Here is a 53,844-nt window from a genome sequence, read left to right on the forward strand (position 1 = left end):
TGTTCATGCGCGTCGGGACCACGAAGGAACTCGAAACGGACGTGCGCCTGATTGCCGCGACCAATCGCGATCCCGAGCAGGCCGTGCTCGAAGGCAAACTGCGGCTCGACCTGTATCACCGCCTGAACGTGTTTCCGATCAACCTGCCGCCGCTGCGCGAACGCGGCACGGACGTCGAATTGCTCGGGCAGGCGTTCCTCGACGAACTCAACTCGCGTTACAACACGAAGAAGGTGTTTCCCGCCGCCGTGCGTGAAATGCTCGCGTCCTACAACTGGCCCGGCAACGTGCGCGAGTTGAAGAACTACGTGCAGCGCGCGTACATCATGTCGGGTACGGATTCGGATAGCACGGCCACCGTGCCGCTGCAGATTTCACTGTCGCGTCCTTCGGCGGGCACGGCGGTGACGATTCCCTTCGGCACGTCGCTCGCGCAGGCTGATCGGCAGCTCATCCTCGCGACGCTCGAACAATGCGGCGGCGTGAAGACGCGGGCGGCGGAGATTCTCGGCATCAGCCTGAAGACGCTGTATAACCGGCTCGTCGAGTACGGCGAGGATTCCGCTGGCAAGGCAGCCGTCGGAGAAGGGGGAGACCTTTCTGACGCGGATAGCGAAAATACCTGAACGTCGCTTATCTTTAGACAAAACATTGCCCGCTGCTTGCAAAAGCGCGGGCTTTTTTATTTGTCGCATGCGGATTCAGCGCCGATAATGAAGCGGAGTCCTGGCGCGAGGTAGGCGTAAATTGGAAGAAACAAGGGCATAGGCCTTGCTGACCTTTGACTGCCATCCACGCGCGGGAAACCGCAAGAAAAAGGAGCGTGGATGCGGCGATTACGATCACAAGACCGCAAGGAGCCTGACATGCCCGATTTCGCACCCGATAGCGCTCGAATCAGCGCGCAGACGCCCCAGCCGCCGGACCCGCCCGTGACGCCGCCCGATCAGCCGCCGCCTACGCCGATTCCGCCCGACACGAATCCCGATCCGACTCGCGAGCCGCCCGAACAACCGATGCAGCCCATTGGCGACCCGCCGCCCGGACCGAACGAAGCGCCGCACGTGCAATAAGCGAATTGGCGGACTTTCGACCATTCACTGAATCTGTGCAAGCTTTGAATAAGTTTCCATCTCGAAGGTAGGGATTACAACGTAGCGAGCAACAATGACCGGCGCTGCAAGCAGTGTCCGGTCGATTTTCCTAACGAAGACGCATTGCGACAAGATCGGTCCGACGCCGCCGACGTCATTTTCGACGGCCTTCTTCTCTGGAGGCATTGATGAGGCATCCCGCACTCCGACGCTCCGCGCGTCACTCTTCCAAGCGCGAAGCACGCGCCGAGGCGGCTAAAACCGCTGGTGTCGAAGCCGCGCCGGCACCGCCGATCGAACACGATCCCGCCAGCCAGAACCGCCCCGCACCTGACGCTCCGCCCGACGGCGAGCACAATCAGGGCGGCGTGCGCCGCGAGGGAATCGACTATCAGCGCGACCTGGGTTCGGAGCAGGATTCCTGATTTCACCGCCTTCGTTTCCTTCGACAAAAGAGCAAAAACTTCTACGCGGCGACGGCTTACCGCGTGTCCGATTTCGTTCGTAACACTTGGATACGAATTTTCATCCTGCCCGTGTCTCAAAAAGGCACGGCTCTTGCATATTTTCAGCCGCCAATTCGAGCAAGCAACGACAACTGAGAGGTGATGCTGTAATGAGCAGATTGATCGTGGTTTCGAATCGCGTCGCGCCGATTCAGGAAGGCAAGCCCAGCGCGGGCGGCCTTGCTATCGGCGTTCTGGATGCGCTCAAGGAGACGGGCGGCGTATGGTTCGGTTGGAGCGGCGAGATCGTCGGTGAAGCGGCTGACCCTGTCATCGAGAAAAACGGCAATGTGACGTATGCCACCGTCGGCCTGACGCGCCGCGATTACGACCAGTATTACCGTGGTTTTTCGAACGCCACGCTGTGGCCGACTTTCCACTACCGCAACGACCTGTCGCGCTTCGATCGCGAGGAATACGCGGGCTATATGCGCGTGAACGCGGGACTCGCCGCGAAGCTCAAGACGCTCATCAAGCCGGATGACATCATCTGGGTACACGACTATCACTTGCTGCCGTTCGCGCAGGAGTGCCGCAAGATCGGCATCCAGAATCCGATTGGCTTCTTTCTGCACATTCCGTTTCCAGTGCCGGAAGTGATGCGAACCGTGCCACCGCACGAGGAACTGATTGCCGGCATGTGTCAGTACGACGTCGTGGGCTTTCAGACCGATGCCGACAAGCAGTCCTTCACCGATTACGTCGAACGTAGCGGGCGTGGTCATCTGAGCGAAGACGGCATGTTGCAGGCGTTCGGCCGCATGCTGAAAGTGGGCGCGTATCCGATCGGCATCTATCCGGACGCCATCGCCAAGGCAGCGGATCAGTTCTCCAACCGCAAGCAGGTCAAGAGCCTGCGCGACAGCATGCGTGGCCGCAAGCTCATCATGAGCGTCGATCGGCTGGATTATTCGAAGGGCCTCGTCGAGCGCTTCCAGGCTTTCGAGCGCCTTTTGCTCAACGCGCCGGGCTGGCATGGCCGCGTTTCGCTCGTGCAGATCGCGCCGCCGACACGCTCGGACGTGCAGACATATCAGCGCATTCGCCAGAACCTGGAAGGCGAAGCGGGGCGTATCAATGGCCGTTTTGCGCAACTCGACTGGACGCCGATTCAATATCTCAACCGCAAATACGAACGCAATCTGCTGATGGCGCTTTTCAGGCTTTCGCAGGTCGGATATGTCACGCCGCTGCGTGACGGAATGAATCTCGTGGCGAAGGAATATGTCGCGTCGCAAGACCCGGCGGATCCGGGCGCGCTCGTGCTGTCGCAATTCGCCGGCGCGGCGGATCAACTGCCGGGCGCGCTCGTCGTCAATCCGTTCGATTTGTCGCAGATGTCCGAAGCGCTCGAACGTGCGTTGTCGATGCCGCTCGCCGAACGTCAGGCGCGTCACGCCGACATGATGGCGCCGCTGCGCGAGAACAATCTGTCCGTGTGGCGCGATTCGTTCATGTCGGATCTGCGCAGCGTCGCAACCGCGACTTCCGTCACAGAGCAGACCGTCAAGACGGTGCGCCAGGGCGCGAGTACATCGACGCAGGCAAGACGGCCCTCCGCCAAGGCTTGAACGTGTAACCAGAAGACCCCGCGCCTCGACGAGGCGCGGGGTTTTTATTTGTGCGCGCCATTGGACGCCAAGAGGCTTGCGCGGAACGCTCCTTGCGCTTCAACCTTCGACACGAAACGAAGGAGGTCACGATGAGCGGAAGCACTCTGAATCCCAATGAAGAAGGCGAGATCGAAGTTGGCAAGGGGCACGGCACAGGCGCGTTAGGTCCGAGCGATTCCTCGGATAGCGGTTCCGACGTGCAGGGCGAAATGCGTCATCCGGGCGACATCGAAGACGAACTCGATGCCCACGCGCTCGGCCAGTCCAAAGCCGAACTCGCGAGCGATACCGACCGCTACGGCACCGGCGAGGCAGCATCCGCCGACGGCGACCACAATCTCGAACCGGACGCGGACATTCTGCCGGACGACATCGAGGACGAAACGCGCGGCCTGCTCGACGAAGACGCCGACCCTGCGGACGACGAAGACAAGGTCTGAGCACGCATTAACGATCGATACGGCGTGCCGCGATGTACTTGCGGCGCGCCGTTTTTACGCACGTCTTTCGAAGCGGCGTTAACATCGGCGATTGATAACCGCCAAGCTCACGCCGATGACCCGAGAAGTTCCGACCTCTTCCACGCCTGTCGCTGTCGGCCGCACGTCGCGTTTCGGCTGGGTTGCGTGGTTCGTCGATCCCGTCAGGCAATGGATTCAGGACCATTGCCTGATGTTCTCCGCATCGATTTCGTTTTTCGCGGCGTTCTCGCTGGCGCCGACGCTCGTCATCGTCATCGCGGTCGCGAGCGTTTTCTTCGGCGCGGATGCCGTGCAAGGCAGACTCTTCGATGAAATCAGCGGCGTGGTCGGCCCCGATGCGGCGCACGCGCTCGAAGCCATCGTCGCCAACGCGTGGCACGCGGATATCGCGCGCAGCACGGCGCTGCTTTCGGCGGGCGGCGTGCTGATCGGCGCGTCGGCGACGTTTTCATCGCTGCATAGCGCGCTCAACGTGATCTGGCCCACGCCTATCGTGAGCGCGAAGGAAAGCATCGTCTCGCTGCTGCGCGTTCGGCTGATGTCTTTCGGCCTGGTCGTCGGCTCCGGCTTGTTGGTGGTTGCGTTGCTCGTGCTCGATGCGCTCGTCGAAGTGCTCGGCCATTGGGCTTTCGGCGACGGCAATCCGTTCATCATTCTGTCGAGCGTCACGCAGCGCGCAATTTCACTTGGCATGCTCATGCTCGCGTTCACGCTTCTGCTCAAGTTCTTGCCGACCACGCGCATGATGTGGCGCGACGCCGCGTTGGGCGCAACCGCGGCGGCCATGTTGTTCGAGGCGGGCAAGCGACTGTTTGCGTTTTATCTCGCGCATGCGGGCACGGCGAACATGTTCGGCGCGGCGGGGTCGCTCGCGATCATCCTCATGTGGCTCTACTACTCGGCGGCGGTGTTTCTGCTCGGCGCGGAGCTGGCGGCAACGGCGGCACGCAGACGCACGCATCGAGAAGCAGGCTGGCGTTAGCGCTTTAACTAAACGCGGCGATTCGGCCGCGCATAAAAAAACCGCCCGTTGAAAGGGCGGCTGCATGCTGAGGCTACGAGGCGACTCTCTTGACCGGGTCGTCGCCCAATGCGTCAGCGCGTGAAATCTGCGTGCGTTCAGGCTTGGCGGCGCAACTCGGCGGGTGGCACCTTCATCAGATGACGATACTTCGCCACCGTGCGGCGCGCGACGATCACGCCCTGATCCGCGAGCATCTTGGCAAGGCTCACGTCCGATAGCGGGTCGCGCGAGTTTTCCTTCGAGATCATTTCCTTGAGCAGCGCGCGCACGGCGGCAGCCGAGCACGTACCGCCGCTTTCCGTGCTGAGTTCGCGCGGGAAGAAGTGTTTGAATTCGAAGATGCCGCGCGGCGTCGACATGTATTTGTTGCCCGTAGCGCGCGAGATGGTCGATTCGTGCAGGCCGAGTTCGTCGGCGACATCGCGCAGGACGAGCGGCTTGAGTGCGATCTCGCCGTAATCGAAGAACGCCTTCTGATGCGAGACGATACATTCGGCCACGCGTTGGATCGTCGTGAAGCGCTGCTGCGCGTTGCGGATCAGCCAGCGCGCTTCCTGCAACTGTTGCGCGAGCGGCGAACGGCTTGCGCCAGCGGACTGCGCGAACAATTCCGCGTACATGCGGTGGATGCGCGCGCGCGGCAACACCGCCGGATTGATCGTGACGACCCAGCTTTTCTTGACCTGACGCACGATGACGTCCGGCACCACGTAGTTGTCTTCGCTCGCGCCGTAGTTCTCGCCGGGCTTCGGGTCGAGACGACGCACCAGCGCACACGCTATACGCAGTTCTTCCGCGCTGCAGCCGATCTTCTTTTGCAGTTCGGCCTGCTCGCGGCGTGCAAGCCGTTCCAGATGATGTCCCACAATCTCGCGTGCGACGGCGCGGCCCGGCGTGCCTTCGGGCATCGCATTGAGCTGCAGGGTCAGGCATTCCGAGAGATTGCGCGCACCGACGCCCGGCTTATCGAGCGACTGCACGAGCTTGAGTGCGATAGTGAGTTCGTCTTCGGTCAGCGCCGGTTCGATATCGACCACATCGGCGAGTTCGCTCAGTTCCTGACGCAGATAGCCGTCGTCATCCAATGCTTCGATGATGAGCTGGGCAATCGCGCGGTCGCGCTGGCTCAGTTGATAGAGGCGCAGCGTATCGTGCAAGGTCTCATGCAGCGACGGCTCGATGCGTACCCAGTCGGCGGGATCGGAACCTTCGCCGTCGCCGCTATTGCGCGTCGAACTGCGGCCGAACGGATCGGACGAGTAGTCGCTCATGGAGTCGTCGCGCGAATTGTTGTCGCCGCCGGAGTCACTGTCCATGCTGCTTTCGGAGGCCATCGGCGTTTCGGTCGCATTGTCGGACGAATTCGAGAGCGGCGAGTCGCTCATCGAATTGCCGTTGTCGGCGGAAAGGGCGTTGTCTTCGGTTTGCGACTCGTCGTATTCGAGAAACGGATTCGTGTCCAGCGCGTTACGCAACTCCTGTTGAAACTCCAGCGACGACAACTGCAGCAGGCGTACCGACTGCTGAAGGCGCGGGGTGAGTGCGAGGCTTTGCTTGGTGCGAAGTTCGAGTGTAGGCGGCATTGCTTGCTAATCCTCGTTATTCTGGACTGAGAGGTGTTCGTGACGAGGACTTAAGCAATGGTTATGCCAATGCGCATCGGATGCCTGCTGCATCTACGTTTCGATCTTTGTCCACGGCTTGTTTTCACTTGGCGAAGCGATGCTTTCGCGCACTTTTTACACGCACTCAGACAAAAGCGCCGCGCCCTTCCGGGCTTATGGATCGGACTTGAGCGGTCGATGCCGCGCTCGCGGAGGACTACTTCGAGAAGCGCCAAGCCCTTTGATTCGTCGGGCTTTTTTGCTGCGTGCGGAGACCCACTAAGCACTTTTGACGGGGCACGGCACGCAAGTTGCGGTAGGGGGGACACGATTCGTGCAACACGCGGCGAACGTGATCGAGCATCACTAAAAGCAGCACCCACGGGGCGTTCCGCAAATAGGCTCAAAGCCGCGGACGCGCAGTATCGAAAATCGAAAAAATGGAGTATTGCCATGAAGACGACTCAATTCCTCAAAGCTGCTGGCGGTATCGCATGTGTCGTGTTCGCGCTGAACGTGAACGCGCAGACCACGACGACGAACTCGGGTTCGACGGACACGTCCGTTGGCCAAAAGGTCGATGACAGCGCAGTGACGACCAAGGTCAAGGCCGAACTGCTGCAAGCGAAGAACGTCAAGTCGACGCATATTCACGTCAAGACGCGCGCCGGCGTCGTCTCGCTGACCGGTACGGTGCCGTCGGCGGAAGACAAGACCGCCGCCGAAGAAACCGTTAAGCAGGTTTCCGGTGTTGCTTCCGTGAAAAACCATCTTAAAATCGCTGCCAACTAATGGCATAGTGCATATGCCCGGCTCGCCACGGCGGGTCGCGGTGTAGCAGTCGTAGTACCGGAACCCGCGCGGAAGTTCGGCGAATCGCTCTCTTGAGCGATGAAGCCAGGCTTCTAGCGCGGGTTCTTGCATGAGCAGCGTGGAGAACGTGCGCGCGGCCATGCGAAAGTCGCAGACAGGCATGACACGCAATACCCTCGCAGCATCTTTGCTACCTTAAAACGAAGTACGTCCGTTCGAGGACGTTACGCAAAGCCGGCCTGCGAATGCTTCCTTCGCGATGCATCCAAGGGCCACGGCAAATGGAGCTCTTATGAAGACGAAAAAGATGGCCTTGATTGGCGCGCTGGCACTCGCATTCTCGACGACGGCATTCGCGCAAGCGGCTTCCGACGCCGCTGCCGCTCCGGCGAAGAAGCAGAAAGGCACGTATCTGCATCAGCAAGACAAAGCGCACAAGCTGAAGGGCGCATCGGCGGCCGCTGCGGCTTCCGCGCTCGGGACGAACGACAAGGGTCAGCCGCAGTAAGCCTTCGTCGTTGCCTGCTGCTTCACTGAAACGGCCGCGCAAGCGGCCGTTTCTCTTTGAGCTTTCGCTTCGACGCGCGCGCCGCAATAAAAAATCGCCGCGCACTTGGCGCGGCGACTGTCGCATCACGAGCCGCCAACCTCGCGGCTTCGACGCTAAACCGAATCAGGACTTCGCCGCGGCGTACTGATCGCGCAGATCGCGGATACGGTCGTGGTTCTCGAGCACGCCCTGATACTGGCGTTCGACCACGGCACGCACATCGGCGGGCAAATCCTTGTCGAGTGCTTCGCGATAGTTCTTCTTGGCGGAATCTTCACCGCGCTCGCATTCGGCGAGAATCGCGTGATCGCCGTGACCGGTGACGGCCGATTTGACATCGACCCAGCCGCGATGCAGCGCGCCTGCAACCGAGCCGCCCGTTTCCGGCGTGCCGCCCAGACGCTGAACGATTTCCTGCAACTCGCGTGCGCCGGTCGTGCAGGCTTGCGCGCGGTCCTGGAATAGCAGCTTGAGGCTTGCGTCACGCGTCTCTTCGGCGGCCTTGAGGAAACCCTTTTCGCCGTCCTTCGACGTTTCGATGAGATCGTTGAGTACCGATACGACGTTCGTGCTCATATGACACCTCCTATTAGTTTGGATCTTGCCATCGTGCAACATCCGGCACGTTGGCTCTGGTACGAGTAGCCGCACGCGGCGTGCCCGGCAGACCGCTTTCCGCGGTCATTCGCTTCAGGCACGATGTTCCGCAAACTTTTCCACCGGCTTCGGCGGCTTGGACGGATCGAAGTCGCTCCACTTGCCTTGCTGCCAGCGGCCCGACGCGCGTTCGACATCGACGCCGCCTGCATCGCGCAAGATGGTGGCGGCATCGTTCGAATTCTCCGGCGACACATGCACTGCGACCAGCACGCCCGCATGACGCGGCGCCGCTTCGGTGTGAGCCGATTCCTTGGTCTTGGTATGCGACATCGCGCCCGCTAGCGAGCCAACGTAAGCGCCGACACCCGCTGCAATGGCCGAGACGATCAGCGGCGCCTTGAAGATGGCGAAGAGCGCCGCGCCGACGATAGCGCCCACGACCGCACCGATGGTCACGCCCTTACCCGCGCCCTTGGGCGAGGAGCGCGCGCCGACGTCGGTGCCGACATCGCCACCCAGCGGATGCCGCGCATGTTGACCGCCCGGATTCACGAAGAACAGGGTGACGTCTTCTTCGATAAAGCCGCGTTCGAAGAGGCGCTGCGCCGCGGCTTCAGCCGCGGGAAAAGTCTGGAAGCGACCCGCGATGATCAGGGACATATTCCCTCCTTCTTTTCAGTGTTGCGTGGTTCGGCCCGGGCGCGTGCGCTCGCGGGACAAAGGATTAACGATGTAAGTCCTGCTCAATCCGGTTCGAGTCCCGCGACGCGGAACAAGCCGCTGCGCAGCACGACGGGCACGCCGCCGTTGTCATCGAGCACTTCGGCGCATACCGCGCGAATGCGCGCCTCGCCGCGCTCGAATGCGGGAAGCAGATCGTCCTCGCGCGCGGATGGAGCGCCGAAATGATCTTCCAGCGCTTCGGCGCTGATCGAGCACACGACGGGTTCGGAGTCGACGAGCGCGGTGAAGTGAAGGGCGAGGTCGTCGCCATCGAACACGGGTTTTTCGTCTGCAAAGGTGATATGCATGGTCGAATCCTCATAGGCCGGACGATGTCTTGCATGCGCGTCCGCTACGGCGCGGGTCAGCCGTGTTGCAGGGCTGTCGGATACATCGATGACTTCCATGAATTGAAAGACGCTCATGACGCCGCCTTTGCCTTCGCCAGTTGTTGCGCCATGGCGTAGTGATGGCCGATAACGGGCAACGCCTTCGCCGCGACTGCCTTCAGCGCGGCGTCATTGCCTTGCTCGCTTTCTTGTTTGAACAACTCCATGGCCTTGCGATGCCCATCGACGGCTACCTTTTGGATATAGGCATCGTCGAATGCATCGCCCTGAAGATTTTGCAGGCTGCCGATCACCGACGAATCCGCGCTCGGTGGCTCGCTCATGCCGTGGTGTTTTGCGATTCCATCCAGGCTGTGCGCGAGCTTCGTATGATCCGCGATCATTCGCTGTGCAAAGTCCTTTACCTGCTTGCCGCTTGCATGCGTGAGCGCGAGCTTGCTGGCCGCGATTTCGGTCGCGCCCGCGGTGCCGGCGTCTTGCACGAACTGCTGGTCGACGCTCGACAGCTTGGCGCTTGCGGCGTCGACGGTCTGCGCGTGAGCAGCGCAGGCAACGGCCAGCGTTATCGCACTTGCGCAGCCTGCGAACAACGATCGCGGCATCATCGGCTCGACTCCGTTTTGGTCGTTGATTCTTGTTGAATACGGTGGCCCCGTCGCTTCTTGTTTCAGGCGGCGCGCGTCTTGCCGAGCGCGTCGATCAGTGCCTTGTTGAAAGCGGGAATGTCGTCGGGCTTGCGGCTCGTGATGAGATTGCCGTCGATCTGTACTTCCTGATCGACCCAAGTGCCGCCCGCGTTGCGAATGTCGTCCTGCAGGCTCGGCCAACTCGTCATCGTGCGGCCTGCAATGATGCCCGCCGAGATCGGCAGCCAGCCGCCATGGCAGATCACGGCGATGGGCTTCTTCGCCTGATCCGCTTCCTTCACGAAGCTTTGCGCCTTGGCGTCCAGGCGGATGGCGTCGCCGTTGACCACGCCGCCCGGCAGCACCACGGCGTCGTAATCGGATGCGTTGGCAGCGTCGAAGGTCTGGTCCACATCGACCTTGTCGCCTTTGTCGACGTGTTTGAAGCCCTGGATCTGTCCGGGCTTTTGAGAAATGACATCGACCTGCGCGCCGGCTTCCTTGAGCGCGCGCTGCGGCTCGACTAGTTCGGCTTGCTCGAAGCCGTCCAATGCAAGAATCGCGACCCTGTAACCGTCGAGGGAAATTGCCATTGCTTCACTCCTTCATTGCTCGAATTTTGATGCACCGCAAGAGGCGGATACCTGATTCGAAAAGGAGCAAGGGGTGTGCCCAAGTAGGGGGGTGGAGCGCGTCGGTGATCGGCCAAATCGTGGCTAAAGCCGAACCATCAAACGGTCTCGACGCTACGCTTCCCCGTCAGCCGCAAGAGACTAACCAAAGCCGCCGTCGCCGCGAAACCAGCGCCTACGCCAAGCGCGATCAGCGGCCCGTGCTGCGGTTCGACGCCAAAGATCAACGCGACGATAGCCGCGCCGAGTGTCTGCCCCGTCAGCCGCGCCGTGCCAAGCATGCCGCTCGCGCCGCCGCTGCGATGCCGTGGCGCGGAAGAAATGATTTGTCGGTTGTTCGGAGACTGGAACAGCCCGAAGCCAAGCCCACAGACAGCCATGCGCCAGCCGATATCGAACGCATCCGGATGCGGGCCTGTCGTGGCGAGCAGCGCAAGACCCACGGTCAGAACCGCCAGCCCGATGCCGCCCAGCAGACCAGCGGGATAACGATCCGCGAGCACGCCCGCGAGCGGCGCGACGAACACGATCACGAGCGGCCACGGCGTCATCAGGAAGCCAGTTTCGACCTGACTCATGCCGAAGCCGTTCTGCAGCAGAAAAGGCAGCGACACGAACGCCAGCATCTGCGCGCAGAACGAGCACACCGACGCGCCAATCGATAGCGCGAACACTGGAATGCGCAACAGATCGACGGGCAAAAGCGGCGCGCTTTGACGCAATTGCCGGCGCACGAAAAAGTAGCCGATGACCGCCGTCACGATGAACTCGCCGATCACATACGGCCGATGCTCGCCGTGCCCGAGCCCGTCGACCGCGACGATGGCAAGCCCGAAGAAAAGCGCGTTCATCAGCGCGCTGATGTAGTCGTAAGGCCGGCGATGCCCGTCCATGCGCGGCAGCGCCTTCGTGCCGATGGCAAGCGCCACGAGTCCTATCGGCACGTTGATGGCAAAGAGCCACGGCCAGGTGGCGACCGAGAGCACGCCCGAGGCGACCGTCGGACCGATCACCGATGAAATCGCGACCACGGTTGCATTGATGCTGATGCCGCGCCCCAGATGCTTTTGCGGATAGATCATGCGCACGATCGCGGTGTTCACGCTCATGATTCCCGCCGCGCCGAATCCCTGCACGATGCGCGCTAGCGTCAGCGTGAGCAGCGAACCGGACATCGCGCAGGCCAGTGACGAGACGGTGAAGACCGCGAGGCCGGCCATATATACGCGACGGTAGCCGATACGGTCGCCGAGCGAAGCCAGCGGCAAAAGCGAGATGGTGATGGTGAGCTGATACGCGTTGACGATCCAGATGGAATCCGCGGGCGAGGCCAGCAGATTGCGCGCGATGGTCGGCAACGCGACGTTGGCGATGGCGCCGTCGAGTACCGCGAGCGTAATGCCGAGCGCGACCACCGCGATGGCCCAATAACGCTGCGGCAGGGGAAGACCTTGTTCGGAATCCATCGGTAGGCGAGAGGTAGGAGCGGCGCGTTCAACGGCCGGACGATGCGCGCATCGTCCGGAGAAGAAGCGTGATGCTTATTTCAGCTGATAGAGACCGGTGTACGTCGCCGAGTCGATCTCGTTGAGATGAGTCATGAAGCGCGCAACGGCATTGGTCGCGTTGGCGTCGAGCGGCAGTTGATCCGCCTTCAGCGCGTGAATACGGAAGATGTAGCGATGCGGCTTGTCGCCACGCGGCGGCGCGGCGCCACCGAAGCCAACCGTGCCGTAGTCGTTGCGCATTTGCAGCGCGCCCGCTGGCAAGAGGCTGCCATCCGCCTTGCCCGCGTTGCGCGGCAGCGAGCGGACGTCGGCGGGAATGTTGACCACGACCCAGTGCCAGAAGCCGCTGCCGGTGGGCGCGTCGGGATCGTAGACGGTGAGCGCGAGGCTTCGCGTGTCGGCCGGCGGGTCTTCCCATTGCAGCGCCGGGGAAAGGTTGTCGCCCGAGACGCCGAAAGCCTGCTGATCGAACTCGTGCTCGCGCGTCAAGTAACCATTGGCGGGAAATTCGTCGGACCAGATGCGGAAATCAGCCATGAGAGTCATGCCTCCTTGTCGCGTGTTGGGAGTTGGCGGACTGAAAGGATCCGCGGACGTGTGTCATGCACGCTTGAATACGGCAGCACGCAACCGATTGCAGCAAGCATGCCTACGATCGGGAGTTGAACTTGCGGCGCGTTATTCGATCGAGTGTAGCATCCGCCCCTCAATTGAGCCGGGCGTCGCTCCCGATTCGGGAAAATCGCCCGGAATCTGCTCGCTTATCAGCGGATGGACGTAAAAGCGGCGCGCTACAATATTGAGACAAATCGTGCGATGAATAGCGCTCCGACGCGAGCCGAAGGGATTTTTATGCCAAACGATCCGCGCCCAATCACTGGACAGTTCACACCCGCGAGCGTGCCGGAAGACGATGCCGACATGTTCGACCTCGCTCCGGTCTCGCTCTGGCTCGAAGACTTCAGCGCCGTGCGCGAGCAGTTCGAGCGCTGGCGCGCGGCAGGTGTCACCGACTTGCGCGCGTTCCTCGAAGAAGACCCAGCGCGCATCGTCGAATGCTCTTCACGCATTCGGGTGGTGAAGGTGAATCGGCGCACGCTCGGCTTGTTCGGCGCGAAAGACCTCGATCATCTCGTGCAAAACCTCGAACGCGTGTTTCGCGACGACATGCTGACCACGCACATCGACGAACTGGAGCAACTCTGGTCCGGCGAACCGCGTTTCGTAAGCCGGACGGTCAACTACACGCTCGACGGCAAGCGTCTCGACGTGCTTCTCAAGGCCGCGATCTTGCCGGGGCACGAGAATACGTGGAGCCGTGTGCTCGTCACCATCGAGGACATCACGGAACTCGAAACCATGCGCCGCCAGACCGCGGCGAGCAGCCTTTATGCGCGCGGCCTTTTCGAGCATTCGCCGGTTTCGCTGTGGGTGGAAGACTTCAGTTCCGTGAAAGACTTGCTCGACGATGTACGCGAACGGGGTATCGTCGACTTCCGTACCTTTACGAGCGTGCACCCCGAATTCGTCGAACGATGCATGCAGGAGATTCACGTCCTCGACGTGAATCAGCACACCTTGCGCATGTTCGCCGCGCCCGACAAGGCGACCTTGCTCGCGCGTCTGCCGGAAGTGTTCCGCGACGACATGCAGCAGCACTTTCAGGAGCAGTTGATCGAGCTATGGGAGCACAAGCTCTTTCATCAGCGCGAGGTGCTGAACTATTCGCTCGATGGCAACGAGGTGCACGTGCACCTGCAATTTTCGGTGTTTCCGGGGCACGAGAAGCGCTGGGATCTCGTGCTCGTCGCGCTCACGGACATCACCGCGCGCAAGAAGGCCGAGGCGTATCTGGAGTTTCTCGGCAAGCACGACGTGCTCACCAAGCTCAAGAATCGCTCGTTCTATGCGGATGAAATCAATCGGCTGGAGCGCAAGGGTCCGTTCCCCGTGACGGCCATCGCGGTCGATGTGAATGGCCTCAAGACCGTCAACGATCAGCTCGGCCACGCGGCCGGCGACGCCTTGCTGCGCCGCGCGGGCGAAGTGCTCTCTAAGGCGGTGGAGAAGCCGTTCCAGGCGGCGCGGATAGGCGGCGACGAATTCATGGTGCTGCTGCCCGGCACGGACGAACGCGGCGGCGAGGCGCTGATGGACGGCATTCGCCAGTTGCTCGAAGTGAACAATCAGTTCTACTCGGGCATGCCGCTCAGCTTCGCGATGGGCGCCGCGACCGCGCACGAAGGCGAGCGCATCGAGCCGATGCTGCAACGCGCCGATGCCGCGATGTATGTCGAGAAGCGCCTGCACTACGCCAACGCGCAACGCAAATAGGGCGCTTCGGACGACGGCTTATTGAGCCTGTGCCGTCGCTTCATCGATACCCTTGTTCAGCGCCGGGCAGGCTTCGTCGATCTGCTTTTGGTATTGCGCCGGATTGCTCGTCTGCAGCTTGTTGATGCGATCCACCGTCGGTTGCGCCTGCGCGAGCCCGAGCTTCCACTCGGCGTCGAAATCGGGCGCATCGGGGAAGTTCTTGCGTGCCATGTCCTTGAAACGCGCCACCTTGGCAGCGTCGATATGACACACGTCGGCTGCGCCGCGCGCGATGTTCGCGCTCGTCATCACGCCTTCGGCGGCAAGCAGTTGCGGCGTGGCGGGATGACCGGGAGGCAGTTGCGTCTGCGCCGCCGCGTGCAGGGCGCCAAGACCCAGCAAGGATGCGGCAAGTACCTGAAGGTGCTTCATTCGATTCTCGTTTGATTGATGCGGACCACGCATCGGGGACCGAAAAATTATAGGTTAAGCCTTTGAAAACAAATGCCGCGCATAGGGATGAAGCGCATAAGACGCTTGGAAACCCCATGCTAGAATCGATTTTCGATGCCGTTTTCAGACAGAAAAATGAAGAAAGGAAGCAAGGCCGCCAGTGCTGCGCCCTCGTCGTCCTCGGAAGGGCGGCGCAAGTACGATCCTGAGGAGACCAAGCGGAACATCCTTGACATCGCGACGCAGGAATTCTCGGCAATGGGTCTGACCGGCGCGCGCGTCGACGCAATCGCGGAGCGCACCAACACCACGAAGCGCATGCTGTATTACTACTTCGGCAGCAAGGACGGTCTCTATGAAGCCGTGCTGGAGCAGGTGTATGGCGACATCCGCGCGCTCGAACAAGAGCTCAGGCTGGAAGAGCTGGACCCGGAAGAGGCCATGCGCGAGTTCATCGGCTTCACGTTCGACTATCACGACAAGCATCGCGATTTCGTGCGTCTTGTGACTATCGAGAACGTGCATGGCGCGAAGTACATCGAGCAGTCGAAGACCTTCAAGGCGCGTAACTCGACCGTCATCAAGACCATCGAAGACCTGATTGCGCGCGGTGTCGCGGCGGGGCGTTTTCGCGAGGACATCGACCCGATCGATCTGCATCTGATGATCAGTTCGTTCTGTTTTCATCGCGTGGCGAATCGGCATACGTGGGGCGCGGCGTTCGGGCGCGATCCATCCGGGCCGCGTTCACGGGCGCGGCATCGCGAGATGATCATCGAAGCGGTGCTGCGCTTCGTGCGCCGCGAAGACTGAAGCCAAGACGAGCCAAGACAAAACGGCGGCACTTCTGCGAGTGCCGCCGTTTTGGTTTCGAGGGCGCCGAAGGGCTCAGCGTTCCAGCAAGGTCTGGAAATGCGCGAACATGCGCTCGGCATCCGGTTCGAGGCCGGTAAAGATGCGCAACGCATCCACGGCCTGACACACCGCCATGCCGCCGCCGCTCACCGTGCGGCAGCCGAGCGCGCGGGCTGCTTTCAGCAACTCCGTTTCGAGCGGGAAATAGACGATCTCCGCCACCCACAAGTCCTTGTGCAGAAACTCGGCGGGCAAGGGCAGGCCGGGCAGTTTCGCCATGCCGGTGGGCGTCGCATGAATCAGGCCGTTCGCCTTCTGCAACACGTCGCGTAGATCGCCGCCGCTCTTGACTTCGCGATCGGGAAAACGCGCGGCGAGTTCGCTTGCGAGCGCGGCCGCGCGAGTGTCGTCCGAATCGAATAGCGTGAGCGATCGCGCACCCATGGTCAGCGCGGCATGGGCCACCGCCGCGCCCGCGCCGCCCGCGCCGAGTTGCACCACGCGATCCATCGGCACACCCGGCAAACCGCGTTCGAACGCCCGCGCGAAACCCGACCAGTCGGTGTTGTAGCCGATCCGCTTGCCATCCCTGAAGACAACCGTATTGACCGCGCCGAGCGCGCGGGCGTCGGGGTCGAGGTCGTCGAGCAAGGGGATCACGCTCTGCTTGCACGGATACGTGATATTGAGCCCGTCGAAGCCCATGCGTTCGGCGGCATCGAGCAGATCGGGCAGCGCGGACGGTTCGAGCGCGAGCGCGTGCAAGTCGATCCGTCGATACACATAGTTGAGCCCGAGCTTGCCGCCTTCTTCCTCGTGCATCGCGGGCGTGAGCGAGCCGCCAATACCCGAGCCGATCAGCCCGACGAGATAGGAGCGGGGAGACGCTTTGCTGGTCATGCGCAATACTCCAGTGCAAATAATGTAAGCGCAGTGTGACGGGCGCTCGATGCCGTGTCCTTCGGTGTTTTCACGTATTTGTACGGTCTAGTTAGTTTGTTATGCTTGCGCACAATGACGTGGATTGCGTGCGCGCCGCTCCGTTTCCCGCAAGCGCCGCGAACGTCCTACACTGACGGGACTGCACCGATCCACCCGCATCATCTGAATGCAACGAGGAGGCAGCGATGCTGCGTTCAATCCGGACATCCATTGCGACGGTATCCATCAGCGGCACCTTGCCCGAGAAGCTGAAGGCAATCCGCGCGGCAGGGTTCGATGGCGTCGAGATTTTCGAGAACGATCTGCTGTACTTCGACGGCACGCCCGCCGACGTGCGCCGCATGTGCGCGGATCTTGGCCTCGCCATCTATCTGTTCCAGCCGTTTCGCGACTTCGAGGGCGTGAGCGCCGAGCGTCTCGCGAAGAACGCCGAGCGCGCGAAGCGCAAGTTCGAGCTGATGCACGAGCTCGGCGCGGATCGCATGCTGGCGTGCAGCAATGTGTCGCCGGACACCATCGGCGACGACGCGTTGATCGTCGATCAACTCGGCAAGCTCGCGCGCCTCGCGGAAGAAGCGGGCGTGATCGTCGGTTACGAAGCGCTTGCGTGGGGGCGTCACGTCAACTCGTACAAGCACGCGTGGAAACTCGTCGATGCCGTGAATCACGCGAGTCTCGGTATCGTGCTCGACAGCTTCCATACGCTTTCCATCCGCGATTCGGTGGAGGAGATCGCGCGGATTCCGGGCGACCGCATCACCTTTGTGCAAATTGCCGACGCGCCCGTGCTCGCCATGGACGTGCTCGAATGGAGCCGTCACTATCGCTGCTTTCCGGGGCAAGGCGCGTTCGATGTCGCGGGCTTCACGGCGCGCGTGTTCGAAGCGGGTTATACCGGCCCGCTCTCGCTCGAAATCTTCAACGATGGTTTTCGCGCCGCGCCCACGGCCATCACCGCCGCGGACGGGCATCGCTCGCTGCGCTTTCTGGAAGAGCAGACGCGCGCATTGATGGGCGACCAGGCGCCAGCCGAACTCTTCGATCCGCCCGCGCCGCCCGCGCATATCGGCTTCCAGTTCCTCGAATTCGCCGTCGATGCCGCCACGCGCGAACATGTCGCCGGCTGGCTCGGCAGGTTGGGCTTTCGGCTGGCGGGCAAGCATCGCTCGAAGGATGTCTCGCTGTACCGGCATGGCGCGGGGTCGATCGTGCTCAACGCGGAAGCCGATTCCTTCGCGAGCGCGTTCTTCGAGCAGCACGGCTTGTCGCTGTGCGCGTCCGCATTTCATGTCGATGACGCGAAGCTCGCGTTCGAACGCGCGGCCGCTTATGGGTCGAAGCCGTTTTCGGGGCAGGTCGGACCGAACGAGCGCGTGGTGCCAGGCGTGCAGTCGCCTGACGGCAGCCTCGATTATTTCGTCGATGAAGAACCGGGCGGTCCCACGCTGTGGGAATCCGATTTCATTTTGACGGACATCGACGGGCCTTACGAAGTGGGTCCGCTCGAACGTATCGACCACGTGTGTCTGTCGCTGCCCGCCAACGCGCTCGACACCTGGGTGCTGTTTTTCCGCAGCGCGTTCGGCTTCGAAGTCGAAGCAAGCGTGACCGTGCCGGACCCGTACGGTCTCGTGCGCAGCCGCGCGGTACGCAGCCGCGACGGGTCGGTGCGCATTGCGCTGAATGCGTCGATGGACCGGCATACGGCGGTGGTGGAGTCGCTGACGACTTATCGCGGTTCGGGTTTGAATCACGTGGCGTTCAGCACGTCCGATATCTTCGATGCCATTCCTCGACTCGAAGCCGATGGCGTCAAATTCCTGCGCATTCCGCGCAACTACTACGACGATCTGGTTGCGCGCTACGGCCTGGCCGACGAACTGATCGACGCCATGCACGAACACAACATTCTTTACGATCGCGACGAGCGTGGCGGCGAGTTTTTTCATGCGTACACCGAGCAGCTCGATCAGCGCTTCTTCCTGGAAGTGATCGAACGGCGCGGCGGTTACGATGGTTACGGCGCGGCGAATGCGGCCGTGCGGCTCGCGGCGCATGCGCAACAGCAGCGGGCGCGGCAGGGGGCTTCGGCGGGCGGATGATTGGCTGGCCGCGCGTGACTGCGCGTCCTATCATGAAGACATGGCGGCAATTCAAAGGAGGGCGCCATGTTCGACTTACCGATGTTTCTAGTGGGCCTCGCGGCGCTTGCCGCCATTAGCATCGTCTTGCTGGCCGACGATTGGCGCGATGCGCGGCGCGAGCGCATGGCGCGACGTGAGCTCGAGCGAGCGGCGCATCATCCGCTGCGGGAGTGGTGGCTCAGGCATCGGCACTGAGCGGCGCGCCGGGTTCGATATCGGCAGCATCGGCCAGGCGCTTGGCTTCGCGTGCCTCCGCGGCGGCTTCGAACCGGTCGACATACAAATACAACCGATGCACCGTCTGCAACTGCGTGTGAGACAGATGCGCCTGCCGCGTGATGGCCGCGAGACGCTCGCGCCAATACGAAGGCGGCAGCGCGTACCCGCCCGCGTCGCGCGACAATGACTGCCGCAACACCCGCTCGAGATGAGTCAGGTCCTGGTCTGCCAGCAATGCCGAGAACGCGCCTTGTGGCTTGGTATCGGGGTTAGGGTCCATTATTGCGATGGCGGCCGTTTCAGATCCAACTTGATAGGGATAAACCCTGAACGTACGCCGTTGGCGTCAGCGTGATGAATTTTCCGCGCGACGTCCCGATTAGCGCGAGTGGCGTTTGCTATACTCTGCGCTCGCTTGGCCGTCTCGCAACGGCGAGCCGTGCGCCTCGATGCCGGCGCGCTCCCCGTAGTTCACGGGGTGGAATGATCCCGGGGAGCATGGCTGTATGGTATTTTTGGTCTTTGCTGTAGCAAAAATGTAGCAGTTAAGATTACTCGTCAGCAGGCCACTTTCTTATGAGGCTGCACTGCGCCTCCGGCAGTGAACTTCACGGCGCTAAGCAACGTTTTACGCTGCCTGATCATCGCTGTCTGGGGCATTGCGGCGCCATGCAGCATTGTCGCTTGCGTCCACCGGCAGTTTGAAAGGCTCGGCTTCCTTGTTCACGCTGTCCCAATGCTTGACGTTGAACGGCAATTGAGTCACAGCAAGATTTGCGCGATAGGTCTTGCCTGTGACCTCGTCTCTTCGAATTCCTTTCGGGCCGCCCTGAGAACTCCGGTTTGGAAGGCCTGCATGACTGTTTCATTTACGTGATGAGTCACTGCGCGCTATCTCGAACATGGCATCTGATATGCGGCCATGCCATTGTAAGCAGCAAACCGTTTTGCGCCGCCGGTGTTAGTCAACGTTGACAACGTCGCGCCACTGACTTAATTGCTCACGAAGCGTTATGACATCGCGAGTAGGTCAGCTATCGTAGTCGCCAAGAGCAAAGGGGCATTCGGATGATGTTGAAAGTCGGCCGCATTCACCGAGCGGATGTAAGCGGCCATGAGCGGTCCTTCATTGCGGTGTCCGCATAGCAGCCATCCGGTAGGTACAGTAGCACCCCGATAGGGGCGAGGGTATGATCGCACTTAAAATCCGCTCGAATTCGGCATGCTCGCGCTCAAACCAACGCTAGTCCCGCTGTTCCTGCTTGTCGTTTCGATGTCGGCTAAATGGTGGGGGCATCTATTGCTGGCTGGTTGGCTGGTCTACCCGTGGTTGCAGGTCCGAATCTGTTTATTCTTGTGCTCGCGCATGGCCCGATCTTCGGCGCGCGCGCTGCCACGCTGCCTCTTTCCGCAATTCTCGCGTCAGAAGCATTCAATCTCGCATATGCATGGACCCGCCGCTCGCGTTCGTGGCGCGTGGCACTAGTTGTAGGGGCTTATTACGCGGTCTAATTCCGCGTTTGGCTTATCAATGTTGCCAACGTCACCTATCTGGACCACGACCGCCGCCTTCGCCGCCGTGTGCTTCTGCCAGTCGTTCTTGCCGCGCAGCCTGCGATCGCAGCAGCCGCACCGCTTACGCGGTCCGACCTGATAAGCAGGATGGTTGCTGGCGCAGTCCTGACGCTCCTGGTTACCTCGTTATCCGGTCGGGCCGGCCCCCCCGCGTGGAGCGGTCTGCTTGCGGTCTTCCCACTGCTCGGAATCGTCTTATCGGTGTCGTCACACCGGGCACATGGGGCGGCCTTTGTGATTTCGCTGCTTCGGGGCATGGTGCTAGACAGGTTTTCGTTTGCAGCATTTTGTTTTTTGCTTTCCTTTTCACTACCTTATCAGCGTCCAATCGTGGCCTTTTCCATCCACTGCGACCGATGCCCACCAGGCTGCGCTTTCGCCGCTCGCATTTGGATCAATGGCGTCCCGATAAATTCTTTTGATCTGCTCTAACGTTATTTACACGCCTTCTAGTTATGGTGGAAGCGCCGCGTTAAGACGTTCGGATTAGGAGGCGTGGTTTCTGACTGCGATCCCGGAGCACCTCGTCGTCCCATCGACAAGCCAAGAAGAACGATGCTATACGAGCGCGCCGTCATCATGCCGGCGCTAATAAACGAGAGCCGTTAGGGCGCGGCGCTGATCTGGTCCTACGGCAATTTTCATCTACGTACTGCATGCGCCATCTCTATCGACTCCTATGTCCCTGCCCAAGCCTTGGCGCTCAATACAGGTTGTTGCGGACTGACTGGTAGTACGCATCGTCGATCGTGCGTACGATGTTCGCATCCTGTTCAGCCATTGCCGCTTTCATTTCTCCAGGCGACGGAACGCTCGAACGATCAAGTCGCGATGCGTCGCTCCAGAGCTTTGCTCGATTAATTGCTTTGCCGCAGTGAAACAGTACCTCATCAATCGTCACGACAATTGCCGTCTTGGGTGTTTTTGTGCCTTCGGCAAAACGACCCAGCAGTGCCGGGTCATCTGTGATTGTGGCGCGTCCGTTAATGCGCATGAATACTTCGAGACCGGGAAACAGGAACAACATGCCAACGCGATCGTCTTCCGTCAAATTTCGCAACGACGCTATGCGGTTATTGCCCGGCCAGTCCGCAAAGGCGACGTGCTTTTCGTCGAGCGCGTGCACGAATCCGGGTTGGCCTCCGCGAGGTGACGCATCTAGCCCTGTAGCATTGCCTGTGGCGAAACAGAAAAAACTCGCAACACGCAAGTAGGCACGGTGGAAGGGTAGCAGGCGCGGCAATACGCCCTTTGTAATGAATTCGGATGGTTGGTCATACAAGCGGTCGAGGTCGCTCGTGTCGAGTGCAGCAGATGACATGGTTCGGCTCCGGCAAGAGGATGCTCGAAGCATAATCCGATAAGCGTTGGCAGCGGTAGACTATAGGTGCCAACCGATAGCGCGAAGCCGCCATGCCTTCACTCAATCATCTGCAGAGCAAATTCGACCTCGTCCATACGTTAACGGGTGTGGATCCACCATTGATCGCGCTAGCGGGGAAGCAGAGCGCTCCGCGCGAGTCAGGGGCCCATCAGCACCCTACGGGTCAATTGCTGGGCCTCTTTCAAGGCCTGCTGAGCGTTCGGACTCATAGCGGCGCTTGGGTATTTCCGACGACACGGGCCGCGTGGATCCCGCCATCAACCGTCCACGCCGCACGTTCGCACGGTCCGTTCTCGGGTTGGGCGGCATACGTGTCTGCGCACGCGTGCGCTGCGCTGCCCAAAGAGCCGCGCGTTATCGAGATGACGGGCTTGCTGAAAGAGGCGATCGTGCGTGCGGCCGAGTGGGAGTACGCGCCTTTAGACGACCGACAGCGGCACATCGCCGCCGTGATCCTCGACGAGATCGCCGGCAGCCACGCCGATGCTTTTAGCTTGCCGATGCCTAGCGACGCTCGGCTATTACGCATCGCGACCGCACTTGCCGATTCGCCCGCTGACACGCGATCGCTCGAAGACTGGTCCATCTGGGCGCATGCAGCACCACGTACGGTAAGTCGCCGCTTCGTTTCAGAGACTGGCATGACGTTCACCGCGTGGCGACAGCGAGCTAGGCTTGTGCGCGCACTCGAGTTGCTAGCGGCAGGAGAGCCAGTTACCAGTATTGCCCTGCAGCTCGGGTACGACAATGCGAGCGCATTTATCGCGTTATTCCGGCGGACGTTCGGCACGACGCCGGGCCGTTACTTCGGGGCCGAGCCCACTACGCTCGGGTGTGCGCCTGACTCTCTTGCAACTCTATCAAAGCCAGCGCCGAAATTAACACATCTATAGCTCTTGGCGGAAGGCGGCAACACGCCTTTCCTGCTGCGGAACCTATAGAAGATGGCGGATGTGCCGTTATACCTTTCGTGCTGTCGCGCCGTTCCGTGCATAGAGCAGAAAGCGCGGTGTCTCACGCTTGACCCATAGCATTTTGCAAATGAAGCGCCTTACAAATTTCTTGATAGTAGTGTCGACGTATGGCGCGCTTGCATGTTTAGGCATAGCCCTGACCCGGACGACATGGGGCGTCAGCAGTATATGGCCTGCAAATGGTCTGATTGTCGGCCTGTTTTATAACGGCCGTAATACCCGCTGGAGCGACCTTGTCAGCGCTGTCGCCATCGGCGGCTTTATCGCCAATGCGGCGTTCCTGACTGATCGCACGGCCGTGCCGCTTTTCACATTCGGAAATGTTATTGAACTCGTGGTCCTTTGGATTTCGTTCACCGTTTCTCATGCCTCCGTATCAGCAGTCAAGAATCCGCGCAGTTTGTTTTGGTTTTTGACCTGCGCGGTGCTTTTTCCGGTAACAGTGTCGGCGGTCACGGTCGGGGTGGCCTCGCATCTCGCACTAGGATGGCCTCCGCTGTCTGTCAGCCGCAGTTGGTTCGTCAGCGATGCGCTCGGTCTATTGCTTTTCATGCCGCTCGGCTATGTTTTCCGACGTGCGCAGCGTCAATTGTCCGTTGCAAGAAGCCGCCAAAGATCGTTAGAGAAGATCCTGCGGAAGTGCCGACAAGGCGTGTTTGCGCACGCAATCGTCTTGGTCGTGACCATCGCAGCATTTCAACAATCGCACTGGTTACCGGCCTATTGGGTGTTGCCATCGGTGGTGCTCGCCGTTCTTTGGGCGGGCAGCTATGTAGCGGTCACGGGAACTTGCATTGCCACTGCGCTTGCAGTGATCTGCACCGTCGGACAACCGCTTACTAGTCCTCTCGGCAGATATGCAGGTCCCGAGCAGGCCATTCTCGCGGTCCAGGGTTTTGCGCTTGCATGCGCACTCGCTTCATACTTGATGGCGTCCGTACTTTCAGACCGTCGGCAATATCTGACGCAAGTCCAAACAATTTGCCGTACACAGCTTGATCTAGCAGCTAGACTGCGTGCCGCAAACGACGAACTCGCAACCTTGGCGTGGCGAGATCCACTGACCGGGCTCGCAAATCGACGCCGATTCGATGCAGCGTTGATGGATGTGTCGCGTGTCAAAGATCTAGATGACGGGCAAATCGCGATCCTGTTCATCGACGTCGATTGGTTTAAATGTTTCAACGATCGCTATGGCCACGCATTCGGCGACGGCGTTTTGAGAGCGGTCGCGCTTGCCATCAGCGACGTCCTGCCGGTCGGATCGACTTTTGCTCGCATTGGCGGCGAGGAGTTTGCAATTTTATGTTTAGTGCTTGACGCGGCTGCAGCGGGCGAGCTTGCCGAATCGGTCGTGCAGCAGGTCCGCAAGCTCGCCATAAAGCATGCCGACAGCGCGTACGGTGTCGTAACTGTGAGCCTGGGTCTAATGCTTTGCGATTCCACGCACGTGGCGGATGGAGCTCGCATGCTCGACCTTGCTGACGCTGCAATGTATCGCGCCAAACATGAGGGGCGCAATCGATGGGTAAGTCTGTCTCACGACGAATCGACGCAATATAGTGTGGATGCTGTTGCGAGAAAGTTATAAGGTTTCCTGTGCAACACGAAGACTTTATGGGCGATGCTTGTCCTCAACACTTAATTTGTTGAAGAAAAATCCGTTACCCATGAAGCAGCGGACGCATTGTTCGATACAGTCACTTTGAGCAATGGGGCGACGCACATACTGTTTGCAACTCCCTCTATACCTCGCAGCGAAAAAAATGAAGTTTCTCAATCGTCTATCGGTCCGTCAAAAACTTCTTGTCGCAATGGGCTTTGCGATTCTTTGTTTTGTGTTTGTCTCGACGGGGCTAAGCGTCGCCTTGACAGGTAACAGCCTTAAGCAGCGGGCGGTTGCTGTCGAATTACCTGCTGCCTTAGGCGAAATTCGCAATGACGTGTTGCGACAGATTGGCGCGCCGCTTGCGCTTGCAGAAGGAATGGCTTCGAACACCTATCTTTTGGATTGGGAGGCCAAAGGCTTGCCCGACGATGGTATTGACGCGTGGAAGCACTACGCGCAAGCGTTAAAAGGGCAAGCGAACGCGTCCACGATTTCTTGGGTATCTGCGGAAACAGGAAAGTATCTGAACGAGACGGGTCTGTCGCGGACAGTGTCGCGCAGCGACGCTGGAGATCAGTGGCTATACAAATTTCTTTCAAGCGGCAAGCCGTATGAATTGGATCTCGACAAAGACAAGGCCTCGTCGCAGTACAACCTCTTCATTAACTCTCGCTTTGATGCTGGCGGGAAGGTCGGCGTCGCATCGCTCGGGTTGTCTATAAGCCAACTCGCGGATGCGATCCGCAGTTATAGAATCGGTGAACACGGCTTTGTTTATCTCGTGCGCCCGGACGGAGCGTACGTTATTCATCGCAACACCATGCTTGCGGATGGGCATCATTTCCTGAAAGACCAACCGGGTTTCGACGGACAATCCGTGGCGACGCTGCTGTCCAACCAGAAGTTCGCAATAACGAGCGTGGATGGAGCGAATGGGAAGAACTTCGTCGCGGCCTCGTACATGCCTGAGCTCAACCTGTATGTACTTGCCGAAGTGCCTGAAGCGGACGTCCTTGGCAAGATCACACAAACTTCGACAATTGCTGCGATCGTCGCTTCTTTAGTTGGTGGCGGCATCGGCTTGCTTATCATCATCGTTGTATGTCAAACCATTGTCGGGCCGCTCGGGCGGGCGGCGTTGATGCTGCGCGACATCGCAAATGGCAACGGAGATCTTACGCGACGCATGAAAGTGGAAAGCAGTGACGAGGTAGGGGTGCTTGCACAGTCCTTCAATCGTTTCGTGGAGTCGTTGAATCGAATCATCGCGGAGGTGCGCACTAGCACGCAGACCATCACTACAGTTTCTGGCGAGATAGCGTCTGGAAACTTGGACCTTTCGGCCCGCACCGAATCCCAAGCGTCCAGCCTCCAAGAGACTGCCGCGGCAATGGAAGAACTCACGACTACCGTGCAGCAAAATGCCACGAATGCGCGGGCAGCTAATGACCTGGTCGCCGCCGCCGTGGGATGTGCCCAACGCGGGGGGGATGTGGTCGCTAATGTAGTGACCTCAATGGCTGCGATCAGTGAGTCTTCGCGGCGAATCACGGAGATCATTGCAGTTATCGATGGCATTGCCTTTCAGACTAATATCCTTTCGCTTAATGCTGCCGTGGAAGCTGCCCGCGCGGGCGAACAAGGACGCGGTTTCGCCGTTGTCGCGTCGGAAGTCCGTTCTCTGGCACAGCGCAGCGCCAGCGCTGCAAAGGAGATTAAGAATTTGATCGATGGATCGGCCTTAAATGTCGATGAGGGTAGCCGACAGGTCGCGATCGCGAAGACGTCAATGACAGAAATCGTGGCGTCAGTTGAACGCGTGACCCACATAATCAGTGAAATCGCCAATGCGAGTGCGGAGCAGAGTGTCGGTATCGGGCAGGTCAACCAGGCGGTTGTGCTAATTGATCAGAATACGCAGCGCAATGCAGCGCAGGTTGAGGAAGCGGCTGCGGCGGCTGGCGCGATGCAGGATCAGGCCACCGCACTGGCGCGCATTGTTGCAATGTTCAAGCTTGACGAGCACATGTCCTGATCCACAAGGTAAAGCCTACCAACTAGTTGGTCAGCGGAACCGCGATTTACGGATATACTGTATGGATGTACAGTACGTCTTGGGCGCATTCCGCTGTGAAGCTGCTTATGGTGAAGGCGATGCCCAACCTGCGAAGCGAACGAGGCGCACTCCCGGCAATCATGTACAACGCAACTGGGCAAATCAAAGTCTGTCCTCACACTCATGACCGACGAAAAGCGCGAAAGTCGTCGACGGGCGATTCATAACATCGTAAAGCAGCGCTTCAATGGCGTTGTGTTGGACCCTCGGACGTTGGCTGATCTCGAGACGGCGGCAAGAGAAGAGATTTCCGCGATTGAGATAGGCGAGCTACTGCCTTCGCGCGAGGGGAACCGCGCCCATTCCAGCATCGACATGCAAATTGAGATCCAAGTGATGCCGCATCCTGATGCAGGATGGCAGGTAATAGTGCCACGCATCGAGATGGACCAATCGCCGTTTGTGTTTGTCGTAGCCTCTCAGCTGGAGGCAATTCGCTTCGCCCGAACGTTTTTAGTTGACGGCGTGGATATACGAGTATTTCCGGACTAGCAAAGGCTATTTCGATATCCCTGGCATGGCCCAAGTGTTCAGTGCGCCATGCCGGCCGTTTCGGCAACTGCTGCTGGGACGAGCGCGCGGCGTTTTTGTACGCAGTCTGGCTAATTGATCAAAATTGCGACAACATCGAGCTAGCCCTCTCGGATGCCGAACTGGTGAGTGAACTTGAAGCCTCTCACCGATGTAGAGCATAGTCCCCATCTTCGAGCAACTGATCTATTTGTAAGAGTAAATCAGTAAGCGCCGTGAAGTGATGCGGTGTAAGCGAATCGCTTTCGAGTAAGTCCGAAATCCGGCGGCGCCAATAGGCCGAGCAAGGAAAATGTGAGGCCTGCGCAGAACTGCCGCGACAGCGACTCGCAGGTGCGCCAGTTTCGCGTCGGTCGTCAAGATGGTGCGCGCGTCGAAGCGGAGATCTGACCCATTCCTCATGTGTCGGTATCGCCAGACCAATCTTAAAGCGTCGCTTACAACAAAAAAATCCCGCACCAAGGAGTGTGGGTGCGGGATTGACCTCAAGTCGCGTGGACGACTGAAGTTGAGCTAGGACCGGTTAGAGTATAGATGCCGCATCACATAGGTCAAGGGACAACCGATGAAACGGTATGGGTTTGCAATTTGTCCCATTACTCGATTTTTTTTGGATATCTCACGTGGGACCGCTCATCGCTCATGTGAAAAAATCAACCGGAGGTCGCTATGTACAGAATCGGCGGTTACATCGTTGGGGGCGACAATCACGACGTGCCGTGCTGCTTGATGCTCTCTAGGCGAGCATTCGGTTCTACGCCGGACCGCTATTGTCGGTTGAGCTAGCTACACTTGGACCCACACACGAGTCTTTGGGTTCGCGGACAAAAGCGTCACCATCATCACGGGTGAAGCAGCGACTCGAACTTCGGGCCGCTAGCCGCGTCATCGCGATTTTTGAATGGACCATCGCCATTCGGCGCTGGCCGTAAGGAGAAGCACCAAACTGCTCCAGTTCGAGCCAATGCAGCATGCAGAGAAATTCTTCGGGAAGGAGGCTCGCGTTGCCCTTGCAATGGTTCAGTTAATTAGGCCCGCGAGTTGCTTGTATGAAGAATCTCGGACGGAGGTCGCCATGCACAAGATCGGCGGTTACATCGTGGAATGCTCGGTAGAAGAATATCGGGACGGATGGAGAGCTATTCTGCGGCTATTCCGCCATTGGCCGACATCACACCGTCGCGAGGCGGCAGTGCAATATTCTGTCCCTGCGTTATTCCCGGCTAAGTCAGCTGCCGAACGTGCTGCGTTTCTATGGGCTCGCCGGCTAATCGATACTAACCGAGACAACATTGAGTTCGCGCTGGCGGACGCGGAGTTGGATGGCGAGTTAGCAACTCACCGGTAACTTGCATAGACGCCTCATCTGCCCTCAGATCCGGTGAGGCGGAGAAGTAACTCGTTTAGCACGGCGACTTGGCTTTGTAGAAGCGAACCTCGGGCAAGCAAGTCTACGATGCGACGCCGCCAGTACGCGGGCGGCAAAACTTGATTTGGCGAGCGCAGGACAATGGCCACGGCGACCTGAAGGTGTGCTAGCTCGCCATCATTCATGTTAATGACACGCGCGTCGAAGCGAGGGCCGGAATGTGAAGTCACACCATGATATCGGCATGGGTGTGCTTTTCTTAAAGATTCGCTTACAAATAAATTCGTCTTGTAAGCGTATTGCCTAACCGACGAGCCGGTCAGCCGATGGCGAACCTTACAGCGTCGTTCAACCTTCGAGTGGCGTCGTCATCGCGGCTGCGATAGCCTAAGTGTTCCTAGCTGCTCGCGACGGTCGGCTGCGACTGAAAGCGACGGCCGCGGACGATTTCGTTTCAATCTCAGCGCGATACATCACGGAGAGCACTTATCGGTCGAGCACTTCAGCCACCTCAACTGTGGTGCTGACGACTAAACCTGCGATCTGATCAAGAAACATGCGTATTTCCGGAGTGAGTCCGGCCTCTTTCAGTTGCTCGGAAAAATCGTCCGCACGTGCCGAAATATCAGCAAGTCCAACTTGGTATGACCGGATCGCCTTAAACATCTGAACCTTCGTCCAGGCGACATCGTCGTCTTTCATATTTCCGCCATTTTGTATAAAAGCGTTGTAAGCAAAACAAAAGCCGAATCATAGCTTCGCGCCAATCACAGGCCCAGGCTTATTTTCGCGGCATGATTTGCCTCAGCCACCGCGCGAATCGTCTCAACGACGAAGACATGCGCCTCAAGATCGAGTCCACGGGAGTTGGCCACTTCGAGCATGGCGTCGGCTTGCTGCGAGATCTCTGACAGTCCGGCCTGAAGCGCCTGGATTGCGTCGAGCATCTGAAGTTTCGTGAACGGTATTATTTCATCGAACATCTCTTTTCCCTGTCGGCCACAAATCGTCGATGACAAAAAAGAGACGCCACAGGTCCCGCCGCGCTACCTCTTTAAGCTCCTACTTACACCCTGGACGAAAATTCGTCAAATTACTGTTGCGTTTCTCTCGTGCGGGGTCCACTGCTCGATAGGGAAAAGGTAGCTCCAATCGATGCCGACTCACCTCGGCTCCAAGCTCGCGTCAGGGCCAAAGGCTGTGAACCGCAGTCATCCGAGCTTTGTTGATTGTCGCTGCGATGCTAAACACAGCATGGCGCGACTCCGCGTTTATCAGATGCTTGCGCCCAGCTAGGGCCAGCACTTCGACGTTATCCGAAACCTCATCCAAAGCGGTTTGAAGTGTCTGAAGTGCCTCGAAGAGCTGCACTTTGGTGAAGGGAACCTCGTCGTCGACCATCTGTCTCTCCAAAAAGCATGGGGCGTTACGAACGTACCACGTGTTCTTTCGCCGTTATCAGCCATCAAGGACGTCACATTTCGGGATGCGCTGCTGCGACGCGGTCGAGCATGTCCGGAGGCCGTCCAGAGCCCAAAGCCGGGCCGACTAAATGCCGCTGATTCCGATGGTTTTACCGTGGCAATGCACAACACATCTCGATAAAGATTGAGATTAGATGACTATTCCGAACCTGACGACTCGGTAAAGGAGCTGTTTTGGCTTCTGTTCGTGCAATCGCCACACCACACGACGTGCTGTGCCAGTCTGGGGCGCTCAGCACTACTAGATTGACCCGGATTTCGGCAACAATCAGCCAGGCGTACGAAAGCCGATCGACGCAACTCTCATTGTCTCCCGCACTTGAATATCGAAATACTCCAATTGAGCGCGCAGGATGATAGCGGCGATGGTCATGGGGCGCTCCACGACCGTCACGCGGACATTGAGAAGCTTCGGCGGAGCAATCAGCGCGCCGGCGCCCAAATGGACGCGGCCGGTGCGCCGGTTTAAGTAAAAGGTCTTTTGAGCACCGTTCACATCATTTCCCATAGCCGACTAAACCGTTCACGTCGATCTCAACGCGCTTCGATATCCTAGACAACGTTATCCCTCTGTCGAATGCGCCAAGCGCTGGCAGGCATCTGAAACGATCTCTCGATTCAACATAATTCGTTCAGACTTTGGCCTCGAACTTTGGTACCCGTCTGATTCCATCGTTAACGAGCCAACGCTACTCTCTCTTTTCTCGCGAACACATGAATGAAGGGGTCGAAATTGAAGGCTATGAAAAAAGTCGGCGAAGTGATGGTCTTGGTGTCTTGCATCGGCGCTGCTTGCTTATCCTACAGCGCGGCAGATGCAGCTGTAGTTTCCAACGTCTCAAATGGACGATCGTATGCGGAACACTTACCGGCAAAGAGCCGGTTGAAGCGAGGCTCCAAAGAGGGTAAGAAAAAACGCAAGCACCATCGCTCTAAGTCATTCGAGCAACAAAGTTGGTTGATGAACCCGAGCAACCGCACGGGGAAGGCCCTTCGCCGTGACAAGACACATGAACACGCTCGCTCCCAGCGTCGCGATGTTGGCGTGGAATTGACCTCCTACTGACTTTGAAGAAACAGCAAGCCTAAATTGATGCCCGCACCTTCACGTGAGGGAATTGTCGCCGCGATTACTAAAGGGATTTTGGGCTTAATCTTCTTTACCGTCTTTCGAAGCGAGGCTCATGCGAACGGTCGACATTAATTCAGGGGTGTCGCCAAGTCTCACCCGAGTGCACGTTCTAAACAAAGAAATTGAAAGAATATAAACAGAAATGGATCTCGAAGCTAGCATCGATAAATCGAACTCGTTCGCGGTTTGTTGCGGAGTGCGCCTTGCATGTGTATCCGGGCAAGACCATGTACGCGCGCTGGCGTAGATTCCGATTTGTTACCCGAACTCTAATTTGCTACAAGACGACTATTTGTTGGTTAGACGCTTGCTTATCGGCAAAAACTCCAGGGCTAGTGAGCCGAGCGCCGCAATGCTTTGAGCGTATTCACCGTCCGTTCCTGCACAATGCGCTCCAGCCAGACGACATTCTCCGAGTGAGTTTGGAGCATCAACTTTTCGCATGCAAACTGCTTCCTTCGATAGCAGGCGAAATTGCTAAGTCAGGCGTCGCGGTTGTCGCAACCTTCTCAGTAGGTGAAGAAAGCTGGCAGGTCGCAATTGAAGTGCTAGAGCAATTTAAGAGGGAGGGAGATTGGACGCTATCCATCAAAGACGCAGAAGGCTATTCCGTCGTTTCATGCTCGTTTTCAATAGCCAGCTTAGGAGGACGAATTTTTCGTCCAAGGTTGATGATAGGAGGTGTGCAAGGTCCGGCACAGGGGAGGAACGGGCGAGAACGATTCCGGTCGTTGACTCACAAATGGCATGGATGGCGACCGAAGCAACTAGCTGTTCGCCTTGTTCAGGAGATTGCTCGTGAGATTAACGCGCGTAACGTTTTGATTGTATCAAACGATTCCCACGTTTATGCGAGCTGGCGTTATCCGTCGTTCAGGTATCGCATCGCTGCGGACTATCAAACCTTAGCGATCGAATGCGGTGCGAAGCGACAGTGGCGAGGATGGCTCATCTTGGGTTGCGCAAAAACGCCGAGAAAAGGGCGAGACGATGAGGAATTCGTCACGCGCCGGGGCCGACGCACGACACTTTTGAGGCAACTGACAGAGCAGATTCGATGCTCAATCGGCTTGACGGAATCCAGCAACTGATTGGTACCGCCTGGCTAAGGTTTGCACCGGAGAAGCGGACTGCAACCACATTATAAGTGGCAAGTTGGCTGCAATGTCCCTGAAGCGTGGGCAGGACGCCTTCGCCTTCATGCTCTGTAATCGATATTTTCCTGCAGCCGGAGAGGGCGGAAAGTTTGCTAATGTTCAACTCGCTTTATCAAATGTCCCAACGAATATTCGCTGGACCCTTTATGCGAACGGCCATCATGCTCGCAGTATTGTCGGTTAGCGTTGCAACGGCAGTAGGTATATCGCTGAATAAAAGATTAGCGAGGCATCGGGCAGTCATGTTTGTCGTGTCCATTGCCCTCAGTGACTTCCGTGAAGCACGGCACGGCGCCGTTCGCGTTTTCAATTATGCACCAAACGAAACGGAGCAGACTCTGTCTTCCTCCATTCAAAGATGGCTGAATGAAGGCGATAAGACTAACCTACGACTTGTGTATCCGGACCAGGAGACCATCTTCGCGGCTTACTGGGCAGCGACGCAAATGTCAGCGACTTCCCCGTGCTTCTCTAGAATTGAAAGCGAGGTTTGTCAAAAGGAATTGGGTTATTGGCTCGCGCGTGTACGGACCGGAGATCCTAGATTTATCGCAGCTTACGAGCAATCTTATGTCCGACTCGGCTTGCCACCTTTAGTGCGGCAAAGCGACTGAAATCTTTTATAGGCGCCGATAAGGTAGATAGGGAGGTGGAAGCGGTACGCCTCGTTCGAATGCGGCGAGCGATCGTCTGCATCGCGCCATGGATTGGTTCAGATTCGCCAGGCGTCATATCATGCCGCAGCTCGCGCACGCGCCTTCTTTGACATGGAATCCAAATAGTCCGCAACAGCCTCGTACGATGCAAACCGCTTAGAGCCCTCCGTGTAAGTTGCGATCGGGAAGGTTTCAGCGCTGACTTGGTTGCGGATAGTGCCCTCCGACATCGCGAGTAGCGTTGCCAACTGATTCATCGTGAGGCGAACACCGTATTTTTCCAAAATGAAGGCGCGGGTTAGAAGAGTCATCGTTTCGTCTCTGTTGTTCAGGAAGGTTAAACCTTGATGAAACGATTATCATCGCTCAGTGTGTAGATGGTGTATGGGTCTAAGCCGTCCTCTCCAATGTATCCGACCTTCATGAGGTAACGCCTTTCCATGAAATCCCAATACCAAATGCTGATTTGACGAAGCTTGCCAGCGCTTGCTTTGCCTTGAAAGCCGGTGATCGCAGTTCCATGATCGTCTACAGCAGCGACTCCACCATCGCCAGCGACAGCTGTTCCGCAGCGACCCGCCACGGACGTGCCGAGAAAGCCGGTGGTTGCTACTCCGCGAGCTCCAACTAACGCAACGCCACGATTTCCCGCGACAGCGGTTCCGTTATCTCCAGCGGATGCTGTGCCAAGCGCGCCAACGATAGCGGACTTGCCATTGCCGACGGTGCGATGCTCACCAATCACGGGAAGTTCGCGAGCGCGGGGCTCATGCGTAATGAGATATTCAGCAGCCTTCTTGCGCGGGCCAATAAAAAGCACCTTACCGCGCGGAAACTTGCAGATACCGTCGAATTCGATGATGTCGCTCGTATCCGCCTCGACAACGAGCCACTTCGCTGTCGGCTCGATACATCCGCCAAGGGCATACTCGCCATGACCGTAGAGCCAACCACGAAGACCGCCAAAGCGAAGGTTCGGCTCCCAGATGGAAGCTTCTGCCGTTTCGCCAACACTCGGCCATGTGTAGCCATATTCGGTCGACATGTCAGCGCGAGATGTGCAAAGCAAGAGCGATTTGTCCGAATGAAACGGTTTCGGTGGATCATCTTTGAACGGAAAGCCAAGGGGCGTAGCGGCTTTGGGGAACGACAATAGTGCGAAGGCTGTCTCAATCATATGGATTCCACTTAGTAGACCTAGGGTTTTTGCAAGTTTAGACATTTAAGGGCACCGCGTTCGATCAATTGGGCCTGCGTCGCCCATGCGATGTCCGCTACGCATATCAACGTCGGTGACCTAAACCTGATGGGTATGCGCGATACCTTTCCCGTAGGCTGTTTGATCAATTGCGGTTGAGCTGCTAGCCGAGCACACGCTGGTGATACTTATGAAGATATTAGGAGAGGCTAATTGGAAAGTCAATAGCTTTGAAAGCGCCGTGACGTTACTTTCGAGGAGGGAGGCGACTAATTGCCGATTCGGTAGGCAAAGGTAATGCGGAGCGCACTACCTTGGTGCGGCTACAAGAAGTTGTCGTTCCAAAGCGCGCGGCCAACGAGCATTGTCCGATCGTCAGGCGGAAGAATTTTGTCTGGATGTGCAGCCTTGTCAGGATTGTCGCTGCGCATAATCCAAGTCTGTGCGCCTATTGCGGCGTGGTAATCCCAAATCAACCGCTTTAGAACAAGCCCCCCTTCGGATGTGCACATGGCAAAGACTTTTCCGTCTTTAGGCGTTACATCAGCCGTGTTGATTAAGACTGAGCAACCGTCATGCAAAGTCGGCCACATGCTGCATCCGACAGCACTGATTATTCGTGCCGTTTCCTCGGTGACGCCGAGGGCTCTCAAAGTTGAGCGCCTGAAAACGAAATTGCCCTGCACCTCGGCATGCTCATTGAGCCGCCCATCTCCGCAGGCTGCGGAAATATCTAGTTGCGCAATTAGCACGAAATCATCGTGCGGCAGATGATCGTGAGGTAGGAGTTGCGTGTTCGAATCGGCCTGTATGCGTACGGGCTGGCCCTTCATCGGCCCCTTGCCAGTAGCCAGCCACTCTTGCGAAACCTTCAGCGCGCGTGCTGCTGAGAGCAGGTTTTCGCCACGAAGAAATTTTGACTTGCCACTAAGCCATCCGTGGACGCTGGGCGGCCGAACGCCACAGGCACGCGCAAGCTCTGCTTGGCTGATGCCTTCAGCCTTCATCGCAAGAAGTAGTCGTTCGGAGAGCATTAGTTAATCCTAACATTTTAACAGAAAGGAGACGCTATTGACAATCCGTTTAGCTAGTCCTAACATGACGAAGTTTAAGACTGGATTTAGACCTATGAGACCTTCCGCACTCATCGACGCTCTAGGCGGCACAACAGCTGTCGCGCGGCTGTTGGGAATAACCGCGCCGTCCGTTCACGCGTGGCGCAAAGGGGGCATTCCAGATGACAAATTGATTCGTCTTGCACCCTTGGCGGAGAAACGCGGGGTTTGTTGCCGCCGCGATCTACGACCGGCTGACTGGCATCTGATCTGGCCGGAACTCGCTGAAGAGCAGGGCGCATTTGTACGAGCACGATTTCCGTATCGGCGTGGAAAATTGAGCGCCAGGGATCGGCCGTGCCCAACGCGTCCGAGACAATCCGCAGCGATTCGACAAAATGCAAGCGTCTCGCCTTCACTTGCGAGCTCCGGCCCCCTCTTTTCACAACGTCACATCCGGCGAAACAAAAATAGCCGTGGTGTTTGAAGCATTCGGCACGACCCGACAGTCACGGCTTTGGACTTATGCGGACTATCACTGGGGAAGAGGTTTCCGGCATTTCACGAGCGGCGGCCGTTGGTTCGGTCAATCAAGTGGATGAAGCCGGAAGGCGCCATGTTATGCGTACCATGAGGAGAAGCAAGAATGCTTACTGAGCAGCACCAGCGAATGCTTAGAAACGCTACCAGCGAAACACTCGAGGCAATTGTCGAGCAAGTAAAAACGGAATGTCCTGAAGCCTTTCATGTTGAGACCGGCGAGAACGAGACACTCTCACAGCGGCGCTTTGTCTATGAGCCTGTGATGCCATTGCCAATGGCAGCTTTCACCGTCGCGCGGAACGAACGGGCAGACGCCATACCGTCAGCTCCGCAAGAAGCCCCGCAGCAGCAGACGAATCAGTAACACAAAAAGCGCGATTAACGGGCGCCCGTTGTGCGGTTAGTACGACTACGAAAGATGCGATACGCCGGATTGCATTACGGCAGCAAACCCCCTGCGCTCATGGATCAATTGAGACGCGAAATTGATGGGCATGAACTATGGCAAAGAACTCAATTGACGCTTATGGCGCATCGGGAAAGACGAACCTGCTCTTCTTCGATCCTGACAAGTTGGTGTTGGTGACGGACCCGAATTCGTCGCTTTATGATCCACGCGCTGACCTCCCGGTCAACGAGGATCTTGCTCGAAACATCGACTTTCAAGGTGTCTTGCAACCGATCTCGGTTGTGAAAAACACCGAGACCGGAGAGACCGAGGTTGCGGTGGGTCGGCAACGTATCAAAGCGGCCCGATTGGTCAACGAGTGGCGGCGAGCACGTGGCGAGACGCCTATTCAAGTCCCGGCGCAGGTGTATCGAGGCGACAGACGCACGACGCTGACTGCAATCATCGGCGAGAACGAACTTCGTGAGGCGGACACGCCGCTCGGCCGTGCTGAGAAGATGAGGCGCGTAATGGCGCTCGGCTACAGTGAAGCCGAAGTCGGCACGATCTTCGGATGTGGATTAGGCACTGTTCGCGCCACCGTCGCGCTGCTCGACTGCTGTGCCGATGTCCGCAAGGCGGTAGAAAGCTTACGCATCAATGTCACGCACGCGCGCCAACTTTCGAAGCTTCCGCCGGATGATCAGCGAAAGAAGGTCCAGGAACTAATCGCAGCGGGGCAGCATGTCGTTGGCCATGCACGAGCTCGCGCGCAGCGTGCAGTAATCGGCGACGCGAAGCCGAAGCTGCGTAGCCGCAAGCAGATCACGCGCGAGCTCGAAGTGTCATCGGGCGACCGCGCGGAAGCGCTGCTCTGGGTGCTGGGCATGGATCACGATGGTGAGGGCAGGGCATGACGGGCTCGTTTTTCTTGCCCATAGCTTCTTGGCATTCACGCCCTCCTGTTCTTTTAGCGAAGCGCGTCTTCACGCGCAAGGCGCAGCTCAAGTCGGTTGGGCAGTTGATTTTGCGCGGACGCTGGTTACTACATCCCGCTGATTCTGCCCCGGAACTCTCTCGTGGCAGCGTCAAGTCGATCCGCTTGCACGAGGCTGCCAGCAGCGCTTCACTAGCCGGCTTGAAAACCTTCGCACCCGCGTTTGTCAGTTCAAGGACTTCGCCAGGTGTGTCTAAAAACGCTGCTAAGCGCTTAATGAGCGTGACGCGGGCTGACGCTCATTTGAACGCCAAGCGCGCGCAACAGCTTTTGAATCGTCTCGTAGCGTGGATGCGCACCTGGTGCTATTGCTTTGTAAAGGCTTTTGCGGCCGAGTCCCGCTTCAGCAGCGATTCTATCTACGCCTCGTGCTCGGGTTACCGCGCCGAGAGCGGACAAGAAGACGTCGGGGTTCGGGTCTTCCATCGCAGCAGCGAGGAATTCCGCAATCGCTTCCTCACTATCGAGGTAATCAGCAGCATCGAACGTGGCAAACGTAGTCATTGCTTATTCCTTCAATTCGCGCGCCTATCGGATGACGCGTTCGATGGACGGCGAGGGCGGAGCATGCCGTCAACGCACTTATCGTTGTTCCATGCACCACTTGTACTTGCTGTTCCCGAACAGAAGCGCGCTCGCTCAACTAGATTCGAGCTCCATGCGAGGCTGCAGACCAGCCCGCGCAGCCAACTTGACAAGCAAGTCGAGACCGAACTTATTGATCTTTCCTCGCTTGATGTCAGACACACGCGCCTGCGTCGTGCCAAGCACTTTTGCGGCTGCGGCTTGCGTCATCTTCTGGTTGTGCAACCAGATCGTGAGCCCCTGAAGCAAGATTGCGCGCATTTCGAGCTCTGCCGCTTCGCTTTCGTCGAACAGGTTATAGAAAACGCTTTTCCCGTGCGACGTGTGTCTGGTGATAAGCCGCATAACAAGCTTGTTCACATTGAGCAAAGTTTGTCTCCGGCTCGCTTCTCGCGATTGAAGTCAGTCGTCGTCAAGCGCCGCAGCAAAGCTTGGTCCAGTCAACTGCTTTGCAGATCGCGAAGCGCTTCCGGGTGCAGCGCTGCCACGCGCAGCAAAGTTTGGGCAGCGCCCGTCGGCTTGCGCCGGCCTTGCTCCCACGCTTGCAACGTGCGCAGTGAGACGCCGATAAGCTTGGCGAATTCACTTTGTGACAGACCGCTCTTATCGCGAGCGATAGATGCTGTGGACGGCACCACGTGTGTGACGCGGGCTGCACGGCCTTCCTTCATTTCGCGGACCGCCTGCAGCAACTCGCCAGAAAGACTTCGCTTCGCTTCCTTTGCGGCAAGATTTGATTTTGTGAGTGTCATCGTAAAAATAAAAGATATCGATGGCCATGCGGGCGCACCAAATCAAGCAGCGTGTCTTTCCAATGGTTTGATGTCTGGCCTTGGTTGCTGCTGCGCTTGCCAAAGATCCTACTGGGCTTGCATGCCCATCCATAGGTCGGGACTAGTCCCAAGCCAAGCTGCTAAGCGCAAAGCAATATTGGCCGTTGCGCTTGCCTTGCCATTTAAAAGCTTCGACAACGTCACACGTTTTATCTGTAGCGCCTCGGCTGCCTGCGATACGGTGATTGCTTCTGCAATCCATTCCCTGAGGACCTCGCCAGGGTGGAGCGAATTATGCATTCGGCTCATGTGGTCTTCACGACAATTTGCATACTCAGCCGCGCCCACGTCGTTGTGGCGATATCGGGACCAGCGCACAAATCGTTTTTTAACAATGGGCCGCTTCGCGAAGCGAATTCTCTCGCTCAATATCGCGAGCAAGGTCACGCTCGGCAATCTTCATTTCGTACATGAGTTGACGGTTCATCCAGGTTTGGGCGTCGCCGCCGAAGTAACGCGCAAGTCGCATCGGTGTGTCAGGGGTAATGCCGCGCCGCTCACGCACGATGTCATTGATACACCCGGCCGTGACATGCAGGGCGCTCGCCAAAGCGTTTGCGCTCATCCCAAGCGGCGCGAGGTAGTCCTCTCGCAGAACTTCACCTGGGTGCACCGGGCGCATTCCGCTTTTGGGCATTTCGATCGCGTAAGCGTGCGCTGCCGCTGCGTGCAAATCCAGGCCGAGGGCGCGAATGACTTTGAGGATAGTTGCAAAGCTCGGGTTACCGTCTTCCGACAACGCTTTGTAGAGACCGTCCCGCGTCAGGCCAGTATTGCGGGCGACTTGCGACATGCCGCGTGCGCGAGCAATCACACCCAATGCGTGAGCGATGAAATCGGGATCGTCCCCCGCTTCCTGGAAGCACGCCTCCAGATAACCCGCCATGCCTTCTTCGGTCTTCAGATATTCGACCGAATCCCTTGCCTTCGTTCTTACATTTTCCAAGGCTCATTCCTCGTCGAGGTTGTCAGCCAGTCGATGCGCTTTCGGGACATCGATTTGCTAGGCCAACTTATTATTTCGTCATTTCAAACGAGATGGATCTCAACGCGTTTTCCAAGTGCAGCAGCGTATTTCTTCAGCGTATCAATCGATGGGGAGTGTTTGCCGGACGCAAGTGCCCCCTCCAATCTCGCGACCGCAGGAGCCTTCGTGCCCATGCGTTCGGCAACATCAGCTTGGCTGAGACCGGCTTCTCGGCGGGCAGCTAGCATCTCATCGAGCAGCGCGTACTCTTCGCGATTAAGCCTGTCGTACTCGGCGCGCACATCTGAATCAGATAAGGCGCGCTCGCGCATTTCTTTATACGTTGCCATTCCGAACCTCCTTCAGGCGCTCACGCGCAATTTCAAGTTCCTTTCCTGGAGTTTTTTTCGTCTTTTTCGCAATGCAGTGAAGCATGAAAACTCGCCTGTCAACGACTGTGCAATAAAACACCCGCGCTATCCCCTCGGCTCCTTTCAGGCGCAGTTCGAAAAGGCCATCGCCCATAGCTTTGGTATGGGGTTCGCCCAAATTCGGACCATGCTGTTCAATCCGGTCTGCCAACGCAAAGAACCGCGCCTGCAAGGTTTTAGGCAGTGCTGCAATGTCTCTCTGGACTCGGTCGTTGTAAAAGTCAATTCGGAATGCCATGCCTTTGATAGTAACAAATTTGTTATGTCACTGCAACTGTTCATCGCCTTGACTGCCCGCCGCGCCGCTGCATATACTCCAAGCATCGCTGAAACAACAGCGATCGGGATTGGCGTTCCGGATCAAAGAAGGCGGACGAGCCGCCGCGAAAGCGGCTATTTTTTCGTCCGCGCGCCTTTGCGTGCCTTCAATGGGCGGGCCTTGGCGGGGGAGCCCTCGGGCTCGCCGGTTTCCTTCTTTGCCGGTACGCCAACTCCGTCATGTGCTCGTCCACCTCAATTGGCGTTGAGGAGCGGGTCGTCGAACCCAAAGAAGGAGGCCGCCATGCGTGCCAATGCCCTCGCTCGTCCTGAGCAAACACGATCTCTTCGTTTTCAGACTCACTGCTTCGACGTTATCGACCATTCCGGTCAGCCTTGGTTACAGGCGCAGCAGATTGCTGACGCCCTTGGCTACAAAAATCGTCGGCGGGCGATCAACGACCTATTCGAGCGCAACGCTGCCAAATTCAGCAACGGCATGACCAGCGTTGTGACGCTGCCTGCAAGAGGTGGCGATGAGCAAGTCCGCATTTTCTCTCTACGAGGCGCGCACTTGCTCGGCACGCTTGCGCGTACGTCGAAGGCGGCCGCATTTCGGTGTTGGATAGCGGAGTTGCTCGAATGCGAAGCGACGGGCTGGATCGCGATCAGGCAAGACGAAGCCCAGCACTTGGGCGCGCTCTTAATTCACCTCAAGATCGCACAAGCTGCCTGGCGCAAAGCACTGCCTGCGCTGCAAGCGCTTGAGTCCCCGCTCACGCGGCATCAAGACGCGTTCGCACACGTCTCCTTCTATGCGTCCACCATCTCCGCGATTCTTGCGAGACACGCTGCATCGAGCGCGGGCACGTCTGATCGTCAACCGTGGGATAAGGCTTCCCGCAAAACTCCGGAGGCACGCTCATGAGCGGCTACGTTTTTAGACTGGTCGAGCGCCACTACCTCGACGGCCTCGCATTCACAACTTATCAGCATTCAGCCGTTCTCTTGTGCTCGCGCGCTATTTCCGACGCTCAAAGTGACCGCGGAGGTGGCGCATGAGGGTATCTGACGTACTTCGCGATATTGGGCGTCCAGTCGCCTATTACCCTGGCCTTGCGCGACATCTCGGCGGCGTGAAAGCGACGGTCTTTTTCTGTCAAATCTTCTATTGGCAAAGCCGTGCCACAAGCGAGCTAGGAGTGCACAAAACGGCCGACGAACTACGTGACGAAACGGGCCTTACTTACGAAGAGCAACGGGCGGCGCGCCGCACGTTGAAGAAGTCTGGTGTGTTGATCGAGACCGAGAAGCGCCTCGAGCACAAGATCTACTATCAGATCGACGGAGACGCGCTTGAACGAGTCGTTGAAGGCGGTAACGACGCACGGGAGAATGACCAGTCGCCCGAATGGGAAAACCCCATCTCCCGAAATGGGGAAAGTCCATTTCGGGAGATGGAGTTTCCCCAGTCCGCCAACCGGTCGAACCCTTGCCCGGGAAGCGGTGAAACCCTTGTCCGGGGAGAAGGGTTTGGCCAAGTCGTTAACGGTGTTAAGACTACAGCAGAGATTACAGCAGAGAGCAGCAGCAACGCGCGCGCGCGCGACCCTGTGAATAACTTCGATGCTGCCGCTGCTGCTTGTCTAAAACCCCGGATTCCAAACTTCGAGCACGAGCTCACCGAGCTACTAATCGCTTTGGAGGCGGCGCGTCGCAAACGTTGTCTTGTCAATCGTAGTCCCGACCGAGCGCATGTGCTCGCATGGGTGCGCCGTGGGATCACGGCCGATCAGCTTCGCGAGGCGCATCGTCGAGCGGTGGCAGCGCGCGAGCGGGACATTGACAGCCGTGCCGTGAACGTCGGCTTCCTGGCTCGCTTCGTTGACGAGGTACTTGCCGAAGCGCCCGGCGCTCGCTCGGGTGCGCGCCGCGATGAATGGTGGCTCGGCGGCGAAGCCGATGTCTGCCGCGAGGCTGCGCGACTCGGTGTGCGCCCTAAGGACCCTGACGAATCGTTGCCCGAATACCGCGTGCTGGTCGCGAAGGCCGCAGGCAAAGGGCCATGGATAGACCACGTGCTGAAAGACGCCCAGCGCAGTGGGTCCGAGCGCTTTTATCGAAGCGTGCTCGACATATTCGGCGATGCACTGTTGCCGGCAGATTTTCACGCCTGAGCCGTGGGAACACATACGCGTCGTGGAAGCCCCGGCCGCAAAGCAGTGTTTCGTCCGGGCTTTCGCAACTGCGCATTTTGCCCGACTGGCATTACGTGTTGGGACAGTCGACGTGTCTTATCGACATTTTTTGCTGGAGCTAAAAATCATGAATCTTCAAAAGCTTGTACGTGCCATCTTCTTCGACATTTTGCTGATTATCTGCCTGTATCTGTGGATCGAGTGCGGCTATGAACACGCGCGAGAAATCGCCATTGCCTACCTCTGCATCGTTGCCGAAATCACGTGGATCGCGGCGCTGTTGGTGCGTGCAAGGGACTACGAGCATGGTTATCCGGTGAACGCGTTCTACGATTTCGTGAGCACGATGGCAATCATCGGCATTCTCGTGTGGCAGCGCGAATCCTACATTGCGCTATTCCTGGGCATCCCTTATTTCCTCACGCTGGTTAAACGAGAGGTAGCGCAAGCATGGTGAAACGCTGCTTAACCTGGCCCGTGTACGTGCCTGCAGGTACGAAGAACGTCGGCACGGCGCGCGTACGCGAGGACATGACTGTCGGTCGAGATTCGCAGCAGCGCGCACTTGCGCAGCAGTACGGCACACAGCCAAACAGCGAAGTCGACGAGATCATGTCCGGTTTCGATCTGGATGTGTCTCAAGCAACTGCGGCGCGCGGCACGGCGACATCAGGCGAGGCCGCAAGAAAGGCACTCCAGGCGCTGGGCCGGCTTCGCGACGGCGAGCAGAACGCAACCGAGCGCCGTTACGAGGCGCATCTCGAACAGCAACGGCGCTCAGGCGAAATCCAGTGGTACATGTTTGAGGGCATCAAGCTAAAACTCGCGCCGAGGACCTTTCTGACTGTGGATTACGTGGTGTTGCCTGCGTCAGGGGTGTTGGAGATGCACGACGTGAAGGGTGCTCGTGCCATCTTCAGCGATGACGCCAAGGTCAAGATGAAGGTCGCTGCATGGATCTTCCCCCTCGTTTTCAAGGTGGTGTATCCGAGAAAGGCGCGCGACGGCGGCGGTTGGGATGTGGAGGAGATTCGGTGATCAACTCGCGACTTAAGCCGTCGCCTTTGAGAAAGACGGCAGACCGGTTGACCACCCTGCGGCGCACGGCGATAAAGCGGCGCATCAAGAAGCCGACGGTGGCCGAAGGTTCCAAGTATCTCGCTGCATGCTGCGGCGAATCATGCTGGATTCGGCTTGCAGGAGTCTGCCTTGGCGCGTCAGCGTCGGTCGTGCCCTGCCACTCAAACCAACGCAAGCACGGCAAGGGAATGGGGCTCAAGGCGAAGCACGAGTTCACTGTGCCAAGCGCCACGCCTGTCGTGCGTGGATTGATCAAGGGTCGGCGGCGCGCGAGGTCAAGTTTGCAACGTTGGACCGTGCATTCGCGCGATGGAAGCGTGTGCGCGCTGTAAAGATGGGTTTGAGAGAGGAAAGCGCATGAGGACGATGCAGCCGATAGTATTGACCGTACAGATCCCCGTAGTTGGTCTCGTAACTGAGAGAGGAATGCGCGGACGATACACCTATATGACGAACAAGACGCCATTAGAAACGATGGTGCATGGCTTGCGCCGTGTGCGGCATCTTGATCACAGCGGTGAGGAATACAAGGTGAAGGCGCTGGCTTTTATCCCTGTGGGATACCGCGGCTCGATCCAAAGATCTGATTGGGTTAATCACGAATACGCATGGGTCGATTGCCTTTATGCGAGTAATTGGAAGTCGCTTGAGGCGTTTCGCGATAGCGGCGATCACACATGGATGGCGCCGGACGCGCCAAGATCGAAAGGGGCCACCGTATGATTAACATCCACACCGGACGTACAAACACGGAAACCCACCGCGCGGTACTGCATGCAGAGCAGATCAAGCACATCCTTGCGGACCATGTGTGTAACGCCGCAGGCGTCGTTCACGCGAGTGATGGCACGAGCGTTGTTGTCCAACTTAGCCGTCGAATGGGAAGCTACGGAACAGAGTACGAGGCCGTCGTCACCATCACGATCGATTTCGAGAAGCTGCCGCGTGCGAGCCGAGAATGAGCGCGTTCACCTACATACAGATGGCTGCCATCCCGGGGCCAATATTGCTGATGGCCGTCCGACGCGTTGATTGCGGGCAAAGTTGGATTTCATTTCCGGGTTGTCCTTTCGCAGGGATCGAAGAGGAAGGCGAGGTCCAGCTGCCGTATCCCCGCAATCGCGAATTGCGCGAGCAATTGGTTGCTTGGCTAGATCACTGGAACATTTCTTACGGCGTTGAGCAATAGCGAAATCAGTGGAGAGGCTATGAGTGAACAAGGTTTGAATGAAGGTGCGCGAAACGCCGCTGACGACAAGAGCCATCGGTGGGTCGCGTGGTGCCTGACGCGACGCATTTTCGCGCCGTATGTGAAGTCCAACGTGCTTGCACGTCTTCAACCTACGCGGCGGGCAGTGGCGCAGGAGCCGGACTCGTTCTTAGATCCCGAGATGCCGTTCTTCAATATGGCGATTCATGCACTATGCGAACAAGGCGATTACGCTCACGACGCTGAGTGCTTCCTTGGAATCTATTGGTATAACGCGAACATTAAGGCTTTGGCACGCGAGCAAAACTGTGCGCGTGGCACGATCTACAACCGCGCGCGGCGGTTTGCGGCACGCGCCGAATCGCTAAGCAAATCGATCCGCCGTGCAAGTGAGAGCTTCATGTCCGAAAAGTGTTCAAGAATTATTGAACAAAATAGTTTTACTGCTGATTGAACACTTTGATATAAAATCAGCCCTTAATCGATAGGCTGTATCACTGTCTTCAAAGCCCGCATGGCTCAAACCATGTGGGCTCTTTGCATTGGTGCGCGTCTTGCGCGATAGCCTCCTTCGAGGCTAGTTCATTCATCTCTGTGTTGCAACCTGCGAATGGCGAGACTGAGGACCCTTAAGCCTCGACTGAGTAACGTGAAGGCCAATAGGCTCTCGTTGTTGGACGTGAAAGCTGGATCCACGGTGCGCATTCGCGGGCGCAGATGGATGACGACGCGCATGCGCATCGCCGCGCGTGACAGCTTTTGCTGCGCGCGTTGCGGCCGATTGTGGAACGAGCATATCGATCACGTCGATCATCGTGTGCCACTTGAAGCCGGTGGCAGCAACGACGACGCCAATCTGCAGTTGCTCTGCGTTGACTGCCATGCGCGCAAGACGGCGGCAGAAGCCGCAGGGCGGTATGGACGTTAAGTGAGGGCTCGAGGGGTGGGGGGTATTGAATGTCTGGGATCTTTGTGTCCGGACACCGAGCGTTCTCTCACGCGCAGAAAAAATTGCCCTTCAACGAAAAATGTTAAAGGCTTTAACAAGCGCTGAAATCGCGAAGCTTCCCGACTGACGGGCCTTCCAGCGAATTCGAGGGATGTTAAAGCGATGTTAAAACGATGTTAAAGATGTTAAAGCTGGCCTGATGGTCTGGGGAGGTGATTTGTGGCGCTGACGGGCAAAAAGCGGCTGTTCGCCGATGCCGTGTTGGCGGGCAGGTCGAATAAGGACGCGGCGGTAGCCGCGGGCTACAGCGCGAGAACGGCATCCGCCGCTGGGGCGCGACTTGTCAAAGACAAAGATGTTGCGCTGTATCTGGCGGCAGCCCGCGTAGAGGATGGGGCGAAGCAGAGCGGCGGCGAGCCGGCGAAGCAGGCGGATAAGCCGCGGACGGATTGCGAAATCGCCAAGTTGATGAGATTTCGTGATCCCAAAGCTTTCTTGATGGCAGCAATGAACGATGGTGAAACCGAGTTCAAATTGCGCGTGGACGCGGCGAAGGCACTCATGCCTTTTGTGCACCACAAGCTCGGCGAGGGTGGCAAGAAGGAGCAGCGTGACGAAGCAGCTAAAAAGGTAGCAAGCAAGTTTGCACCTGCAGCGCCGCCGAAGCTGGTCGCGGCGGGCGGCAAGAAGGTGTGAGCATGGAGTGGACGACAGCCTGTCCCGATTGGGAAGCTCGTTTGATCGACGGGCGGTCGATCATTCCGGCTCCGATCTTTCCTGATGAAGCAGAGCAGGCGCTGGCGATCTTCAAAGAGCTGCGCGTTGTCGATCTGCCGGGCAAACCGACGTTCGGCGAATGTAGTGAGCAGTGGGTGTTCGACTTTGTCTCTGCCATTTTCGGAGCCTACGACGCGCAGAGCGGTGCGCAGTTAATCCGCGAGTTCTTTCTGCTTATCAGCAAAAAGAACACGAAGTCGACGATCGCTGCCGGGATCATGTTGACGGCCGTTATTCGCTGCTGGCGTGAAGAGGAAGAGCATCTGATCCTGGCGCCCACGAAGGAAGTCGCTGACAACAGCTTTAAACCGGCCGCGGGCATGGTTCGAGCCGATGATGAATTGTCGGCCTTGTTTCACGTGCAAGACCATGTTCGAACCATCACACATCGCGTGACGCGTGCGTCGTTGAAGGTCGTCGCTGCCGATACTGACACGGTTTCCGGCAAGAAATCGGGGCGCATCCTCATCGACGAGCACTGGTTGTTCGGCAAGAAGTCGAACGCTGAAAGCATGTTTATGGAGGCGACGGGCGGTCAGATCTCGCGCGACGAGGGATGGGTCGTCATCCTGACCACGCAGAGCGACGAGCCGCCGGCGGGTGTGTTTCGCGAAAAGCTCAACTATTACCGCGACGTGCGCGACGGAAAGATAGTTGATCGCAAGTCGTTGGGCGTGCTTTATGAGTTTCCCGCAAAACTGATTGCATCGAAAGGCTATCTCGACCCGGCGAACTTCTATGTCACGAACCCCAACATTGGGCGCTCAGTCAGCGCCGAGTGGCTCAAGGACCAGCTACGCAAGATCCAGCACAAGACGGACGGCAGCTTTCAGCAGTTCGTTGCGAAGCATCTGAACGTCGAGATAGGCCTGAACTTGCGCTCCGATCGATGGGCGGGCGCGGATTTCTGGGAAAACGCTGCGCGCGCGCCTGGCATCACGCTTGAAGAGGTGATCGAGCGAAGCGAGGTGATCGACGTCGGAATTGACGGCGGCGGACTAGATGACTTATTGGGGCTTGCTGTGATCGGGCGCGAAAGACAAACGCGCAACTGGCTTGCCTGGACGCACGCGTGGGCGCATCCGTCCGTCCTCGATCGTCGAAAGGAGATCGCGCCGCGGCTGCACGATTTCGAGGCTGCGGGTGACTTGACGATGGTCTCGCAGATTGGCGATGACGTGCGAGATGTTGCCGACATCGTTTCCACGATCTATCAGGCCGGGCTGCTCGACAAGGTCGGCGCTGACCCGGCCGGTGTAGGCAGCGTGCTTGATGCACTCGCCGAGCTCGGTATTCCCGAAGACAAGGTGATTGGTATCTCGCAGGGCTGGAAGCTCTCCGGCGCGATCAAAACCGCTGAGCGGCGCCTCGCTGTTGCGGGAAACACCAGAGTGAGCGCAGATGACGTTGTGCCTGACGGCGTGCTGATGCATGGCGGTCAGCCGTTAATGGCGTGGTGTGTAGGTAACGCGCGCGTCGTACCGGTCGGGAACGCTGTCAATATAACGAAGCAAGCCAGCGGATCAGCAAAGATCGATCCGTTGATGGCGCTGTTTAACGCCGTGACGCTGATGGCACTTAATCCCCCAGCGTTGTACGGTGGTTCCGTTTACGACCAAGGGGTAGGCGTTTGAGTGTGATTGGACTTGCTGGCTGGATCGCTGGATTGGTCGGCTTCGGACTGCTTGTTATCGGTGTGGCACTCTTAAGCGTGCCAGCGGGATTTATCGTGGCGGGACTGCTCCTTTTGTTCTGGGCATACCTTGCCGACCGTGCCGCGGCTCGCATCGGGCAGGCGGCGCAGGCAAAGGAGTAGGTAGTGTTTTTTAGCAAGCATCTATTGCCTAGCGCTGGTCTCTCGCAGACAGGGTTAGGCGGATGGATCTCGTCGCTTCTGGGTAGCGTGCGCTCCGAGTCGGGCCAGACCGTTACCAAGCAAAGCGCGCTATCACTCACGGTGCTGCAGGCCTGCGTCACCTTGTTGGCCGAAAGCATTGCGCAGTTGCCGATCGAGCTGTATGAGCGATCTGGCGATGATAGGAAGCCGGCCGTTAATCATCCGTTGTATTCAATACTGAAGTACGAACCGAACCCGTGGCAAACCCCGTTCGAGTACCAAGAGCAGTCGCAGCTTGCCGTCGGACTTTGCGGCAATAGTTATAGCTTTATTGATCGCGACTGCGATGGGGTCGTTCGGGGGCTCTATCCGATGCCAAGCGAATCGGTGGTAGTTAAGCGCGGTGGGGATCTCAAGCCTTTTTACATCGCCTTTGGCGGGGAGCCGATGCCCCAGCGCCTGATCCATCATGTTCGCTGGATCACGCTCGATAGTTATACAGGGCAGTCCCCAATCATGCTCCATGCGAATGCGATTGGGCATTCTCAGGCGATACAGCAGTATGCGGGAAGGTCGTTTCTGAATGGCACGGTGCTCTCCGGCGTGATTGAGCGACCGAGTGCAAGCCCGCCCATTAAGGATCAGGCAGGTGTCGATCGCATTACCGACAGTTGGAACGCGAAGTTCGCAGGCTCAGGCAATGCCAAGAAGGTCGCGCTCCTGCAGGAGGGCATGACCTTTAAGCCGCTGTCGATGACTAACGTTGACGCGGCTTTGATCGATGCGTTGCGGCTTTCCGCGCTCGACATCGCGCGGATCTATAAGATTCCGGCGCACATGGTGAACGAACTTGAGCGGGCCACGTTCAGTAACATCGAGCATCAGGAGATTCAGTTTGTGATCTATACCTTGTTGCCATGGGTCAAGCGGCACGAGCAGGCGAAAACGCGTGATTTGCTGCTGCCGTCCGAGCGCAAGCGGTACTTCATCGAATACAACCTGGCAGGGCTGCTACGGGGTGATCAGGCGTCGCGGTACGCAGCTTATGCGGTCGGGCGTCAATGGGGCTGGCTGTCAAGCAACGACATCCGGCGCTTGGAGAACATGCCGCCAGTGGACGGGGGAGATACCTATTTGAGCCCGCTCAATATGGTGGACGCATCCAAGCCGCTGCCCATGCCACCGAGCCAAGCTAAGCCCACTAAAGCGCAAGTTGCAGACGTCGAAAGGATTCTGTCTTGAAGCCACATCTCAAACTCGCGAGCCTAATTTTCAATCAGCCGCAACTCGTTAGTGATCACATGATGTCGCTGGCGGTCCAATGGGCTAGTCAGGCCCTGCATCTGAATATCGTGAATTTGAGCGTGCACGGTACGCAGCCGAAAGTCACGGAAGACGGCGACTTTGGGGGCGGCGCGCAAATGGCGGCGGCATCCGAGCGCCGACGCGCAGTGGTTGCCGATACTGGTCTGGACATCATTCCGGTCGCCGGCATCCTTGTATCGCGCTCGGCGCACATGAACCCCTGTGAGCCGATGACGAGCTATGAAGGACTGCGCGCGTCGCTGAACCAGGCTGTCAGCGATCCCGCGGTCGAGCACATCATTCTTGACATCGACAGCAACGGCGGCAGCGCGACGGGTGCGTTCGAGTTAGCCAACGACGTCCGTGCTGCCACGAGAGTGAAGCCGATCACGTCGATCGTTAATTTCTCCGCGTTCTCGGGCGGCTACCTGATCGCGGCGGCCGCGTCGAACGTGATCGTCAGTCAAAGCTCTGGCGTCGGTTCGATCGGCGTAATCGCCAAGCACTTGGACATGTCCAAGCGCGACGAGCAGCAGGGCATCAAGGTTACCTCGGTGTTCGCTGGCGACCGCAAGAACGATCTCACGCCCCACGAGCCATTGAGTGACCAGTCACTCCAGCATCTAACTAGCGTAGTGCAAACAAACTACGCGCAGTTCGTCGATGCGATCGCGAACTTCCGAGGCCTCGCCACTCAGGCGGTCAAAGACACGCAGGCGGGAATTTTCTTTGGCAAGCAGGGCGTAGAGGCGGGACTGGCCGACAGTATCGAAACGCCTCAGTCTGCTGTGAATCGGATAGCCGCAGAGATACGGGCCTCGCGTGGCGAGCTCAAGGTGAGCACGGCTTCACGGCGAAGTGTTGCCGCGCAGGCCGCTGCGATGAGCATGCGAAGTACCTACTGACACACACGAGTTTTTCACGTCAGCGCGTTCGCGGCTGAACGAGTACCGCCGCCTTCGGGCGGTTTTTTTATTGGAGATCGATTTTGAATATCAACGAACTTCGCCGCGAACGCGCGAACGTTAACCAGCAGGTCCAAGCGCTTGCCGCAATCGAAGCGGGAGGCGTTGCGCTGTCCGCCGAGCAACATGCCGAATTTGATAGTTTAAGTACGAAGTTCAGCGAGATCACCGCCCAGATCGACCGCGCAGAGATGGCCGAGCGCATGGCGGCCGCGGCGGCAGTTGCAATCGATCCGACGCCAGCAGCGGTGGCAAGCGGTGGGGCACCGAGCGTTCCGGCGCAGCCGAAGATGCCAGAGGTGAAAGGCGCGAAGGTGGCGCGTATGGTGCGCGCGTTGGCCGCTGCGCGTGGCGACACACAGTTGGCTTCAAAGTTGGCGGTGGAGCGCGGCTTTGGTGAAGACGTCGCCATGTCGCTTAACACGCTCACGTCGAGCGCAGGCGGCGTTCTCGTGCCAACAAACCTCTCGAGCGAAGTGATCGAGCTGCTGCGTCCGAAGTCCGTCGTTCGTAAGCTCGGAGCACGTACGCTGCCGCTGTCGAACGGCAACATCACGATTCCACGCTTGAAGGGCGGTGCTGTAGTCGGCTATATCGGCGCAGATACGGATATCCCGGCCGCGCAACAGCAGTTTGACGACTTGAAGCTTACGGCGAAGAAGCTTGCCGCGCTGGTGCCGATCGCAAACGATCTGCTCAAGTATGCGGGCGTGAACCCAAACGTCGACCAGATCGTTGTTAGTGACTTGACCAGTGCTATCGGCTCTCGAGAGGATAAAGCATTCATTCTCGACGACGGAAATTCGAACACGCCGAAGGGCCTCCGTCACTGGGCAGTTCAGACAAACAAGATCGCCGCAAGTGACGGGTCGTCCGTGCAGAAAGTCGACATCGACTTGAATAAGGTAATTCTGGCACTCGAGGGTGCGGACGCAAACATGATCACGCCGGGATGGATCATGGCGCCCCGCGTGTTCCGGTTTCTGACGAGCTTGCGCAACGAAACCGGTAATAGGGTCTATCCGGAGCTCGACAATGGCATGTTAAAGGGTTATCCGGTCGGGCGGACGACGCAAGTTCCGATTAATGGCGATCCTGATGGCAAGTCGGCCGATAAGACCAATGCGTCGGAGATCTACTTTGCTGACTTCGGCGACCTGTTCATCGGCGAAGAAGATTCGCTTGAGATCGACTACAGCAAGGAGGCCACCTACAAAGATTCGGATGGTCAGGTAGTCAGCGCTTTTCAACGTGACCAGACGTTAATCCGAGTGATCGCCAAGAACGACTTTGGTCCGCGCCACGTCGAATCGATTGCCGTGCTCACTGGCGTACGTTGGGGCGTATAAGAGCTCGGCGCTCGATAAATTAAATGACCACCGTGCTGGTTCAATATCTGGACGACGCTGAACCACTGACGTTCGAAGATGTCGCTGCGCAATGCCGAATCGATGACGAGGATGAACGCGATTTCATTGAGCGAATTGTGATCCCAAGCGCGCGGCAGGCAGCAGAGAGTAAGTCCGGCGCTGCGATTCGCCACGCGCGGTACGTCGAGCGTTTTGCTAGCTTTCCGCAGGGCGAATTCCCGTTGTCGATTGGTCAGGTCCTAACCGTCGAAAGCGTGCAATCGCGCATTGCTTCGGAAGAGTTGACAACGCTGGATAGCAATACCTATGAGGTTGTGCAGCTGGGTCGTGAGACGCTTCTCGCGCCCAAGGCCAATCGCGCCTGGCCCGATGCCAGCACGGTCTTGATCACCTACCAAGCGGGCATTGACCTGTCGCGCTATCCATCGGTGCGTTCGTGGATGCTTCTGGCGGCCGCATGGGCATATGACCATCGCGAACTATTTGCACGGGGACAAGCCATCGGCGAGATGCCGGGTGGTTATGCCGACGTGCTGCTCGCGCCGATTTGCGTGCCATCGAGATTCTGATGCCGGCAGGAGTGTTCAATCGGACCGTGCGCATCGAGCGCCGTGTACGAGATCCAAATCGTGAATCGATCGCGTGGGAGCTTGTAATCAAGACGCGCGCGTTTGTGATTATGCAAAGCGGCAAGGAGATCATTGCGGCCGATGCGCCCATCAGCATTACGCGAGCAAGCGTGCGTATTCGGTATAGCCGGATAGCTTGCAAGGCCATCCGGCAGGGCATGCGCTTGACGGTTGATGGCCTCGTCATGCGCATTGAGCAAGTGCAGCCGGATGTTGATCAGCGCGAGTATATCCAACTTATCTGCGTCACCGATGAGCGCCGGGAAAATCGTTCGTAATGCGCTCGCGCGTCTGGCCGACGGGCGTGTGTTCGAAGACGTTGTGGATGACGATGTTAGCCCTCCGTGGATCGTTTATCAGGTGGCCGGCGGACGTTTTCCCGTCGGTCTGAGCGGCAAACCTTTGGGCGTTGTCCGTGCGCGAGTGCAGATATCCGTGTGGGATACCACGTCCGATGGTCGCACGAAGCTGATGCATCAAGTCGTGTGGGCCATCGTCAACCCTACGGTTGGCGCGGTGCCTCTAGGCGCACCTGAGGATGTCTTTGAGCGCGAGACCCGGCTTTTTGGAAGTCATCTTGATGTGAGTATCTGGAGCAAGTTTTAGTAGAACGTGATGGTAGGACCGCCGCGACGATTTTTGAATAACGGAGTAAAAGCAATGGCAGAGAAAACCACGCCGGAAGATATTTTTGGCGCAGATAACGACTCGAATAAGCAGCAGTCGACCGCAGTTCCATCGCAAGGCACCAAGCTGGAGTACAAGGACCCGAGCGGTGACAACGCTTCGTTTGCCGAAGTAGCAAACTTCACCGACATCTCAAGCTTCACGGGTTCGGCAAACCTGGTTGACGTTACGCGTTTGAATAGCACCGGTCGAGAGAAGAAGCGCGGTATGCAGGATTGGGGGCAAGTGACGCTCGCGCTTCACGTGAATATGACCGAGAAGTCGCATCAGGCATTGTTCAACGCAAGGAAAAACGGAACGCTGCTTGAGTTTAAGCTCACTTTGTCGGAAGGAACGGAAATCAAGTTTAATGCGCATGTGAAGGATTTCCCGATCGCGGCGAAGGTCGATCAGATGCTGACCAGCTCCGTCAACCTGGAGGTGAGCGGCGAGATCGAGATTACGTTCGGTAAAAAGCCGAATTCACGGTAAGGCTCTATCTAACGTCAGTTTATCTCATTCGCAGAACCAATCTAAAGAGGCCTGACATGCAACGAGAACA

At 58.1% G+C, this 53,844-nt stretch carries 65 protein-coding genes and 2 pseudogenes (2 of these 67 cut by a window edge); 40 read left to right on the plus strand and 27 right to left on the minus strand.

Going from position 1 to position 53,844, the window contains the following annotated elements; genetic code table 11:
• From NCT03_RS04340 to NCT03_RS04365, 6 genes are all read left to right on the plus strand, one after another.
• A protein-coding gene (locus NCT03_RS04340) for a sigma-54-dependent transcriptional regulator (RefSeq protein WP_250492040.1) crosses the window boundary here: on the plus strand, nt 1–626 show its 3' end. 781 nt of this gene lie to the left of the window's left edge; only the last 626 of its 1,407 coding nucleotides appear in the window; the start codon falls outside the window, past its left edge; the stop codon is at nt 624–626.
• A 240-nt stretch (nt 627–866) separates the two neighbouring features.
• Nucleotides 867–1,073 (plus strand): hypothetical protein, encoded by a 207-nt coding sequence (locus NCT03_RS04345; protein WP_250492041.1) that lies wholly within the window; start codon nt 867–869, stop codon nt 1,071–1,073.
• Nucleotides 1,074–1,282: 209 nt separating this feature from the next.
• A complete protein-coding gene (locus tag NCT03_RS04350) occupies nt 1,283–1,519 on the plus strand; it encodes a hypothetical protein (RefSeq protein WP_250492042.1) in 237 nt (78 codons plus the stop codon).
• A gap of 191 nt (nt 1,520–1,710) precedes the next feature.
• Nucleotides 1,711–3,171: an alpha,alpha-trehalose-phosphate synthase (UDP-forming) gene (gene otsA / locus NCT03_RS04355; RefSeq protein ID WP_250492043.1), complete on the plus strand. Its 1,461-nt coding sequence runs from the start codon at nt 1,711–1,713 to the stop codon at nt 3,169–3,171.
• Between the two features lie 131 nt (nt 3,172–3,302).
• On the plus strand, nt 3,303–3,653 hold the full coding sequence (locus NCT03_RS04360; RefSeq protein WP_244827457.1) for a chemotaxis protein: 351 nt from the start codon (nt 3,303–3,305) through the stop codon (nt 3,651–3,653).
• A gap of 115 nt (nt 3,654–3,768) precedes the next feature.
• Entirely contained in the window at nt 3,769–4,677 is a 909-nt protein-coding gene (locus NCT03_RS04365) for a YihY/virulence factor BrkB family protein (RefSeq protein WP_244827458.1), read from the plus strand.
• Nucleotides 4,678–4,814: 137 nt separating this feature from the next.
• On the opposite strand, the gene NCT03_RS04370 is transcribed toward NCT03_RS04365, so the two are convergent.
• Nucleotides 4,815–6,302, minus strand: a complete 1,488-nt coding sequence (locus NCT03_RS04370) for an RNA polymerase factor sigma-54 (protein ID WP_250492044.1) — start codon at nt 6,300–6,302, stop codon at nt 4,815–4,817.
• A 474-nt stretch (nt 6,303–6,776) separates the two neighbouring features.
• On the opposite strand from NCT03_RS04370, the gene NCT03_RS04375 reads away from it, so the two are divergent.
• The gene (locus NCT03_RS04375; RefSeq protein ID WP_244827460.1) at nt 6,777–7,115 is read left to right on the plus strand and encodes a BON domain-containing protein; all 339 of its coding nucleotides are present in this window, start codon (nt 6,777–6,779) and stop codon (nt 7,113–7,115) included.
• Nucleotides 7,116–7,428: 313 nt separating this feature from the next.
• Nucleotides 7,429–7,644 carry a hypothetical protein gene (locus NCT03_RS04380; protein ID WP_244827461.1) on the plus strand — a complete coding sequence of 72 codons (216 nt, stop codon included), beginning with the start codon at nt 7,429–7,431 and terminating at the stop codon, nt 7,642–7,644.
• A gap of 165 nt (nt 7,645–7,809) precedes the next feature.
• On the opposite strand, the gene NCT03_RS04385 is transcribed toward NCT03_RS04380, so the two are convergent.
• From NCT03_RS04385 to NCT03_RS04415, 7 genes are all read right to left on the minus strand, one after another.
• Nucleotides 7,810–8,262: a PA2169 family four-helix-bundle protein gene (locus tag NCT03_RS04385; protein ID WP_250463990.1), complete on the minus strand. Its 453-nt coding sequence runs from the start codon at nt 8,260–8,262 to the stop codon at nt 7,810–7,812.
• Between the two features lie 114 nt (nt 8,263–8,376).
• On the minus strand, nt 8,377–8,946 hold the full coding sequence (locus NCT03_RS04390) for a glycine zipper 2TM domain-containing protein (protein WP_244827463.1): 570 nt from the start codon (nt 8,944–8,946) through the stop codon (nt 8,377–8,379).
• Between the two features lie 83 nt (nt 8,947–9,029).
• Nucleotides 9,030–9,317, minus strand: coding sequence for a DUF1488 family protein (locus tag NCT03_RS04395; protein WP_244827994.1), 288 nt, complete (start codon nt 9,315–9,317; stop codon nt 9,030–9,032).
• 113 nt (nt 9,318–9,430) lie between these two features.
• Nucleotides 9,431–9,964, minus strand: a complete 534-nt coding sequence (locus NCT03_RS04400) for a DUF4142 domain-containing protein (RefSeq protein ID WP_244827464.1) — start codon at nt 9,962–9,964, stop codon at nt 9,431–9,433.
• A gap of 62 nt (nt 9,965–10,026) precedes the next feature.
• On the minus strand, nt 10,027–10,578 hold the full coding sequence (locus NCT03_RS04405) for a type 1 glutamine amidotransferase domain-containing protein (RefSeq protein WP_250492045.1): 552 nt from the start codon (nt 10,576–10,578) through the stop codon (nt 10,027–10,029).
• Nucleotides 10,579–10,715: 137 nt separating this feature from the next.
• A complete protein-coding gene (locus NCT03_RS04410) occupies nt 10,716–12,083 on the minus strand; it encodes an MFS transporter (RefSeq protein ID WP_250463996.1) in 1,368 nt (455 codons plus the stop codon).
• Nucleotides 12,084–12,158: 75 nt separating this feature from the next.
• Nucleotides 12,159–12,662 carry a YbhB/YbcL family Raf kinase inhibitor-like protein gene (locus tag NCT03_RS04415; protein WP_250463998.1) on the minus strand — a complete coding sequence of 168 codons (504 nt, stop codon included), beginning with the start codon at nt 12,660–12,662 and terminating at the stop codon, nt 12,159–12,161.
• A gap of 315 nt (nt 12,663–12,977) precedes the next feature.
• On the opposite strand from NCT03_RS04415, the gene NCT03_RS04420 reads away from it, so the two are divergent.
• Nucleotides 12,978–14,459: a sensor domain-containing diguanylate cyclase gene (locus NCT03_RS04420; RefSeq protein ID WP_244827468.1), complete on the plus strand. Its 1,482-nt coding sequence runs from the start codon at nt 12,978–12,980 to the stop codon at nt 14,457–14,459.
• An 18-nt stretch (nt 14,460–14,477) separates the two neighbouring features.
• Here NCT03_RS04420 and NCT03_RS04425 read toward each other — a convergent pair whose 3' ends face one another.
• Nucleotides 14,478–14,873, minus strand: coding sequence for a hypothetical protein (locus NCT03_RS04425; protein WP_244827469.1), 396 nt, complete (start codon nt 14,871–14,873; stop codon nt 14,478–14,480).
• Nucleotides 14,874–15,029: 156 nt separating this feature from the next.
• Between NCT03_RS04425 and NCT03_RS04430 the strand changes: the two genes are divergently transcribed.
• Entirely contained in the window at nt 15,030–15,707 is a 678-nt protein-coding gene (locus NCT03_RS04430; protein WP_244827470.1) for a TetR/AcrR family transcriptional regulator, read from the plus strand.
• A 75-nt stretch (nt 15,708–15,782) separates the two neighbouring features.
• On the opposite strand, the gene NCT03_RS04435 is transcribed toward NCT03_RS04430, so the two are convergent.
• On the minus strand, nt 15,783–16,649 hold the full coding sequence (locus tag NCT03_RS04435) for a shikimate dehydrogenase (RefSeq protein WP_250492046.1): 867 nt from the start codon (nt 16,647–16,649) through the stop codon (nt 15,783–15,785).
• Between the two features lie 239 nt (nt 16,650–16,888).
• On the opposite strand from NCT03_RS04435, the gene NCT03_RS04440 reads away from it, so the two are divergent.
• Together NCT03_RS04440 and NCT03_RS04445 are read left to right on the plus strand one after the other, a co-directional pair.
• The gene (locus tag NCT03_RS04440) at nt 16,889–18,793 is read left to right on the plus strand and encodes a bifunctional sugar phosphate isomerase/epimerase/4-hydroxyphenylpyruvate dioxygenase family protein (protein ID WP_250492171.1); all 1,905 of its coding nucleotides are present in this window, start codon (nt 16,889–16,891) and stop codon (nt 18,791–18,793) included.
• 66 nt (nt 18,794–18,859) lie between these two features.
• The gene (locus NCT03_RS04445; RefSeq protein ID WP_244827472.1) at nt 18,860–19,030 is read left to right on the plus strand and encodes a hypothetical protein; all 171 of its coding nucleotides are present in this window, start codon (nt 18,860–18,862) and stop codon (nt 19,028–19,030) included.
• Here the strand turns inward: NCT03_RS04445 and NCT03_RS04450 are convergent.
• Nucleotides 19,014–19,334, minus strand: a complete 321-nt coding sequence (locus NCT03_RS04450) for a hypothetical protein (RefSeq protein WP_250492047.1) — start codon at nt 19,332–19,334, stop codon at nt 19,014–19,016. The genes NCT03_RS04445 and NCT03_RS04450 overlap by 17 nt on opposite strands.
• Before the next feature lie 942 nt (nt 19,335–20,276).
• Here NCT03_RS04450 and NCT03_RS04455 point away from each other — a divergent pair.
• A pseudogene (locus tag NCT03_RS04455) lies at nt 20,277–21,061 on the plus strand (hypothetical protein).
• A 271-nt stretch (nt 21,062–21,332) separates the two neighbouring features.
• On the opposite strand, the gene NCT03_RS04460 reads toward NCT03_RS04455, so the two are convergent.
• Nucleotides 21,333–21,950, minus strand: a complete 618-nt coding sequence (locus NCT03_RS04460) for an MSMEG_1061 family FMN-dependent PPOX-type flavoprotein (RefSeq protein WP_250464006.1) — start codon at nt 21,948–21,950, stop codon at nt 21,333–21,335.
• 563 nt (nt 21,951–22,513) lie between these two features.
• Between NCT03_RS04460 and NCT03_RS33800 the strand changes: the two genes are divergently transcribed.
• The 4 genes from NCT03_RS33800 to NCT03_RS04480 all read left to right on the plus strand — a co-directional run bounded on the left by NCT03_RS33800 (nt 22,514) and on the right by NCT03_RS04480 (nt 27,204).
• A complete protein-coding gene (locus tag NCT03_RS33800; protein WP_284503055.1) occupies nt 22,514–22,906 on the plus strand; it encodes a helix-turn-helix transcriptional regulator in 393 nt (130 codons plus the stop codon).
• Nucleotides 22,907–23,033: 127 nt separating this feature from the next.
• Complete coding sequence (locus NCT03_RS04470; protein WP_250464008.1) at nt 23,034–24,578, plus strand: GGDEF domain-containing protein; 1,545 nt, start codon at nt 23,034–23,036, stop codon at nt 24,576–24,578.
• Between the two features lie 175 nt (nt 24,579–24,753).
• Nucleotides 24,754–26,631 carry a methyl-accepting chemotaxis protein gene (locus NCT03_RS04475; RefSeq protein ID WP_250464010.1) on the plus strand — a complete coding sequence of 626 codons (1,878 nt, stop codon included), beginning with the start codon at nt 24,754–24,756 and terminating at the stop codon, nt 26,629–26,631.
• Nucleotides 26,632–26,835: 204 nt separating this feature from the next.
• Nucleotides 26,836–27,204, plus strand: coding sequence for a hypothetical protein (locus NCT03_RS04480; RefSeq protein ID WP_250464012.1), 369 nt, complete (start codon nt 26,836–26,838; stop codon nt 27,202–27,204).
• 1,894 nt (nt 27,205–29,098) lie between these two features.
• On the opposite strand, the gene NCT03_RS04485 is transcribed toward NCT03_RS04480, so the two are convergent.
• From NCT03_RS04485 to NCT03_RS04500, 4 genes are all read right to left on the minus strand, one after another.
• Nucleotides 29,099–29,314 carry a hypothetical protein gene (locus tag NCT03_RS04485; protein WP_250492048.1) on the minus strand — a complete coding sequence of 72 codons (216 nt, stop codon included), beginning with the start codon at nt 29,312–29,314 and terminating at the stop codon, nt 29,099–29,101.
• A 65-nt stretch (nt 29,315–29,379) separates the two neighbouring features.
• Nucleotides 29,380–29,595, minus strand: a complete 216-nt coding sequence (locus NCT03_RS04490) for a hypothetical protein (RefSeq protein ID WP_250492049.1) — start codon at nt 29,593–29,595, stop codon at nt 29,380–29,382.
• Nucleotides 29,596–29,797: 202 nt separating this feature from the next.
• Entirely contained in the window at nt 29,798–30,013 is a 216-nt protein-coding gene (locus NCT03_RS04495; RefSeq protein WP_250464035.1) for a hypothetical protein, read from the minus strand.
• Nucleotides 30,014–30,364: 351 nt separating this feature from the next.
• Complete coding sequence (locus NCT03_RS04500) at nt 30,365–30,592, minus strand: hypothetical protein (protein WP_250464037.1); 228 nt, start codon at nt 30,590–30,592, stop codon at nt 30,365–30,367.
• An 863-nt stretch (nt 30,593–31,455) separates the two neighbouring features.
• Between NCT03_RS04500 and NCT03_RS34060 the strand changes: the two genes are divergently transcribed.
• Nucleotides 31,456–32,319: a DUF535 family protein gene (locus NCT03_RS34060; protein ID WP_350030138.1), complete on the plus strand. Its 864-nt coding sequence runs from the start codon at nt 31,456–31,458 to the stop codon at nt 32,317–32,319.
• A gap of 799 nt (nt 32,320–33,118) precedes the next feature.
• Here the strand turns inward: NCT03_RS34060 and NCT03_RS04505 are convergent.
• The 3 genes from NCT03_RS04505 to NCT03_RS04515 all read right to left on the minus strand — a co-directional run bounded on the left by NCT03_RS04505 (nt 33,119) and on the right by NCT03_RS04515 (nt 35,273).
• A complete protein-coding gene (locus NCT03_RS04505; protein ID WP_250464040.1) occupies nt 33,119–33,352 on the minus strand; it encodes a hypothetical protein in 234 nt (77 codons plus the stop codon).
• A 26-nt stretch (nt 33,353–33,378) separates the two neighbouring features.
• Nucleotides 33,379–34,218: a hypothetical protein gene (locus NCT03_RS04510; RefSeq protein ID WP_250492050.1), complete on the minus strand. Its 840-nt coding sequence runs from the start codon at nt 34,216–34,218 to the stop codon at nt 33,379–33,381.
• A 344-nt stretch (nt 34,219–34,562) separates the two neighbouring features.
• Nucleotides 34,563–35,273 (minus strand): LexA family transcriptional regulator, encoded by a 711-nt coding sequence (locus NCT03_RS04515; protein ID WP_250492051.1) that lies wholly within the window; start codon nt 35,271–35,273, stop codon nt 34,563–34,565.
• 94 nt (nt 35,274–35,367) lie between these two features.
• On the opposite strand from NCT03_RS04515, the gene NCT03_RS34355 reads away from it, so the two are divergent.
• The 3 genes from NCT03_RS34355 (at nt 35,368) to NCT03_RS04525 (ending at nt 37,142) form a co-directional block, all read left to right on the plus strand.
• Entirely contained in the window at nt 35,368–35,781 is a 414-nt protein-coding gene (locus NCT03_RS34355) for a carph-isopro domain-containing protein (protein ID WP_502800348.1), read from the plus strand.
• Between the two features lie 159 nt (nt 35,782–35,940).
• The gene (locus tag NCT03_RS04520; protein ID WP_250492052.1) at nt 35,941–36,201 is read left to right on the plus strand and encodes a hypothetical protein; all 261 of its coding nucleotides are present in this window, start codon (nt 35,941–35,943) and stop codon (nt 36,199–36,201) included.
• Nucleotides 36,202–36,338: 137 nt separating this feature from the next.
• Nucleotides 36,339–37,142: a ParB/RepB/Spo0J family partition protein gene (locus NCT03_RS04525; RefSeq protein ID WP_250492053.1), complete on the plus strand. Its 804-nt coding sequence runs from the start codon at nt 36,339–36,341 to the stop codon at nt 37,140–37,142.
• Between the two features lie 293 nt (nt 37,143–37,435).
• Here the strand turns inward: NCT03_RS04525 and NCT03_RS04530 are convergent, their stop codons facing one another.
• From NCT03_RS04530 to NCT03_RS04565, 8 genes and pseudogenes are all read right to left on the minus strand, one after another.
• On the minus strand, nt 37,436–37,726 hold the full coding sequence (locus tag NCT03_RS04530) for an addiction module antidote protein (RefSeq protein WP_250492054.1): 291 nt from the start codon (nt 37,724–37,726) through the stop codon (nt 37,436–37,438).
• Between the two features lie 135 nt (nt 37,727–37,861).
• On the minus strand, nt 37,862–38,167 hold the full coding sequence (locus NCT03_RS04535; RefSeq protein WP_250464201.1) for a helix-turn-helix domain-containing protein: 306 nt from the start codon (nt 38,165–38,167) through the stop codon (nt 37,862–37,864).
• An 80-nt stretch (nt 38,168–38,247) separates the two neighbouring features.
• Nucleotides 38,248–38,559 carry a helix-turn-helix domain-containing protein gene (locus NCT03_RS04540; RefSeq protein WP_250464050.1) on the minus strand — a complete coding sequence of 104 codons (312 nt, stop codon included), beginning with the start codon at nt 38,557–38,559 and terminating at the stop codon, nt 38,248–38,250.
• Nucleotides 38,560–38,667: 108 nt separating this feature from the next.
• Nucleotides 38,668–38,889, minus strand: coding sequence for a HigA family addiction module antitoxin (locus NCT03_RS04545; protein ID WP_350029998.1), 222 nt, complete (start codon nt 38,887–38,889; stop codon nt 38,668–38,670).
• A gap of 79 nt (nt 38,890–38,968) precedes the next feature.
• The gene (locus tag NCT03_RS04550) at nt 38,969–39,277 is read right to left on the minus strand and encodes a HigA family addiction module antitoxin (RefSeq protein WP_250464206.1); all 309 of its coding nucleotides are present in this window, start codon (nt 39,275–39,277) and stop codon (nt 38,969–38,971) included.
• 12 nt (nt 39,278–39,289) lie between these two features.
• Nucleotides 39,290–39,586, minus strand: a pseudogene (locus NCT03_RS04555) (addiction module antidote protein); the annotation flags it as partial.
• Between the two features lie 83 nt (nt 39,587–39,669).
• Nucleotides 39,670–39,957, minus strand: coding sequence for a helix-turn-helix domain-containing protein (locus tag NCT03_RS04560; protein ID WP_250464052.1), 288 nt, complete (start codon nt 39,955–39,957; stop codon nt 39,670–39,672).
• Entirely contained in the window at nt 39,944–40,276 is a 333-nt protein-coding gene (locus tag NCT03_RS04565; RefSeq protein ID WP_250464054.1) for a type II toxin-antitoxin system RelE/ParE family toxin, read from the minus strand. Before NCT03_RS04565 ends, NCT03_RS04560 begins: the two co-directional genes overlap by 14 nt.
• A gap of 324 nt (nt 40,277–40,600) precedes the next feature.
• On the opposite strand from NCT03_RS04565, the gene NCT03_RS04570 reads away from it, so the two are divergent.
• The 19 genes from NCT03_RS04570 to NCT03_RS04660 form a co-directional block, all read left to right on the plus strand.
• Entirely contained in the window at nt 40,601–41,224 is a 624-nt protein-coding gene (locus NCT03_RS04570; protein WP_250464208.1) for a BRO-N domain-containing protein, read from the plus strand.
• 130 nt (nt 41,225–41,354) lie between these two features.
• Nucleotides 41,355–42,473, plus strand: a complete 1,119-nt coding sequence (locus tag NCT03_RS04575; protein ID WP_250464056.1) for a hypothetical protein — start codon at nt 41,355–41,357, stop codon at nt 42,471–42,473.
• Between the two features lie 148 nt (nt 42,474–42,621).
• Nucleotides 42,622–42,951, plus strand: a complete 330-nt coding sequence (locus NCT03_RS04580) for a hypothetical protein (protein WP_250464058.1) — start codon at nt 42,622–42,624, stop codon at nt 42,949–42,951.
• Entirely contained in the window at nt 42,945–43,532 is a 588-nt protein-coding gene (locus NCT03_RS04585) for a hypothetical protein (protein WP_250464060.1), read from the plus strand. The genes NCT03_RS04580 and NCT03_RS04585 overlap by 7 nt, the downstream gene beginning before the upstream one ends.
• Nucleotides 43,533–44,021: 489 nt before the next feature.
• Nucleotides 44,022–44,297: a hypothetical protein gene (locus NCT03_RS04590; RefSeq protein ID WP_250464062.1), complete on the plus strand. Its 276-nt coding sequence runs from the start codon at nt 44,022–44,024 to the stop codon at nt 44,295–44,297.
• The gene (locus NCT03_RS04595; RefSeq protein ID WP_250464064.1) at nt 44,294–44,536 is read left to right on the plus strand and encodes a hypothetical protein; all 243 of its coding nucleotides are present in this window, start codon (nt 44,294–44,296) and stop codon (nt 44,534–44,536) included. The genes NCT03_RS04590 and NCT03_RS04595 overlap by 4 nt, the downstream gene beginning before the upstream one ends.
• Nucleotides 44,533–44,763: a hypothetical protein gene (locus NCT03_RS04600; RefSeq protein ID WP_250464066.1), complete on the plus strand. Its 231-nt coding sequence runs from the start codon at nt 44,533–44,535 to the stop codon at nt 44,761–44,763. The genes NCT03_RS04595 and NCT03_RS04600 overlap by 4 nt, the downstream gene beginning before the upstream one ends.
• A gap of 19 nt (nt 44,764–44,782) precedes the next feature.
• Complete coding sequence (locus NCT03_RS04605) at nt 44,783–45,238, plus strand: hypothetical protein (RefSeq protein ID WP_250492055.1); 456 nt, start codon at nt 44,783–44,785, stop codon at nt 45,236–45,238.
• Nucleotides 45,239–45,505: 267 nt separating this feature from the next.
• A complete protein-coding gene (locus NCT03_RS04610) occupies nt 45,506–45,712 on the plus strand; it encodes an HNH endonuclease (protein WP_250464070.1) in 207 nt (68 codons plus the stop codon).
• Between the two features lie 240 nt (nt 45,713–45,952).
• Entirely contained in the window at nt 45,953–46,429 is a 477-nt protein-coding gene (locus NCT03_RS04615; protein WP_250464071.1) for a terminase small subunit, read from the plus strand.
• Nucleotides 46,430–46,431: 2 nt separating this feature from the next.
• Entirely contained in the window at nt 46,432–48,144 is a 1,713-nt protein-coding gene (locus NCT03_RS04620) for a terminase large subunit (protein WP_250492056.1), read from the plus strand.
• Nucleotides 48,145–48,329: 185 nt separating this feature from the next.
• The gene (locus NCT03_RS04625; protein ID WP_250464075.1) at nt 48,330–49,589 is read left to right on the plus strand and encodes a phage portal protein; all 1,260 of its coding nucleotides are present in this window, start codon (nt 48,330–48,332) and stop codon (nt 49,587–49,589) included.
• Entirely contained in the window at nt 49,586–50,557 is a 972-nt protein-coding gene (locus tag NCT03_RS04630) for a S49 family peptidase (protein WP_250492057.1), read from the plus strand. The genes NCT03_RS04625 and NCT03_RS04630 overlap by 4 nt, the downstream gene beginning before the upstream one ends.
• 83 nt (nt 50,558–50,640) lie before the next feature.
• Nucleotides 50,641–51,966 (plus strand): phage major capsid protein, encoded by a 1,326-nt coding sequence (locus NCT03_RS04635; RefSeq protein WP_250492058.1) that lies wholly within the window; start codon nt 50,641–50,643, stop codon nt 51,964–51,966.
• Nucleotides 51,967–51,989: 23 nt separating this feature from the next.
• Nucleotides 51,990–52,556, plus strand: a complete 567-nt coding sequence (locus NCT03_RS04640) for a head-tail connector protein (RefSeq protein ID WP_250464081.1) — start codon at nt 51,990–51,992, stop codon at nt 52,554–52,556.
• On the plus strand, nt 52,556–52,894 hold the full coding sequence (locus NCT03_RS04645) for a phage head closure protein (protein ID WP_250464083.1): 339 nt from the start codon (nt 52,556–52,558) through the stop codon (nt 52,892–52,894). The genes NCT03_RS04640 and NCT03_RS04645 overlap by 1 nt, the downstream gene beginning before the upstream one ends.
• A complete protein-coding gene (gene gp17 / locus NCT03_RS04650) occupies nt 52,869–53,222 on the plus strand; it encodes a tail completion protein gp17 (RefSeq protein WP_250464085.1) in 354 nt (117 codons plus the stop codon). Before NCT03_RS04645 ends, gp17 begins: the two co-directional genes overlap by 26 nt.
• Nucleotides 53,223–53,276: 54 nt before the next feature.
• On the plus strand, nt 53,277–53,774 hold the full coding sequence (locus tag NCT03_RS04655; RefSeq protein WP_250464087.1) for a phage tail tube protein: 498 nt from the start codon (nt 53,277–53,279) through the stop codon (nt 53,772–53,774).
• Nucleotides 53,775–53,830: 56 nt separating this feature from the next.
• On the plus strand, nt 53,831–53,844 hold the 5' portion of the coding sequence (locus tag NCT03_RS04660; RefSeq protein WP_250464089.1) for a hypothetical protein. 322 nt of this gene lie beyond the right edge of the window; 14 of the gene's 336 nt are visible here — the first part of the coding sequence; the start codon lies at nt 53,831–53,833; the stop codon falls past the right edge of the window.

The organism is Caballeronia sp. GAWG1-1, from assembly GCF_023631465.1.
GTDB lineage: Bacteria > Pseudomonadota > Gammaproteobacteria > Burkholderiales > Burkholderiaceae > Caballeronia.

Bases quoted from the DNA above. Each gene is read 5' to 3' on its own strand.
- NCT03_RS04345 (WP_250492041.1), top strand. From the start codon at position 867: ATGCCCGATTTCGCACCCGATAGCGCTCGAATCAGCGCGCAGACGCCC.
- NCT03_RS04350 (WP_250492042.1), top strand. From the start codon at position 1,283: ATGAGGCATCCCGCACTCCGACGCTCCGCGCGTCACTCTTCCAAGCGC.
- otsA (WP_250492043.1), top strand. From the start codon at position 1,711: ATGAGCAGATTGATCGTGGTTTCGAATCGCGTCGCGCCGATTCAGGAA.
- NCT03_RS04360 (WP_244827457.1), top strand. From the start codon at position 3,303: ATGAGCGGAAGCACTCTGAATCCCAATGAAGAAGGCGAGATCGAAGTT.
- NCT03_RS04365 (WP_244827458.1), top strand. From the start codon at position 3,769: ATGACCCGAGAAGTTCCGACCTCTTCCACGCCTGTCGCTGTCGGCCGC.
- NCT03_RS04370 (WP_250492044.1), bottom strand. From the start codon at position 6,302: ATGCCGCCTACACTCGAACTTCGCACCAAGCAAAGCCTCGCACTCACC.
- NCT03_RS04375 (WP_244827460.1), top strand. From the start codon at position 6,777: ATGAAGACGACTCAATTCCTCAAAGCTGCTGGCGGTATCGCATGTGTC.
- NCT03_RS04380 (WP_244827461.1), top strand. From the start codon at position 7,429: ATGAAGACGAAAAAGATGGCCTTGATTGGCGCGCTGGCACTCGCATTC.
- NCT03_RS04385 (WP_250463990.1), bottom strand. From the start codon at position 8,262: ATGAGCACGAACGTCGTATCGGTACTCAACGATCTCATCGAAACGTCG.
- NCT03_RS04390 (WP_244827463.1), bottom strand. From the start codon at position 8,946: ATGTCCCTGATCATCGCGGGTCGCTTCCAGACTTTTCCCGCGGCTGAA.
- NCT03_RS04395 (WP_244827994.1), bottom strand. From the start codon at position 9,317: ATGCATATCACCTTTGCAGACGAAAAACCCGTGTTCGATGGCGACGAC.
- NCT03_RS04400 (WP_244827464.1), bottom strand. From the start codon at position 9,964: ATGATGCCGCGATCGTTGTTCGCAGGCTGCGCAAGTGCGATAACGCTG.
- NCT03_RS04405 (WP_250492045.1), bottom strand. From the start codon at position 10,578: ATGGCAATTTCCCTCGACGGTTACAGGGTCGCGATTCTTGCATTGGAC.
- NCT03_RS04410 (WP_250463996.1), bottom strand. From the start codon at position 12,083: ATGGATTCCGAACAAGGTCTTCCCCTGCCGCAGCGTTATTGGGCCATC.
- NCT03_RS04415 (WP_250463998.1), bottom strand. From the start codon at position 12,662: ATGGCTGATTTCCGCATCTGGTCCGACGAATTTCCCGCCAATGGTTAC.
- NCT03_RS04420 (WP_244827468.1), top strand. From the start codon at position 12,978: ATGCCAAACGATCCGCGCCCAATCACTGGACAGTTCACACCCGCGAGC.
- NCT03_RS04425 (WP_244827469.1), bottom strand. From the start codon at position 14,873: ATGAAGCACCTTCAGGTACTTGCCGCATCCTTGCTGGGTCTTGGCGCC.
- NCT03_RS04430 (WP_244827470.1), top strand. From the start codon at position 15,030: ATGAAGAAAGGAAGCAAGGCCGCCAGTGCTGCGCCCTCGTCGTCCTCG.
- NCT03_RS04435 (WP_250492046.1), bottom strand. From the start codon at position 16,649: ATGACCAGCAAAGCGTCTCCCCGCTCCTATCTCGTCGGGCTGATCGGC.
- NCT03_RS04445 (WP_244827472.1), top strand. From the start codon at position 18,860: ATGTTCGACTTACCGATGTTTCTAGTGGGCCTCGCGGCGCTTGCCGCC.
- NCT03_RS04450 (WP_250492047.1), bottom strand. From the start codon at position 19,334: ATGGACCCTAACCCCGATACCAAGCCACAAGGCGCGTTCTCGGCATTG.
- NCT03_RS04460 (WP_250464006.1), bottom strand. From the start codon at position 21,950: ATGTCATCTGCTGCACTCGACACGAGCGACCTCGACCGCTTGTATGAC.
- NCT03_RS33800 (WP_284503055.1), top strand. From the start codon at position 22,514: ATGCCTAGCGACGCTCGGCTATTACGCATCGCGACCGCACTTGCCGAT.
- NCT03_RS04475 (WP_250464010.1), top strand. From the start codon at position 24,754: ATGAAGTTTCTCAATCGTCTATCGGTCCGTCAAAAACTTCTTGTCGCA.
- NCT03_RS04480 (WP_250464012.1), top strand. From the start codon at position 26,836: ATGACCGACGAAAAGCGCGAAAGTCGTCGACGGGCGATTCATAACATC.
- NCT03_RS04485 (WP_250492048.1), bottom strand. From the start codon at position 29,314: ATGAAAGACGACGATGTCGCCTGGACGAAGGTTCAGATGTTTAAGGCG.
- NCT03_RS04490 (WP_250492049.1), bottom strand. From the start codon at position 29,595: ATGTTCGATGAAATAATACCGTTCACGAAACTTCAGATGCTCGACGCA.
- NCT03_RS04495 (WP_250464035.1), bottom strand. From the start codon at position 30,013: ATGGTCGACGACGAGGTTCCCTTCACCAAAGTGCAGCTCTTCGAGGCA.
- NCT03_RS34060 (WP_350030138.1), top strand. From the start codon at position 31,456: ATGTACGCGCGCTGGCGTAGATTCCGATTTGTTACCCGAACTCTAATT.
- NCT03_RS04505 (WP_250464040.1), bottom strand. From the start codon at position 33,352: ATGACTCTTCTAACCCGCGCCTTCATTTTGGAAAAATACGGTGTTCGC.
- NCT03_RS04510 (WP_250492050.1), bottom strand. From the start codon at position 34,218: ATGATTGAGACAGCCTTCGCACTATTGTCGTTCCCCAAAGCCGCTACG.
- NCT03_RS04515 (WP_250492051.1), bottom strand. From the start codon at position 35,273: ATGCTCTCCGAACGACTACTTCTTGCGATGAAGGCTGAAGGCATCAGC.
- NCT03_RS34355 (WP_502800348.1), top strand. From the start codon at position 35,368: ATGAGACCTTCCGCACTCATCGACGCTCTAGGCGGCACAACAGCTGTC.
- NCT03_RS04520 (WP_250492052.1), top strand. From the start codon at position 35,941: ATGCTTACTGAGCAGCACCAGCGAATGCTTAGAAACGCTACCAGCGAA.
- NCT03_RS04525 (WP_250492053.1), top strand. From the start codon at position 36,339: ATGGCAAAGAACTCAATTGACGCTTATGGCGCATCGGGAAAGACGAAC.
- NCT03_RS04530 (WP_250492054.1), bottom strand. From the start codon at position 37,726: ATGACTACGTTTGCCACGTTCGATGCTGCTGATTACCTCGATAGTGAG.
- NCT03_RS04540 (WP_250464050.1), bottom strand. From the start codon at position 38,559: ATGACACTCACAAAATCAAATCTTGCCGCAAAGGAAGCGAAGCGAAGT.
- NCT03_RS04545 (WP_350029998.1), bottom strand. From the start codon at position 38,889: ATGAGCCGAATGCATAATTCGCTCCACCCTGGCGAGGTCCTCAGGGAA.
- NCT03_RS04550 (WP_250464206.1), bottom strand. From the start codon at position 39,277: ATGCCCAAAAGCGGAATGCGCCCGGTGCACCCAGGTGAAGTTCTGCGA.
- NCT03_RS04560 (WP_250464052.1), bottom strand. From the start codon at position 39,957: ATGGCAACGTATAAAGAAATGCGCGAGCGCGCCTTATCTGATTCAGAT.
- NCT03_RS04565 (WP_250464054.1), bottom strand. From the start codon at position 40,276: ATGGCATTCCGAATTGACTTTTACAACGACCGAGTCCAGAGAGACATT.
- NCT03_RS04570 (WP_250464208.1), top strand. From the start codon at position 40,601: ATGCGTGCCAATGCCCTCGCTCGTCCTGAGCAAACACGATCTCTTCGT.
- NCT03_RS04575 (WP_250464056.1), top strand. From the start codon at position 41,355: ATGAGGGTATCTGACGTACTTCGCGATATTGGGCGTCCAGTCGCCTAT.
- NCT03_RS04580 (WP_250464058.1), top strand. From the start codon at position 42,622: ATGAATCTTCAAAAGCTTGTACGTGCCATCTTCTTCGACATTTTGCTG.
- NCT03_RS04585 (WP_250464060.1), top strand. From the start codon at position 42,945: ATGGTGAAACGCTGCTTAACCTGGCCCGTGTACGTGCCTGCAGGTACG.
- NCT03_RS04590 (WP_250464062.1), top strand. From the start codon at position 44,022: ATGACGAACAAGACGCCATTAGAAACGATGGTGCATGGCTTGCGCCGT.
- NCT03_RS04595 (WP_250464064.1), top strand. From the start codon at position 44,294: ATGATTAACATCCACACCGGACGTACAAACACGGAAACCCACCGCGCG.
- NCT03_RS04600 (WP_250464066.1), top strand. From the start codon at position 44,533: ATGAGCGCGTTCACCTACATACAGATGGCTGCCATCCCGGGGCCAATA.
- NCT03_RS04605 (WP_250492055.1), top strand. From the start codon at position 44,783: ATGAGTGAACAAGGTTTGAATGAAGGTGCGCGAAACGCCGCTGACGAC.
- NCT03_RS04610 (WP_250464070.1), top strand. From the start codon at position 45,506: ATGACGACGCGCATGCGCATCGCCGCGCGTGACAGCTTTTGCTGCGCG.
- NCT03_RS04620 (WP_250492056.1), top strand. From the start codon at position 46,432: ATGGAGTGGACGACAGCCTGTCCCGATTGGGAAGCTCGTTTGATCGAC.
- NCT03_RS04640 (WP_250464081.1), top strand. From the start codon at position 51,990: ATGACCACCGTGCTGGTTCAATATCTGGACGACGCTGAACCACTGACG.
- NCT03_RS04645 (WP_250464083.1), top strand. From the start codon at position 52,556: ATGCCGGCAGGAGTGTTCAATCGGACCGTGCGCATCGAGCGCCGTGTA.
- gp17 (WP_250464085.1), top strand. From the start codon at position 52,869: ATGAGCGCCGGGAAAATCGTTCGTAATGCGCTCGCGCGTCTGGCCGAC.
- NCT03_RS04655 (WP_250464087.1), top strand. From the start codon at position 53,277: ATGGCAGAGAAAACCACGCCGGAAGATATTTTTGGCGCAGATAACGAC.